Annotated in this window: 47 protein-coding genes; 22 read left to right on the plus strand and 25 right to left on the minus strand. The window is 40.6% G+C overall.

The annotated features are described in order from the left end of the window. Positions 1-113, minus strand: a 113-nt coding sequence (gene zapE, locus ABYD77_RS04085) for an AFG1/ZapE family ATPase (protein WP_372767335.1), incomplete at its 3' end; no start/stop codon positions are given. Positions 114-219: 106 nt separating this feature from the next. Here zapE and ABYD77_RS04090 point away from each other — a divergent pair. The 3 genes from ABYD77_RS04090 to ABYD77_RS04100 all read left to right on the plus strand — a co-directional run bounded on the left by ABYD77_RS04090 (position 220) and on the right by ABYD77_RS04100 (position 3,382). Next, the gene (locus ABYD77_RS04090; RefSeq protein WP_372767251.1) at positions 220-678 is read left to right on the plus strand and encodes a ZapG family protein; all 459 of its coding nucleotides are present in this window, start codon (positions 220-222) and stop codon (positions 676-678) included. 118 nt (positions 679-796) lie between these two features. Then, positions 797-2,161 (plus strand): DegQ family serine endoprotease, encoded by a 1,365-nt coding sequence (locus ABYD77_RS04095; protein ID WP_372767253.1) that lies wholly within the window; start codon positions 797-799, stop codon positions 2,159-2,161. 144 nt (positions 2,162-2,305) lie between these two features. Next, on the plus strand, positions 2,306-3,382 hold the full coding sequence (locus ABYD77_RS04100) for a trypsin-like peptidase domain-containing protein (RefSeq protein WP_372767255.1): 1,077 nt from the start codon (positions 2,306-2,308) through the stop codon (positions 3,380-3,382). Positions 3,383-3,435: 53 nt separating this feature from the next. On the opposite strand, the gene murA is transcribed toward ABYD77_RS04100, so the two are convergent. From murA to mlaF, 7 genes are read right to left on the minus strand one after another with little or no spacing between them, the layout of a single operon-like run. Further along, positions 3,436-4,698, minus strand: coding sequence for a UDP-N-acetylglucosamine 1-carboxyvinyltransferase (gene murA / locus ABYD77_RS04105; RefSeq protein WP_372767257.1), 1,263 nt, complete (start codon positions 4,696-4,698; stop codon positions 3,436-3,438). A gap of 9 nt (positions 4,699-4,707) precedes the next feature. Then, positions 4,708-4,962: a BolA family protein gene (locus tag ABYD77_RS04110; RefSeq protein WP_274760979.1), complete on the minus strand. Its 255-nt coding sequence runs from the start codon at positions 4,960-4,962 to the stop codon at positions 4,708-4,710. Between the two features lie 5 nt (positions 4,963-4,967). Then, a complete protein-coding gene (locus ABYD77_RS04115) occupies positions 4,968-5,252 on the minus strand; it encodes a lipid asymmetry maintenance protein MlaB (protein ID WP_372767259.1) in 285 nt (94 codons plus the stop codon). A gap of 3 nt (positions 5,253-5,255) precedes the next feature. Next, positions 5,256-5,912, minus strand: a complete 657-nt coding sequence (locus ABYD77_RS04120; RefSeq protein WP_372767337.1) for a phospholipid-binding protein MlaC — start codon at positions 5,910-5,912, stop codon at positions 5,256-5,258. 23 nt (positions 5,913-5,935) lie between these two features. Next, positions 5,936-6,451, minus strand: coding sequence for an outer membrane lipid asymmetry maintenance protein MlaD (mlaD, locus tag ABYD77_RS04125; RefSeq protein ID WP_372767261.1), 516 nt, complete (start codon positions 6,449-6,451; stop codon positions 5,936-5,938). Between the two features lie 10 nt (positions 6,452-6,461). After that, complete coding sequence (gene mlaE / locus ABYD77_RS04130) at positions 6,462-7,241, minus strand: lipid asymmetry maintenance ABC transporter permease subunit MlaE (protein ID WP_372767263.1); 780 nt, start codon at positions 7,239-7,241, stop codon at positions 6,462-6,464. Beyond that, on the minus strand, positions 7,234-8,043 hold the full coding sequence (mlaF, locus tag ABYD77_RS04135; RefSeq protein ID WP_372767265.1) for a phospholipid ABC transporter ATP-binding protein MlaF: 810 nt from the start codon (positions 8,041-8,043) through the stop codon (positions 7,234-7,236). The genes mlaE and mlaF overlap by 8 nt, the downstream gene beginning before the upstream one ends. 161 nt (positions 8,044-8,204) lie before the next feature. Between mlaF and ABYD77_RS04140 the strand changes: the two genes are divergently transcribed. The 12 genes from ABYD77_RS04140 to mgtE all read left to right on the plus strand — a co-directional run bounded on the left by ABYD77_RS04140 (position 8,205) and on the right by mgtE (position 17,501). Further along, positions 8,205-9,188 carry a calcium/sodium antiporter gene (locus ABYD77_RS04140; RefSeq protein WP_372767267.1) on the plus strand — a complete coding sequence of 328 codons (984 nt, stop codon included), beginning with the start codon at positions 8,205-8,207 and terminating at the stop codon, positions 9,186-9,188. Between the two features lie 9 nt (positions 9,189-9,197). Beyond that, entirely contained in the window at positions 9,198-10,160 is a 963-nt protein-coding gene (locus tag ABYD77_RS04145) for a KpsF/GutQ family sugar-phosphate isomerase (RefSeq protein WP_372767269.1), read from the plus strand. Next, complete coding sequence (kdsC, locus tag ABYD77_RS04150; protein ID WP_372767271.1) at positions 10,157-10,729, plus strand: 3-deoxy-manno-octulosonate-8-phosphatase KdsC; 573 nt, start codon at positions 10,157-10,159, stop codon at positions 10,727-10,729. Before ABYD77_RS04145 ends, kdsC begins: the two co-directional genes overlap by 4 nt. Beyond that, entirely contained in the window at positions 10,729-11,280 is a 552-nt protein-coding gene (gene lptC, locus ABYD77_RS04155; protein ID WP_372767273.1) for an LPS export ABC transporter periplasmic protein LptC, read from the plus strand. The genes kdsC and lptC overlap by 1 nt, the downstream gene beginning before the upstream one ends. 1 nt (position 11,281) lies before the next feature. Then, positions 11,282-11,800 (plus strand): lipopolysaccharide transport periplasmic protein LptA, encoded by a 519-nt coding sequence (gene lptA, locus ABYD77_RS04160; protein WP_372767275.1) that lies wholly within the window; start codon positions 11,282-11,284, stop codon positions 11,798-11,800. Next, positions 11,797-12,522 carry an LPS export ABC transporter ATP-binding protein gene (gene lptB, locus ABYD77_RS04165; RefSeq protein ID WP_372767277.1) on the plus strand — a complete coding sequence of 242 codons (726 nt, stop codon included), beginning with the start codon at positions 11,797-11,799 and terminating at the stop codon, positions 12,520-12,522. Before lptA ends, lptB begins: the two co-directional genes overlap by 4 nt. 79 nt (positions 12,523-12,601) lie before the next feature. Then, the gene (locus tag ABYD77_RS04170) at positions 12,602-14,098 is read left to right on the plus strand and encodes an RNA polymerase factor sigma-54 (RefSeq protein WP_372767279.1); all 1,497 of its coding nucleotides are present in this window, start codon (positions 12,602-12,604) and stop codon (positions 14,096-14,098) included. Positions 14,099-14,120: 22 nt separating this feature from the next. Continuing rightward, positions 14,121-14,408: a ribosome hibernation promoting factor gene (gene hpf, locus ABYD77_RS04175; RefSeq protein WP_274760966.1), complete on the plus strand. Its 288-nt coding sequence runs from the start codon at positions 14,121-14,123 to the stop codon at positions 14,406-14,408. Position 14,409: 1 nt separating this feature from the next. Beyond that, on the plus strand, positions 14,410-14,868 hold the full coding sequence (gene ptsN, locus ABYD77_RS04180; RefSeq protein WP_372767281.1) for a PTS IIA-like nitrogen regulatory protein PtsN: 459 nt from the start codon (positions 14,410-14,412) through the stop codon (positions 14,866-14,868). 15 nt (positions 14,869-14,883) lie between these two features. After that, positions 14,884-15,735, plus strand: a complete 852-nt coding sequence (gene rapZ / locus ABYD77_RS04185) for an RNase adapter RapZ (protein ID WP_372767283.1) — start codon at positions 14,884-14,886, stop codon at positions 15,733-15,735. Between the two features lie 9 nt (positions 15,736-15,744). Next, positions 15,745-16,017 carry an HPr family phosphocarrier protein gene (locus tag ABYD77_RS04190; protein WP_372767285.1) on the plus strand — a complete coding sequence of 91 codons (273 nt, stop codon included), beginning with the start codon at positions 15,745-15,747 and terminating at the stop codon, positions 16,015-16,017. A gap of 122 nt (positions 16,018-16,139) precedes the next feature. After that, entirely contained in the window at positions 16,140-17,501 is a 1,362-nt protein-coding gene (gene mgtE, locus ABYD77_RS04195; RefSeq protein ID WP_372767287.1) for a magnesium transporter, read from the plus strand. Positions 17,502-17,526: 25 nt separating this feature from the next. Here the strand turns inward: mgtE and ABYD77_RS04200 are convergent, their stop codons facing one another. Further along, positions 17,527-18,426 carry a YiiD C-terminal domain-containing protein gene (locus ABYD77_RS04200; RefSeq protein ID WP_372767289.1) on the minus strand — a complete coding sequence of 300 codons (900 nt, stop codon included), beginning with the start codon at positions 18,424-18,426 and terminating at the stop codon, positions 17,527-17,529. A 179-nt stretch (positions 18,427-18,605) separates the two neighbouring features. On the opposite strand from ABYD77_RS04200, the gene ABYD77_RS04205 reads away from it, so the two are divergent. Continuing rightward, positions 18,606-19,217, plus strand: a complete 612-nt coding sequence (locus tag ABYD77_RS04205; RefSeq protein ID WP_372767291.1) for an SAM-dependent methyltransferase — start codon at positions 18,606-18,608, stop codon at positions 19,215-19,217. Here the strand turns inward: ABYD77_RS04205 and dtd are convergent. Together dtd and ABYD77_RS04215 are read right to left on the minus strand one after the other, a co-directional pair. Next, positions 19,206-19,643: a D-aminoacyl-tRNA deacylase gene (gene dtd / locus ABYD77_RS04210; protein WP_372767293.1), complete on the minus strand. Its 438-nt coding sequence runs from the start codon at positions 19,641-19,643 to the stop codon at positions 19,206-19,208. The genes ABYD77_RS04205 and dtd overlap by 12 nt on opposite strands. Position 19,644: 1 nt before the next feature. Beyond that, positions 19,645-20,511, minus strand: a complete 867-nt coding sequence (locus ABYD77_RS04215; RefSeq protein WP_372767339.1) for a virulence factor BrkB family protein — start codon at positions 20,509-20,511, stop codon at positions 19,645-19,647. 103 nt (positions 20,512-20,614) lie between these two features. On the opposite strand from ABYD77_RS04215, the gene ABYD77_RS04220 reads away from it, so the two are divergent. After that, positions 20,615-21,259 (plus strand): DUF2959 family protein, encoded by a 645-nt coding sequence (locus ABYD77_RS04220; RefSeq protein WP_372767295.1) that lies wholly within the window; start codon positions 20,615-20,617, stop codon positions 21,257-21,259. Positions 21,260-21,327: 68 nt separating this feature from the next. On the opposite strand, the gene ABYD77_RS04225 is transcribed toward ABYD77_RS04220, so the two are convergent. After that, positions 21,328-24,207 carry a TonB-dependent receptor plug domain-containing protein gene (locus tag ABYD77_RS04225; protein WP_372767297.1) on the minus strand — a complete coding sequence of 960 codons (2,880 nt, stop codon included), beginning with the start codon at positions 24,205-24,207 and terminating at the stop codon, positions 21,328-21,330. A gap of 423 nt (positions 24,208-24,630) precedes the next feature. Continuing rightward, a complete protein-coding gene (locus tag ABYD77_RS04230; protein WP_372767299.1) occupies positions 24,631-24,870 on the minus strand; it encodes a hypothetical protein in 240 nt (79 codons plus the stop codon). 165 nt (positions 24,871-25,035) lie between these two features. Here ABYD77_RS04230 and ABYD77_RS04235 point away from each other — a divergent pair, with 165 nt between their 5' ends. Both ABYD77_RS04235 and ABYD77_RS04240 read left to right on the plus strand, forming a co-directional pair. Then, on the plus strand, positions 25,036-26,391 hold the full coding sequence (locus ABYD77_RS04235) for an MBL fold metallo-hydrolase RNA specificity domain-containing protein (RefSeq protein WP_372767301.1): 1,356 nt from the start codon (positions 25,036-25,038) through the stop codon (positions 26,389-26,391). 269 nt (positions 26,392-26,660) lie between these two features. Beyond that, the gene (locus ABYD77_RS04240) at positions 26,661-27,059 is read left to right on the plus strand and encodes a hypothetical protein (protein WP_372767303.1); all 399 of its coding nucleotides are present in this window, start codon (positions 26,661-26,663) and stop codon (positions 27,057-27,059) included. On the opposite strand, the gene ABYD77_RS04245 is transcribed toward ABYD77_RS04240, so the two are convergent. Further along, positions 27,033-28,496, minus strand: coding sequence for a PLP-dependent aminotransferase family protein (locus ABYD77_RS04245; protein WP_372767305.1), 1,464 nt, complete (start codon positions 28,494-28,496; stop codon positions 27,033-27,035). The two genes, ABYD77_RS04240 and ABYD77_RS04245, sit on opposite strands and share 27 nt — an antisense overlap. 105 nt (positions 28,497-28,601) lie before the next feature. On the opposite strand from ABYD77_RS04245, the gene ABYD77_RS04250 reads away from it, so the two are divergent. After that, positions 28,602-29,183, plus strand: coding sequence for a GNAT family N-acetyltransferase (locus tag ABYD77_RS04250; protein ID WP_372767307.1), 582 nt, complete (start codon positions 28,602-28,604; stop codon positions 29,181-29,183). Position 29,184: 1 nt separating this feature from the next. Further along, positions 29,185-29,781 carry an FMN-binding negative transcriptional regulator gene (locus ABYD77_RS04255; RefSeq protein WP_372767309.1) on the plus strand — a complete coding sequence of 199 codons (597 nt, stop codon included), beginning with the start codon at positions 29,185-29,187 and terminating at the stop codon, positions 29,779-29,781. Here the strand turns inward: ABYD77_RS04255 and ABYD77_RS04260 are convergent. From ABYD77_RS04260 to ABYD77_RS04305, 10 genes are all read right to left on the minus strand, one after another. After that, complete coding sequence (locus ABYD77_RS04260; protein ID WP_372767311.1) at positions 29,778-30,392, minus strand: paraquat-inducible protein A; 615 nt, start codon at positions 30,390-30,392, stop codon at positions 29,778-29,780. The two genes, ABYD77_RS04255 and ABYD77_RS04260, sit on opposite strands and share 4 nt — an antisense overlap. 109 nt (positions 30,393-30,501) lie before the next feature. After that, complete coding sequence (locus tag ABYD77_RS04265; protein WP_372767313.1) at positions 30,502-33,249, minus strand: metallophosphoesterase; 2,748 nt, start codon at positions 33,247-33,249, stop codon at positions 30,502-30,504. A gap of 192 nt (positions 33,250-33,441) precedes the next feature. Then, on the minus strand, positions 33,442-36,039 hold the full coding sequence (acnB, locus tag ABYD77_RS04270) for a bifunctional aconitate hydratase 2/2-methylisocitrate dehydratase (protein ID WP_372767315.1): 2,598 nt from the start codon (positions 36,037-36,039) through the stop codon (positions 33,442-33,444). Positions 36,040-36,228: 189 nt separating this feature from the next. Beyond that, positions 36,229-37,020 (minus strand): substrate-binding periplasmic protein, encoded by a 792-nt coding sequence (locus tag ABYD77_RS04275; protein WP_372767317.1) that lies wholly within the window; start codon positions 37,018-37,020, stop codon positions 36,229-36,231. 35 nt (positions 37,021-37,055) lie between these two features. Beyond that, entirely contained in the window at positions 37,056-37,448 is a 393-nt protein-coding gene (locus ABYD77_RS04280; RefSeq protein ID WP_372767319.1) for a hypothetical protein, read from the minus strand. A 13-nt stretch (positions 37,449-37,461) separates the two neighbouring features. Next, positions 37,462-38,403 carry an ornithine cyclodeaminase family protein gene (locus tag ABYD77_RS04285; RefSeq protein ID WP_372767321.1) on the minus strand — a complete coding sequence of 314 codons (942 nt, stop codon included), beginning with the start codon at positions 38,401-38,403 and terminating at the stop codon, positions 37,462-37,464. An 11-nt stretch (positions 38,404-38,414) separates the two neighbouring features. Beyond that, positions 38,415-39,506 (minus strand): M24 family metallopeptidase, encoded by a 1,092-nt coding sequence (locus ABYD77_RS04290; RefSeq protein ID WP_372767323.1) that lies wholly within the window; start codon positions 39,504-39,506, stop codon positions 38,415-38,417. Further along, positions 39,503-40,549: a proline racemase family protein gene (locus ABYD77_RS04295; RefSeq protein WP_372767325.1), complete on the minus strand. Its 1,047-nt coding sequence runs from the start codon at positions 40,547-40,549 to the stop codon at positions 39,503-39,505. Before ABYD77_RS04295 ends, ABYD77_RS04290 begins: the two co-directional genes overlap by 4 nt. Before the next feature lie 91 nt (positions 40,550-40,640). After that, positions 40,641-41,747 (minus strand): MbnH family di-heme enzyme, encoded by a 1,107-nt coding sequence (locus ABYD77_RS04300; protein ID WP_372767327.1) that lies wholly within the window; start codon positions 41,745-41,747, stop codon positions 40,641-40,643. A 1-nt stretch (position 41,748) separates the two neighbouring features. Then, complete coding sequence (locus ABYD77_RS04305) at positions 41,749-42,390, minus strand: MbnP family protein (RefSeq protein WP_372767329.1); 642 nt, start codon at positions 42,388-42,390, stop codon at positions 41,749-41,751. A 97-nt stretch (positions 42,391-42,487) separates the two neighbouring features. Here ABYD77_RS04305 and ABYD77_RS04310 point away from each other — a divergent pair, with 97 nt between their 5' ends. Further along, positions 42,488-45,202, plus strand: coding sequence for a choice-of-anchor B family protein (locus ABYD77_RS04310; protein ID WP_372767331.1), 2,715 nt, complete (start codon positions 42,488-42,490; stop codon positions 45,200-45,202). 67 nt (positions 45,203-45,269) lie between these two features. Here the strand turns inward: ABYD77_RS04310 and ABYD77_RS04315 are convergent. Beyond that, on the minus strand, positions 45,270-47,770 hold a 2,501-nt coding region (locus ABYD77_RS04315; RefSeq protein WP_372767333.1), incomplete at its 5' end, for an efflux RND transporter permease subunit.

Raw genomic sequence — 47,770 nt, forward strand, 5'->3', positions numbered from 1 at the left:
GCCGTTAAATCATCATACAAACGCTGTAAGTGACGCACCGCATTTTCTTGCGCTGCATCATGATGAAAATCGTCGCGAGTTAAGTCTTGTTGATATTTTTGCCAAGGGGTCATGATAAATACAAAGAGTTACTTAAATTTTGATGTAAAATATTAACACGAGCGCAATCAAAGCGTATATTTAAAGTATCTATTTTCAAAAATTATAAGGCTTAATAGTATGAGTACAGCCATTTGGATCACCTTAGTAGTCGCCACTGCCGTTGCTAGTTTTTTTATTGGAAGCCTAATCACAAAGCGTCAATATGAACATGACGAATTAGAAAAAGAAGTTGAAAGAGCACAAAGCGATCTTGAACAATTTAAGCAAGATGTTTCTCTTCATGCTGCCCACACCAATAAACTTATGGGAAAAATGCAAGAAAGTTACTTACAGCTTGTTAAACACATGGAAGAAACCAATCAGTTATTAGTTGCAAAAAACGACACTGAAGTTGTTCCTTTCTTTTCTCAAGAAGCGACGGAAATTTTATCCGAAACACGTGATAATGATGTTACACGCACTAAAATTTTAGCGCGCAATGCCGAATTACAAGCGCCGCCTGCTGACTTTGTAACCGGTGAAACGGGCATTTTTAGAGGTGATAGTTCAGAAAACAAGCAAACAGAAAGTGCTTAATCGCATCTTGATGAACTTTTTTTTGACCCCATAGTCATTATAAGTAACTGGCTGATTTGCTCCTCCCTGAAAAGAGCAAATCAGCTACCCTTTTGATTTAAGGAGCGTTATTTTGACTATGAAAACAAAATTAACAGTATTAAGCGCAGCAATTCTTTCAGCCACACTATTAATTTCCCCGGCTATTAGCCACGCAAAATTGCCTGTTTCGGTTAACGGACAACAACTTCCAACTCTTGCCCCCATGCTCGAAAAAGTCACACCTGGTGTAGTGAGTATTCGTGTATCTGGTTCTAAAGAAGTACGTCAACGTGTAGACCCTTTTGATTTCTTTTTTGGAAACCCACAGCGCCAACCGCGCGCTGAAAAGCGCCCATTTAGCGGTTTAGGTTCAGGTGTTATTATTGATGCTGACGAAGGTCACATTGTTACCAATAACCACGTTATACAAGACGCAGAAAAAATTATTGTCACTTTACAAGATGGTCGTGAATTCGAAGCTAAATTAGTCGGTAGTGATCCTCAATCAGACATCGCGTTATTAGAAGTTAAAGGGGAGGACCTGACTGAAGTAAGACTTGCTGATTCAGATGAATTGCGTGTCGGTGACTTCTCTGTTGCTATTGGTAATCCATTTGGCCTTAGCCATACTGTTACTTCAGGTATTGTCAGTGCACTGGGTCGTTCAGGTCTGAATATTGAAGGTTATGAAGACTTTATTCAAACCGACGCTGCAATTAACCAAGGCAACTCGGGTGGCGCACTTGTTAACCTTAAAGGCGAACTAATTGGGATTAACACTGCCATTTTAGGCGCATCGGGTGGTAACGTAGGTATTGGCTTTGCTATTCCATCTAATATGATGAAAAGCCTAGTAGATCAAATTTTAGAGTTTGGTGAAGTACGTCGCGGTAGCTTGGGTATTTTGGGTAGTAATGTAAATGCAGGTGTCGCTAAGGCGTTTGGTTTAGAAACCAAACAAGGCGCTATCGTTAACGAAATTGTTGAAGACAGTGCAGCAGAAAAAGCTGGTCTTAAAGTTAACGACGTTATTGTGAGCATTGATGGTAAGAAGATACACAGTTTTATGGAGCTTCGCAGTAAAATAGCAACTTCAGGTGAAGGTAAAACCGTTAAGTTAGGCATTATTCGTGATGGCAAGAATAAAACCATTAAAGTGAAACTCGGTGGTATATCTGATACTGCAACTGCCGCAGATAAAATGCACCGCAACTTAACCGGTGCAACTCTCGAAGCAGGCCAAACTGATGACGGCAAAGAAGGTGTTGTTATCAAGTCGATTGATTCAAACCGTGCCCCTGCAGCGCGTGTAGGATTAGAGGAAGGCGATGTTATCTTAATGGTTAACAGAACTCGTGTAGATTCTGTACGTGATTTAAGCAAAGCTATCGATGACGTTGAAGGCTATATTTTCCTTCGTGTTCAACGTGGCACTCGCATATTCAATGTACAAATTCAGTAAATAGCGAACAGTCAACTTTTATATAAAAACGCTCAACTCAGTTTGGGCGTTTTTTATATTTACTGGAAAGAGCGTTCGGCTTGCCGAACACATTTATTCTTGCCACAATAAACCTCTTTTAAAAAAATAATTAAACGGCCCAGTGTGTTAAAAAAGCTTCAGTTTTTGCTTACCCCTACTTTATTAGGACTTGGATTTGCCTTTATTTACCTAATGGTGTTCTCACCAGAGTTATTACGCGAACAATTTAAAGCGAATGAAGCGACATTAAATGCAAGTCATCTTAGCTTTGCTAATGCCGTTAAAGCAGCATCTCCAGCGGTAGTAAATATTTACTCAGAATCCATTAGTAACCGCCCCCGCAGCCTGCGCCCAGCAAGTCCAATTCGCGAACTAGGCTCGGGTATTATAATGTCTAAAAAAGGGTACATTCTTACCAACTACCACGTGATCAATAATGCAGACCAAATATTGGTTGTGCTTAACGATGGCCGTCAGTTTACTGATGTACAGTTGATTGGTTTTGATGTTCCTACCGATTTAGCATTATTGAAAATTACCGCTAAACATTTACCAGAAATTCCGACTAATAACGATTTTATACCACAGGTGGGTGATGTTATTCTCGCCATTGGCAACCCTCTCAATTTAGGCCAAACGATTACTCAAGGGATTATTAGCGCTACCGACAAAACCAATATTGCACAAACTCGCCATACACGCTTCTTACAAATGGACGCAGCGGTAAACACAGGTAACTCAGGTGGTGCAGTTATAAACACGAATGGCACGCTAGTGGGTATTACCTCAGCTAAATTCAAACATGCAAGAAATTTAGAAGTACAAGGCATTTTCTTTGCCGTGCCTTATTCATTGGCAAAAGAGGTAATGGATAAAATCATTAAATATGGTCGCGTAATTCGCGGTTATATTGGCTTTGATGCCGATCCGGTTGATAGTTCAGGTCGCTTAGTTAGAAACAATCACACACCTGTGTACGGCATGCGTGTTGCTCGCCTAGACCCTCTAGGCCCAGCATGGCGCGCTGGTTTTGAAATCAATGATATAGTGACAAAAATTGATGGCAAAAAAGTAATTAACACCAATACTACTTTAGAACTTATTACCAATACACCACCGGGTAATGTGCTCAGCTTCTCAATAATTCGTGAAGGTAAAGCTATTGAGCTACCAGTTGAAGTGGGTGAGCTGCAGTTCTAAGATAAATTAGTTAACAAAAAGGCCGCAATTGCGGCCTTTTGGTTTATAGCTTTTTAACTAGCTTTTCGACGGGCAATTTTTACGCCTAAGCCACCAAGCTTATCTTCAATACGTTGATAGCCTCTATCAACATGATAGATGCGATCTACGATTGTTTCGCCTTGCGCAATTGCACCCGTTAAAATTAAACTGGCTGATGCACGTAAATCTGTTGCCATAACTTGTGCGCCACTCAACAACTCAGTATGTTCACAAATTGCCGTATTACCCTCTAAACGAATGTTTGCCCCCATACGCTTGAGTTCTGGCACATGCATAAAACGGTTTTCGAAAATCGTTTCAGTGATGGTTGCACTGCCTTCAGCAACCACATTAAGCGCTGTAAATTGCGCCTGCATATCCGTAGGAAAGCCGGGATGTGGTGAGGTTTTAATATTTACCGCTTTTGGCATGCGACCACGCATATCTAAATAAATGCTGTTATCATTTAATTCGATGAGTGCATTGGCATCACGCAATTTCTCAATGACAGGTTCTAAACTGAAATGATCTGTTCCGTGACAAAGCACTTCACCTTTTGCCATTGCAGCTGCCACAAGGTAAGTCCCTGTTTCAATGCGATCTGGTAAAATGCGATGTTCACAGCCAGTAAGTGATTCAACACCTGTAACTTCAATACGATCAGATCCTGCACCAGTAATTTTTGCGCCCATTGCACTGAGGTATTTAGCTAAGTCATTGATTTCTGGTTCACGTGCAGCGTTTTCCAATACTGTTACACCGTCAGCTAATGTGGCTGCCATAAGTAAGTTTTCAGTTGCTCCTACGCTCACCACATCCATAAAGATATGTGCGCCTTTTAAGCGACCATTTACTTTAGCATTGATATAACCACCTTCCACAGTGATATCAGCACCCATTTTTTCTAGGCCTGAAATGTGGAGATCAACGGGTCTTGCACCTATTGCACAGCCACCTGGTAAAGAGACTTGCGCTTCACCAAAGCGTGCCAATAACGGCCCTAGAGCCAAAACCGAAGCGCGCATTTGCTTAACTAAATCATATGGTGCAAGTACTTTATCGATAGTGCTACCATCTACAACCAAATCATCCTGTTGCCACTCTACCTGCGCACCAAGCGTTGCAAGTAGTGCTTCAGTTGTATTGATATCACGTAAACGTGGCACATTAGTAAAACGACTTTTACTGTTTGCCAGAATCGCAGCAAATAAAATTGGCAGTGCGGCATTTTTCGCGCCAGAAATGGTCACTTCTCCGGCAATCGTACTGCCGCCTTGAATTACAAATTGATCCATTGATGCCACCTATAGCATCATCAATTTGCGATCACGTTCCCACTGCGCTGGCGTGTAAGCTTTGATTGATACGGCGTGCATTGTGCCGTCAGAAATTTTTTCCATTAATGGTGCATAAACCATTTGCTGTTGCTTAACGCGTGAAACGTCAGCAAAACACTCGCCAACAACAATCAGTTCATAGTGACTGCCTTCAGCTTTTACTTTAATAAAATCTAGCGATAACGCTTGCGATAAAATGTCTTCGACTTGTTTAGGATCCATTAACTCTACTCAAATAAATTCTCTACGTGACCCAATTGCATTAGCTTTTTGAGCTGCTCAGGTAAGTGGACAAGTTTAAGGCTTATATTGTTCCGTTGCAATTGCGACAAACTATAGATTAACCAAGCGAGACCTGCGGTATCGACTTTGGTTATTTCACTGAGGTCAAGTGTCAGGGTGGTTTTAGAACTATTTTTGGGTAATTGCAGATTGGCAACTGAGTAGCGATTTAACTCGCCACTCAGTATGTAATTTGCGTCACCTAGTTCTGTTAGCAATAACTTTGACATTGCTTATTCACCCGCAAATTGCACAGGCAATTTGCTCTTTTTATCTAGCATATCAATTACGTAAACAAGTCCTTCCGTACGGAGAATGCCATGGAATTCAGATTGTTTGGCATCAAGTAAACTAATGCCTTCAGGCAGCATATCAAAACCTTTCCATTCACCTGATTTGGTTTTACGTACTTTAAAATCAATATTGATGTCTGGTTTACCAGACTCAACTATTTTGGTTTTCACTAATACTAATTTATCATCTTCAAAGTCTTGCGCAGGAGAAAATTCAACTTCCTGTCCTCTATATTGAGTGAAAATACCTGCATACGACGTGATTAAATATTCGCGAAATACATCAATAAAGCGCCTAAGGTTTTCGATTTCAGCTTTTTGTTCTTCTTTATCTTTGATATTGCGCACTTTTGAAATGTAGCTACCAAGAACTCGCTGCGCTGCATAACGGTAATCGATATAAGGTAGTAGCTCTTCTTCTACAACCACTTTCAAATGGTTTTTGTCTTGTTCAATGATGGCTTTATCTTTGTTAATACGCGCAAAGGTATTTTCTGCAACCGCTCTTACCATAAAGTATGGATTACTCTCATCTACGTCTTTCGCAATAGCAAAGTTCGACTTAAGTACCAGTAAAACCGCAATTAAAAATTTCATCATCTTAATTATCACAATCCCAGTTAATCGTTACTTTGGTTAAATAAAAACTGACCAATTAACTCTTCAAGAACCAGAGCTGATTTTGTATCAGTAATAAAGTCACCATCTTTCAAAACTTTCACTTCTTCGAGACCAAACATCTCGCTCAGTTCATCCTCACCGTTCATATCTTTGTGTGCAATCACACCTGGGTTAATACCCAAATACTGCTCCCCCAAAATACCTGACGTTAATATATTGACCGATGAAGTCTCAGTAAAGTTGCTATATTCTGTCGCTATTTTCATGTGTACAACAGGCACATAGTCCGCTGGGTCTAAATTAATTGCTTCAACACGGCCAACCACTACACCACCGACCTTAATTGGCGAACGAACTTTAAGAGAGCCTATATTGTCAAATTTGGCATAAAGGCTGTAGGTATCACCATTACCACTGATACCCGCGTTGGCCACTTTCAGAGCAAGCATAACAATTGCGGCAATACCGAGTGATACAAAAAAGCCCACTAAAATTTCAATTTTCTTCGAATTCATTATTTACCCTTTAAGCGCCAAACATTATTGCTGTCAGCACAAAATCTAACCCTAATACTGCCAATGATGATTGAACAACTGTTTCAGTTGTTGCTTTGCTAATGCCTTCAGATGTTGGAACACAATCGTAACCCTTATAAAGTGCAATCCAAGTGACAACAAACGCAAACACCACTGCTTTGATTGCCCCATTTAGGATATCTTTTTCAAAAGATACTTGCGCCTGCATGATTGACCAAAAACTACCTGAATCTACGCCAAGCCAATCAACACCAACAAGATGAGCACCAAGAATAGCTACTGCAGAGAAAATCATCGCAAGCAATGGCATGCTAATCATGCCCGCCCAAAACCGTGGCGCTATAACCCTTTTAAGGGGATCTACAGCCATCATTTCTAAGCTAGTTAACTGTTCAGTTGCCTTCATTAAGCCAATTTCAGCAGTTAATGCACTGCCTGCTCGACCCGCAAATAATAGTGCTGTCACAACAGGTCCTAACTCACGCAATAAGCTAAGTGCAACGAGCGGACCTAAACTGTCTTCAGCGCCATAATCCACAAGAACGGTATATCCTTGCAGCGCCAACACCATGCCTATAAAAAGGCCTGAGACTAAAATTATTATGAGTGATAAAAACCCCACCATATAGAGCTGCTTTATCAATAATGGCGTGCCTTTCCTAAAATTAGGAACACTGAAAATGGCACCTAATAGCATTAATAAAGCGCGGCCAATACCCGCTAGCGTGTCTAACGTATTACGACCGATTGATTGAATTGTATTAACCACGCTCGCTTCCCATTAATAAGTCTTGGTTGTATGGTGCTGCATCAAAGTGGAATGGCACAGGGCCATCAGACAATCCTTGTAAAAATTGCTGTACAAGGGGGGACTCTGACTTAGCAACCTGCTCTGGTGTTCCTTCGCCAATCACACCTTTATCCGCTAATAGCACAACATGGTCGGCAATGCTCATAACCTCTGTTACATCATGTGTAACTACAAGTGATGTAATATCAAGTGTTTGGTTTAATGATTTAATTAGTTTAACCAATACTCCCATTGAAATAGGGTCTTGACCCGCAAACGGTTCATCATACATGATTAATTCAGGGTCTAGTGCAATAGCACGCGCAAGTGCCGCACGCCTTGCCATTCCTCCTGAAAGCTCCGATGGCATCAAATCACGTGCACCTCGCAACCCGACCGCTTCAAGCTTCATCAAAACAATAATACGGATTATCTCTTCAGAAAGTTTAGTGTGTTCTCGTAAGGGGAAAGCAATGTTGTCAAACACACTCATATCTGTAAATAAAGCACCGCTTTGAAACAACATACTCATTCGCTCACGCGCTTGATATAGCTCGCTGCGCGACATTTTTGGAATACTTTTTCCTGAGAAAAGAATGTCGCCTGAATCAGGCTTTAGTTGACCGCCTATCAAACGCAACATAGTCGTCTTACCAATACCACTTGGACCCATTATGGCAGTGATTTTTCCTGTAGGAACACTGAAACTCATGTTTTGATAGATAACTCTATCACCACGAGAAAAGGTTACGTCCTTTATTTCAACTAAATTATGCGACAAGTCGCTCTCCTAGAATTAAACGCGAGTATATTCTATGCCTTTTAAAAATGTTGTGAAACCTATGAAAAAGTAAATATTTGTAATAACGGTTACAAATGCTGTGTTTTAGATACAGATTTGATATTATTTGGTGTTATCTAAATTTTGGTTTTTATTCAAGAATGTTGTTATCAATTGCTATTTTAATTGCTGGATTTGTCGGCTTGGTTTGGAGCGCAGATCGCTTTGTCTTTGGTGCGGCTGCGCTGGCAAAGAATTATGGAATTCCAACATTAATCATCGGGTTAACAATTGTTGCAATGGGTTCATCTGCACCCGAAATGATGGTATCGGCTCAGGCTGCATTAGCACAGCAAACTGATACCGCGGTTGGTAATGCCATAGGTTCAAATATTACCAATATCTTACTCGTGCTTGGTATAACAGCATTACTTCGCCCTTTAAATGTCTCATCAAGCACACTAAAACGTGAAATGCCGGTAGTGATGTTAGTATCATTAGCTGCTTGGTACATTTTATCTGACAACTTTTTAGGCTTTGGTGAAGGGATTGCCTTAATGGCAGGCTTTGCCATTTTTATATCAGCGATAACAATTATTTCAGTTAAGCAAAGTAAAGCCGCAAATGGCGAAAGCGACCCGTTTGTTAGTGAAGCATGCGATGAAGTACCGGATAATGTCAGCACTTCTGTGGCGCTTTTTTGGTTAGTGGTAGGTATGGTTATTTTGCCAGTAAGTTCGCATTTAATTGTTGAGTCAGCTACCGACATAGCAAAATTATTTGGTATCAGTGATTTAGTGATCGGATTAACCATTATTGCCATTGGAACAAGTTTACCTGAACTAGCAGCCTGCGTTGCTGGTGTTTTAAAAAATGAAGATGACTTAGCACTCGGTAATATTATTGGCTCAAATATTTTTAATCTGCTTGCTGTACTATCGCTTGCGGGGATTATTAACCCGTCAAATGTTGATCCTGCGGTATCATCACGTGATATTTTCATCATGCTGGGTGCGACTATAGCACTCATAGCCATGAGCCTCAGTTTTCGCGGTTCAAGACGGATCAATCGTTTTGAAGGTGGGTTATTAGTGGCCGCATTTGCTGGCTATCAGTATCTTATCTTTTCATCTGTCAGCGCGTAAGGCTAATTCATGAACTTTGTTGCTCGCGGAAAACGCGTATTAGAAATAGAAAAGAATGCGATTGAACAACTCGCTCAGTATATCAATGACGATTTTAGCAATGCCTGTCAATTAATGTATGACTGCAAAGGTCGCGTTATTGTGATTGGCATGGGTAAATCTGGTCATATTGGTAATAAAATAGCTGCCACGTTAGCAAGTACTGGCACTCCAGCATTTTTTGTCCATCCGGGTGAAGCAAGCCATGGTGATTTGGGTATGATCACCAAAGACGATGTACTGTTAATGATTTCAAATTCAGGTGAAACTGCTGAAGTTATAAACCTTATCCCAGTTATTAAACGCATTGGCGCTAACATTGTGGGTATGAGTGGCAAACAAAGCTCTACTCTTGCGCAACAATCCGACGTACATATTTGTATTGCCATATCGGAAGAAGCATGTCCTCTGGGGTTAGCCCCTACGGCAAGTACCACAGCAACTCTCGCTATGGGTGATGCTATCGCGGTTGCACTTTTAGAAGAAAAAGGCTTCACCGCTGATGATTTTGCATTATCTCATCCAGGTGGCAGTTTAGGTAAGCGTTTACTCTTAATGCTAAAAGATATTATGCATCAGGGCGATGCTTTACCGATTGTGACCGAAGGCACTACCATAAAAAATGCACTACTTGAAATGACAGCGAAAGGGCTCGGTATGACTGCGGTTATTAATCAAGAGAAGGTGCTTCAAGGTATTTTTACAGATGGTGATTTGCGCCGCATTTTAGAACAGCGTATTGATATTCACGCGACAGCCATATCAGAGGTGATGACCAAGCAATGCACTACCGCGTGCGAAAATATGTTAGCAGCAGAGGCACTTAATATAATGGAACAAAAGAAAATTAATGGCCTAATTGTTGTGGATCGACAACAAAGACCGGTTGGAGCACTCAATATGCAAGATTTACTAAAAGCAGGTGTATTATGAGTTTAACGCCCTCACAACAGCTTTTTAACGAATTGTATGCAGACACGACAAATGAAGTATTTAGCAAAGCAAGTAAAATTAAACTACTAATTTGCGATATTGATGGCGTATTTTCAGATGGCCGCATCTACCTTGGCAATGATGGTGAAGAACTTAAAGCCTTCCACACTAAAGATGGTTTTGGCATTAAGTCAATTATCAACAGTGGTGTACAAGTTGCTGTGATCACAGGGCGTAATTCTAAAATTGTAGAAAACCGCATGAAGAGCCTGACTGTTCAGCATATTTATCAAGGCCAAGAAGATAAAGTGATTGCCTTTAATCAATTAAAAGAATCTCTATCAATAACGAACGACGAAATTGCCTACATTGGTGATGACAGTCCCGACTTACCCGTTATGGAGCTTGTTGGCTTTGCCGTAGCAACTAATGATGCACATCCATTAGTTAAACGAACTGCCCACTACACTACTACTATGCTTGGTGGTTTTGGTGCTGTACGCGAACTCACAGACTTAATTATGTTGAGTCAAAATAAACAACTTAGTCACTCTGGTACCAGCTCCTAATGTCTGCGCGTATCGCCATTACTATACTCTTCATCATTGCCATGGTGTGGCTATGGCTTCCATATTTTTTTGAAACAAAAGAGCAAGCCCCTGTAGTCGAGCAAGTAGCAAGTATTCCCGACTACATTGCGACTGATTTAAAACAAACCAACTTTAATGAAACAGGCACAGTGAGCCATAAAGTTATGGCGAAAAAAATGTCGATGTATCAAGAACTAGGTTTTACTCATTTTGAAAAACCGCAATTTACGATCTTCTCTGAACAAGGAGTTTGGCAACTTAACGCTGATGAAGCCACACTTTACAATAACGAGAAACTAATTTTGGAACAAAACGTTGTTGCCAAAAATCTGACAACCGATGTTATGCTCGACACCATCGAAGCCTCAAGCATTGAATATTTGATTTCTACAAAAGTGATGAGCTCTGAATCAGAAGTGAAAATGACCGGGCCAGGACTTGAAATCAAAGGCCTAGGCCTCAATGCTAATTTAGAAGAACAAGTTATAAAGTTAATCAACCATACAAAGACCACTTATTATGACCAATAAAATGACGAAATTTATGTCAATCGCCGGACTGGCTTTCACTTTGTGCATCACCAGTGGCCAAGTAATGGCTGAACAATTAAAACTTAAATTTCCATTGGAAATCGATGCCGATGAACAGTCAGCTCGCCTCAAAGAAAATGTCGGAATTTTCCGTAATAATGTGCAAATAAAGCATGGCGATATGTCGATTACCGCAGACTATTTAGAAGCACACAAGCGAACAGAACTTGGTGATAACCAACAATTACTCATCGCAAGCGGAAAACCGGTTAAATTCAGTGCAACTCAAGAAGATGGTTCAACCATTGTTGCAAGCGCAGAGAGCATTACTTACGATGTTGCTAAATCATTATTTACCATGTCTGGTAGTGCCAAATTTCAACAAAACGGTGACACCATGTCAGCAGATACCATCATTTACGATCGCGCAAATGAAACCGTGACATCTAAAAAATCAGAAAACTCAAGCAACCAAGTCAAAACCATCATAAATACGCAAAATAAACAAGGCGAAAAATGAGCACATTAATTGCCGAAAAGCTGGCAAAAAGTTACAAATCACGTCAAGTTGTTAAGAATGTAGGTTTAGAAGTTAAAGCCGGTAGCATCGTTGGTTTGCTTGGCCCAAATGGCGCAGGTAAAACAACCACTTTTTACATGATTGTCGGTTTAGTACCGAGTGATAAAGGCTCTATTCGTATCGATGATAATGATATTACATTACAGCCTATGCATAGCCGTGCCCGTTTAGGTATTGGTTATTTACCGCAAGAGTCTTCGATTTTTAGAAAGCTTACAGTATACCAAAACATCATGGCGATTCTTGAAACCCGCAAAGATCTTAATCGTGTGCAACGCGAAGAAGTGCTCGATGATTTGCTCGAAGAATTTAATATTGGACATATTCGAGATTCGCAAGGTATGGCACTTTCTGGTGGTGAACGTCGCCGTGTAGAAATCGCTCGCGCATTAGCCGCGAATCCGAAATTTATCCTGTTAGATGAACCTTTTGCTGGTGTTGATCCTATTTCAGTGATAGATATAAAGAAAATAATTGAGCATTTAAAAAATCGCGGAATTGGTGTTTTAATCACTGACCATAATGTGCGTGAAACCCTTGATGTATGTGAGAAAGCCTATATTGTTTCTCACGGTGAATTGATTGCATCAGGTACTGCAGAAGAGGTTTTAAACAACCAAAAAGTTCGCGATGTGTACCTAGGTGAACAATTCAGACTATAGTAATAGTGAGTGTACTTTTTTACTGGAGTTGAATTGTTAACCAACAGCTTGAGAAATAAAGAAGGATTAGAATAATTACATGAAGCAATCGCTACAGCTTCGCCTTGGGCAGCAACTAACAATGACACCCCAATTGCAACAGGCAATTCGCCTATTGCAGTTGAGCACGTTAGATTTGCAGCAAGAAATTCAGGAAGCCCTTGATGCCAATCCTTTACTTGAAGAAGACATTGATTTCAGTGATGACAATCAAAACAATGAAAACGCTGAAACCAGCAAAGATGATTCATCTTCTCAAGATGAATATGACACGCCTGTAAGCCAATCTGAAATTGAATCTAGCGACGCCTTAAATAATGAAAATCTCTCTGATGATTTAGCTATGGATGTGTCGTGGGATGATTATATTAGTGCAGCACCAGTATCGGTTAGCAATGCACCCGCCCCTGAAAATGACACGGTTTACCAAGGCTCTACCAGCGAATCGTTGCAAGATTACTTAATGTGGCAACTGCGCTTAACACCGTTTAGCGACACCGACGAAATGATTGCAACAACCATTGTTGAAGCCGTTGATGATTCTGGTTATTTAACGCAAAGTGCCGAAGAAATTTTAGAAGCGGTGCAAAAATCAGATGATCAGGAACAAATTGAACTTGATGAAGTTGAAGCTGTACTAAAACGCATTCAACTCTTTGACCCTGTTGGTATTGCTGCACGTTCGCTACAAGAATGTTTATTGATCCAGCTCAACCAGTATGACAAAAATACCCCTTGGCTAAGCGAAACAAAAAGCGTAATCTCAAACCATATGGAACTTTTGGGGTTAAGAGACTATCGTACCATAATGAAGAAGGCCAAACTCAAAGAACCTGAGTTAAAAGAAGTCTTAACATTAATACATAGCCTTAATCCAAAGCCAGCTGAAAGTATTATTCATGAAGAGCCAGAGTATGTTGTTCCTGATGTTTCAGTAAAAAAAATTAAAGGCCGTTGGCGTGTTGAGTTAAACAACGACAGTATGCCGAAAATTCGTGTAAACGAACAGTACGCATCGCTTACCCGCTCTATGAAGTCAGGCAGTGATAGCCAGTTTATACGCAACCATTTACAAGAGGCTAAATGGTTTATTAAAAGCTTAGAAAGCCGCAATGACACTTTATTAAAAGTAGCCAATTGCATTGTTGAACAACAACAGGCATTCTTTGAATATGGCGATGAAGCAATGAAACCGATGGTTTTAAACGATGTCGCCGAAATGGTTGAGATGCATGAATCGACTATCTCGCGTGTTACAACGCAAAAATACATGCATACACCACGTGGCATTTATGAATTGAAATACTTTTTCTCTAGCCACGTTAGCACGGAAAATGGGGGTGAGTGCTCATCTACCGCGATTCGAGCACTGATCAAAAAGTTAGTAGCAGCGGAAAATCCTGCCAAGCCATTAAGCGATAGCAAGATAACCGATCTACTAGCAGAACAAGGAATTAAAGTGGCGCGACGCACAATTGCAAAATATCGTGAGTCGCTATCCATACCACCGTCTAATCAGCGCAAGAGCCTGATTTAGACCATTTAGAAGGAAAATGCTTATGCAATTAAACTTAACAGGTCGTCACGTAGAAATTACTGATTCTTTAAGAGACTATGTCACTAACAAATTTGCAAAACTTGAGAGGCATTTTGATCACATTAATAACGTACACGTTATTCTAGATATCGAAAAATTATCACAAAAAGCAGAAGCAACTATGCATGTGAATGGTGGCGAACTTTTCGCGTCGACTGCACATGAAGATATGTATGCAGCAATTGATGGACTTGTTGATAAGCTTGATCGCCAAGTTATTAAACATAAAGAGAAGCTCTCTCGTCATTAAAATGAAACTTGCAGATATTATTGCTGAGGACTGCGCTAAAACCGCGGTCCTTTTTAATAGCAAAAAAAGACTATTTGAATTTATTAGTGATCTCGCACACCAGCAAGCACCTGAGATCACAGCACAAGAGTTTTTAGAAGCCTTATTACAACGTGAAAAGCTTGGAAGCACAGGTATTGGTAAAGGGCTAGCCATTCCCCATGGTCGCATTAATGGACTACAAGATACTATTGGTTTTTTAATCGTAAACCAATCCCCTATCCCTTTTGATGCTATAGATGATAAAGATGTTGATATTTTTGTGGTACTGCTCATACCAGAACAAAAGTGCCAACATCATTTGCAGACTTTAGCCACTATCGCTGATAAACTTAAAGACAAGCATTTTTGCCGTCAGCTTCGCCATGCTGAGAATAATCATCAGCTATATCAAGTTATTAGTAGTGAAGCAATTAACTAAAGTTAGGAGACTTCAGTGCAACTTATTTTAATCAGTGGTCGCTCAGGGTCAGGAAAAACTGTTGCACTTAGAGTGCTTGAAGATCTTGGCTATTATGTTGTTGATAATATTCCTGTCAATCTACTGCCATCATTAATCCGCACAGTCTCAGATAAATACGACAAAATTGCTGTGAGTGTCGATGCACGCAATATGACAAAAGAGCCAGATGAAATAGAGGAAGTTTTGGATTACTTACCTGGATTTGCCACGCCAACTTTATTTTATCTCGACAGTGACGACAACACGCTAATTAAACGCTTTTCAGAAACTCGCCGCTTACACCCATTATCACTAAACAATATCTCACTTGAAGAAGCGATTGAAGCTGAGAAAAACTTGCTCGACCCAATAGCCTCAAAGGCCGATATTTTCATTGATACAACTGACTTAAGTGTGCATCAATTGGCCGATAGCATTCGAGAGAAAGTACTGGGTAAGAAGTCGAATCAATTGATTATTACATTTGAATCTTTTGGCTATAAACACGGTATTCCAAAACATGCTGACTATGTTTTTGATGCACGCTTTTTACCAAACCCGCATTGGGAGTCTCACTTAAAACCGCTTACCGGACTTGATCAGCCTGTAATCGATTTTCTGGCTAATCAACCTGTTGTTCACAAGTTTGCATGGCAAATTCAAACATTTATTGAGACCTGGCTGCCTCATTTAGAACGTAACAATCGCAGTTATTTAACGGTTGCAATTGGTTGTACCGGTGGGCAACATCGCTCAGTGTATTTGGCTCAAACCCTTGCAGAAAGCTTCGCCAAGCATCATAAAAATGTAAAAGCGCATCATAGAGAACAAACCAAGTCATCGTAAGGGAAGATCATGGCCATCGAAAAACACTTTTTGATAGAAAATAAGCTTGGTTTACATGCTCGCGCTGCGACTCAACTAGCAAAATTAGCTATGGCATTTGACGCCAAAATCAGCTTAACGCAAGGCGATAAAACGGCGGATGCAGACAGTGTTTTAGGATTGATGTTATTAGAAAGTTCCCAAGGGAAAGAAGTGTTGGTTCGCTGTGATGGCCCAGACCAAGATCAAGCGTTACTCGCCATTGGCGATTTAATTCAAGCTAAGTTTAACGAAGACGAATAAACTGCTAACTTAACTAAAACTTTTATCTGCAATAATGCTACAATAAGTTAAAATCAAGTTAACTCTATAAATCAAAGAGTTGCAACCATTCACTCCAACCATCAATTTATAATAGGGTGAACATGCCAGAAGCACTAGAACAGGATTATTCACAAACACAACTACATGAGGTCACAAAAGCCCTAAGTAGCGGCATGTTTGTGCACGTTCGCCGCATGTTAGCACATATGCCACCCTGTGATATTGCCTTGCTTTTGGAGTCATCGCCACATAAAAGTCGTACCGTTCTTTGGCAACTTGTAGACCCTGATTTACAAGGTGAAACCTTAGAAGAACTTTCAGAAGATGTACGTAACGGCATCATCGCGCAAATGGATCCTGCTCTTGTTGCTGCTGCAACAGAGGAAATGGACGACGATGATTTTGCAGAAGTACTGCGTAGCTTACCTGATACTGTCTACCAAGAAGTATTGGGCTCAATGGATAAAACCGACCAAGAACGTGCAACAGTTGTTCTCTCGTATGAAGAAGAAACTGCCGGTGCACTTATGAGCACCGATACCATAACCATTCGCCCTGATGTAACACTTGACGTTGTTTTGCGTTATTTGCGTTTAAAGGGTGAGCTACCTGAAGGTACCGATGAACTTTACGTTGTTGATAAAGAAAATAAATTTTTAGGTGATATCCAACTAGCCACGCTTCTGACTAAAAATCCTAGTCTTACAGTGCGTGAAGTGATGGATAACGAATCTGAGGCCATTCCAGTGAGTATGGGTGAGTCTGAAGTTGCACAGCTATTCGAACGTCATAACTGGATTTCTGCACCGGTTGTCGATGCAGACAGTCAATTGCTTGGTCGTATCACTATCGATGACATTGTTGATGTTATTCGTGAAGAAGCCGAGCACAGCATGATGAGCATGGCCGGTCTTGATGATGAAGAAGATACCTTTGCACCGGTTGTTAAAAGTACAAAGCGACGCTCTGTTTGGCTTGGTGTTAATTTAATTACTGCCATATTGGCTGCATTTGTCGCCGGGTTGTTTGAATCTACGCTTGGTATTTTGCCTATTTTAGCGGTTCTTAATGGTATCGTACCTTCAATGGGCGGTATTGCAGGCAGTCAAACCCTGACGCTCGTTATTCGTGGTATTGCTGTTGGCCACATTAATGATGCCAACCAACGCTGGCTAATAGGTAAAGAGATTGCCATAGGCATGCTTAATGGTGTGATTTGGGCCTTGTTGATTGCATCAGTCGTGGCACTTTGGCAATGGAACTTCACGCTTGGTTTAGTTATCGCCTTTGCGATGTTTATGAACTTATTCGCTGCTGGCTGCGCTGGCGTAACTATCCCACTGATTCTTAAAAAGCTGGATATCGATCCTGCACTTGCAGGGGGGGTCATCTTAACGACTGTTACGGATGTCGTCGGTATTTTTGCCTTCCTTGGCACAGCAACCTACTTCCTTTTGCCGTGATATAAGCAAATTTGCTTATATCACCTTATTTCTTTGGTAATAGGGTGTATTCACCCACAAATTCTGCCACAAGCTGCTCACCATCATAAATGCTAACTGGCACTTTATAAATGGCCTTTTCACCTTGTTCCAAAGACGTTAAATCACCGCTGCATTTATGCAAATCAACGTTACCGCGTGGATCTTGCTTTAGCGGCTTTAAATACTTAATACTCGCATCGGAGAGCACAATCGCAGCTTCTATGCCTGTTTCTTTTAAATGAAGGTATGTTGCTCCCCAACCCGTTAATGTTGCCAAGCTATAAATTGAGCCCGCAAACATTGTACCGTGAAGGTTTTGATTGGCACTAAATTCGGCTGTAGTTGTAAATTGCCAATCGGTATAACTCTCAACTTTAATACCCATTGCATCACTGATAGGAATATCTTCACGCCAGGTATTTTGCAACACTTTGGTCCATTCCGGGCGGCGAAACCAGCCTGGACAAGAAGGACATAGTTTAACCATTTTCCAATGCTGAATATCGCCATACATTAAATGCGCTTTTTCAACGACCACATAACCATGACGTTTATAAAAATCGACTGCACGATCACGTGCAAACAGAAGCAATTCCTTTGCACCTTGCTGCCACGCTATTTTTTCAAGCTCATGCAATAAGCGACTACCTAAATGGTGACCGCGATGATCTTTATTGACCGCCATATAGCGTACTTGCGCTTGTTCACCTGTATTCCAGTGCAAGCGAGCCACACCTAGGACCTGACCTTGCTCATTTTTAATAAAACGATGTTCCGCTTCTTGCTCAAATTCATCTTGCTCAGAGCCTCTTGGCTGCTGCCAAGGAGCACGCAATACTTGCCATCTAAGTTGGTAATAATCCTGCCAATCTTGACTACTTTGGGGTGTCGTTACTTGTAACATGGCGACTCCTAACTATTCAAATTGGCAACAGATTAACCTAAAAATGGACATTATTAAATCATTCCTTGGTAAACACTTTGGTATTAACCTAAGCTTGTTAAGCGAAGACATTATAAGAGCTAACCTTGATAGATACTGAATTTGTAAACCATGCAAATAAATTAGGGAGCCTAGTTTGCTTGCATAAAGCATCTATTGGCACGTGTACCATCAGACAACTCAATAACTTTCGCTGGTTACTAATAAACAACACCTTACAATCAATATGTAATTTAGATCACCCAGAAAGTTTGTTATTACCCCACTTACAACAACTCGCAAATTTATGGCAGCGACTAGAAAAGCCAAATAAAGTCTTAGAAGTAGGACTTGGTGGTGGTGTTATTCGCAACTATTTGCAGGTTAAATATCCGTACTGTGAAGTAATTAGCATTGAAAAGAGCCCTGAAATTATCGAACTTTATCAGCAGTTTTTTGCCACAAATACTCATTCTAAAATAATAAACTCAGATATTACTTCACTCGATTTAACGGAAAAATTTGAGTGGCTAGTGCTCGACTTATTCAGCCAACAAGATTGCCCTATTTTCCTTTTTCACTCAGATTTTTATTTAAAAATTAAAGAGCTCTTTATAGCAAATAAAGAGCGCCATTTGTTTATCAATTTTATTTGCGAAAATACGCAACAAATAAAGCTACTGGAAGAGGTTTTAAAAGATGTGTTTGAAGTAAATGCAACCATCTACCCAATTAAAGACTACAACAATAAAATAGTACATTTACACTTCTAAGCGGAATGTCACTGGTCCATCATTCACTAAATGCACTTTCATATCAGCACCAAATTGCCCAGTTTGCACTTTAGCTAAACTTGCTCTGGCTTGCTTAACAAAGTACTCATAAAGCTCTTCACCTAGCACTGGTACTGCGGCAGATGAAAAACTCGGGCGCATGCCTTTTTTGGTATCTGCAGCGAGAGTAAATTGCGATACAACAAGCAAATCACCGCCAATGTCTTTTAAACTTAAATTCATTTTACCTTCGCTATCAGGAAAGATGCGGTAACCTGACACTTTATGCAAAAGCTTATCCGCTTTTTGTTGGTCATCTTCTTTCTCTACACCAAGCAATAATAAAATTCCTTGTTTGATTTCACCAACGACTTCACTTTCAACGACCACTTTGGCTTCACTAACCCGTTGAATTAACCCTTGCATACTACTTTTCCTCTTGTTCAACAACTAGTGGTTTATTTCTATTACCAAACGTTTGCTGCAGCGACACTGTAAACTCAGCTCCTAACAACACCACAATCCAAGATAAATATACCCATACAAATAGAATTGGAATTGTTGCCAAAGCACCATAAATCACTTCATATGATGGGAAATTACTCACATATGCAGCAAAACCTTTTTTGCTAAGCTCAAATAATAATGCGGCAAACATTGCACCGGGCAGTGATGCTTTAATTGGCACACGGGTATTTGGTACCAAGGTATAAATCAGCATAAAACCTGCGGTTGAAATTACATAGGGCAATAGTCCCAGTAAAAAACCACTAAATCCCGGAATACCTTCATCTGCATAGGCAGCAAGGCCCACAATATACGATGTGACACCCAAGCTAGCACCTAATAAAACCGGACCTAACGTTAACACCATCCAATAAATAGCAAACGAAATAACCACAGGGCGCTTTTTTTGCGTACGCCAAATACGGTTAAGCGTGGCATCAACATTACGTATCAAAAAAAGTGCGACTACGATTAAAAAGCCAATACCCATCGCGGTCATTTTATTTGCATTACCGGTAAACGCGCCAATATGCTCTTTAATTGTTTCGGACGAAGTAGGTACAAAGTTATTGAAAATAAAGTTTTCAATTGTCGCGCGAAATTCTTGAAAGACAGGAAATGCTGAAAAAATAGCAAAAACGACCGCCAACATAGGCACTAACGACAACAGGGTAACATAGGCCAAATAACCTGCATTCACGGTTATTTGGTCATCTAAACAGCGTTTTCCATACCCTTTAAACCAAAAGGCAATGTAGCTCACTCCGTTACCTAAGTGCTGAAACATCTGTGAATAATCGATTTTCTTCTGCATATTAAGCGCTACTAATAAAAAATTATTGCCATATAATAACAAGATAATGAAAAGCATAAAGAGAATTGCACACACTATGAAAAAATTACTGTTAGCTGTCGCAACCACAAGCTTATTAACCCTTTCAGGCTGTCAAACAGCCTATTATTCGGCAATGGAAAGCGTGGGTGTTCATAAACGAGATATTCTGATTGACCGAGTAGAAGAAGCAAAAGAGTCGCAACAGGAATCGCAAGAAGAATTCCAATCGGCCTATGAGCGCTTAACTACATTAATTAATTTTGACGGTGGCGAACTGCAAAAAGTTTACGACCAACTGAATGATGATTATTTAGCGAGTAAAAAATCGGCTGAAGATGTTTCAAGTAAAATCAATGCCGTGGAAGACGTGGCAGAAGCACTGTTTGATGAGTGGGAAGAAGAATTAGAGCAATATTCAAACGCCAAACTAAAACGCGACAGCCAAAAGAAACTTTCTGCAACTAAACGCCAGTTTGAACAGTTATTACGTTCAATGCGCCGCTCTGAGAGTAAAATGGAGCCAGTATTAACCGCATTAAACGACAACGTTTTATACCTCAAACACAACCTAAATGCACAAGCCATTGCAGCAATTAAAGGCGAGTTTTCAAGCCTAAAACGTGACATTCAAACATTAATGAGCGAAATGAATAAATCAATTGCTGATTCAAACCAGTTTATAGCGCAGATGAATAAGTAAACCCTAGTTTTTCTTTTTTAAAAATAAAAAATGCCGCTATAAAGCGGCATTTTTATTATTACCAGAGATTAGAACTTATAGTTCACACCGACTGTGTAAGTACGACCATCTAAGTCGAAGAACTCACCGTCATCATAAGTGAACGGATTACGAGGTGGTGTTCTGTCGAACACATTTAAGATACCACCACGAACTTGAAGATCATCAGTGATGTTATAACGCGCGGTTAAATCCCACTTAATGTAAGAAGGAATATCGTTATAGTTGTTATCTTCAGGCGTCCAATCACGATCCCAAACTGTAGCATGTCTGTAAACTGAAGTGGCAGCCAATGACAGGTCTTCGTAACCATAGTTCAGAGTGAAACGACCTTTCCAACGTGGACGGTGGACTTCACCTTGGTACTGACGGCTATCTTCTTCTTTACCTGTTGTGTTTTGCTCACGCTCTTCTAAGTAAGTTGTGATTAAACGGAAGTCGAAATCACCAAAACCAGATTCAAAGCCATAGTTAAGCTCAATATCTGTACCCGAGATAGTACTTGTTGCCGCATTTACAGGAGACTGATAGAACGCAGTGATCTCAAGTGATGTAGGATCACGCTCGATAAGATTACAATAAGGGTTATCTAGAGAATCTAGTTCATAACAACCACGTACAATGTTAGCAGCGCTAGGACGAGTAATCATGTCTTCTAGCTCAAACTTCCAGTAATCTAACGTTACACTGAAACCTTCTAGGTATGCTGGCGTATAAATGAAACCATATGTAATGTCATATGCTGTTTCATTTGTTAAGTCATCATTACCAACAACGTAACCTGGGTGAGTTGTTTGCTTCCAAAGATCAGATGGTGCCCAACCAACTGGGATACCAGCTGCTCGACAGTTACGCTCAATATTGGCTTTGTATTCACCAGCGTTGTCAATTTGACCTTGCTCACAAGGATCATTGAAGCTCGCGTAAGTTTGGCCTGGAGGGCTGTATAGCTCATCAATATTCGGTGCGCGAACTGACTTAGAACGGTTTAAACGGAAACGTAAATCATCGTTCATTACATAGTTAAGACTTACTTTCCACGCGTCATCAGTACCTGTAGATGAGTAATCCATGTAGCGGTATGCTAGTTCAACATATAAATCTTGAACAAACGGCATGTCTGATAATACTGGAATAGAGAATTCTGCAGCCGCTTCTTTAACATCAAACTCACCGAATAGTGCATCTGATTGGTTGTTAAAGATTAGACCTTTACGCATCGCTGGATCTGGAAGAGTCTCAGCGCGTTCTTCACGATATTCAAGTGTGAATGCTGATGCTAGAGGACCTGCTGGTAACTCAAATAAATCACCGCTAACTGTACCACCAACAACTGTTTGCTTGATGCTTGCGCGACGAGTTGCGTCAGTACCAACATAATCAAGCGCTTCTTGAGATGCTAGGCCTTTACCCCAAATATTTAATGGTGCACAACCAGATAACGCACCAACAACTTCACCTGCATCATTTCGGTCAGCACATACGATTTGACCATTAACCTCTACAGCATCAAGCGCGTTATAGAAGTTTTCAGTTAACAATTCACCAAACCAAGTGGTATCTTGCTGAACATAACCGATTTGAGCATACGCATCGTAGCTCCAGTTATCTGTGATCATACCATCAAAACCAAGTGCACCACGTACTGTTTGACGTTTCTGATCATATTTGCGGTGACCAAATGTGTCTGCTAGGAAATATGCATTGTATGAAGACATATTACGGTCAGCGAAGAACTGTTTTGTTTCATCATTGAAGAAAGCATTATCCGCTTTCATACCACGAAGATAGAAGAACGCAGGTGAGCTCTCACCAAAAGCTGACGTATTTGAATAAAGCATTTCAAATGTCATATTGTGATCGTCAGCAAGTTCCATATTTACTTGCGTATTCACATTAATACGCTCAAGTGGCGTACGAACGTACTTGTGCTCTAAGAAACTATAACCGTCACCTTCACCTGTGTAGTAGTTTGTATTACGACTACCTGGTGTTGAACTCGCTGGTAAACGTTCACCTTCAACAAATTCACGAAGATTACCATCATCACCAAAGATATAATGACCCCAGCCACCATTTAAATTTGGAGCAAAAAAGTCACCTGTTTTGCTGTAGAAACGTAATGAAGTTGAACCTTCTTGGTCGTAGATAATACGACGAGGAATACCATCTTCATCATTCACATTATCTGGATGGTCAATTGAAATGATACCATTTTTAATGAAATCACGTTGGTCACCACGTAGCTGCTCATCTTTAGTGTATGAGATATTAGCAATAAAACTAATTTTGTCAGCTTCACCACCAAATGTTAAAGATGCATAACTTGATTCACCACCTTCTTGAGAAGGTTGACGTGTAGATGCGTCAAACTCAACACCATCAAATGATTGCTTAGTTACAATGTTTACAACACCAGCAATAGCATCAGAACCATAAACAGCTGATGCACCACCTGTTGTTACTTCGATGCGCTCGATCATTGCTGTTGGAATGTTGTTTAAGTCAACCGCACTTGATGTAGGTGAACCAGAAACAAAACGACGACCATTAACAAGAACAAGAGTACGATTAGAACCTAAACCACGAAGGTCTGTATTGTTAAGACCACTTGCGAAAATAGTATTATTTGTTGTTTCTGGAGAAAGACCTGTCGTTGCCGATGGTAAATCTTGAAGTAAGTCTGCAACGTTAGTTATGCCAGCGTCAGTTAGTGTGTCACCAGTGATAACAGTAACAGGTGTTGCAGAAAGTTCACCAATACGTTTGATTTTAGAACCAGTAACAGTAATACGTTCTACTTCTTCGCCTTGGTTTGCTTCCTCAGCAGCCGTTGCAGTAAAACTAGTTACTGCACCAGCAAATAATGCGCCTTTTATACCTAGCGCTAATAAGCTTAAGTTTTTCAAAATGAGATTTCCCTGAAGTTTTCTAAATGTTATGTGTTACAAATTACTTCTAATTATTTCAATTTATTTCTAAATGTAATTTGAACCCCTCTGTTTTAACACAAAAATTACAAAAGTTGAGTCATTCTCGACAAAGAGCATCAATGCTTAAAAAACAACCTTCAGAAGGGAAAATCAAAGAAGACAAAAATAGTTATGAAAAATCATGTGGTTATAATAAGCTAGCAGTAAATATATATTTACAGATACACAAATTCATTTACAGTCATTTACAAACCTTCTTAATAGTTAACTGAAACTAATGGCTTTTTTTAGGTTCCACAGGGTTATTTTTAAACAGGTAAGTACTTTAGCTTGGTAAGTGGAGTGAATTGCAAGATTAACGGATGCTAATCTTGCTGAAAACTAAATATTAACTTTACTTTAATATTCTCGATAAATAACCACCTTGCGGAATTTCGCCGCGTCGATTATTGACCATAAGTGGAAAATACCACCGATGATCGCGGGTATAACTAAAAACCACAGTGCATAACCACCAAAAACAACAATTGCAAAAAACAATGCAGCACCAATACGTCCTTGCACTAACTGCCCAAGACCTGGGAAAAAAACATTACAAATTGCGGCAATTACATTGCCTGCTGATCCTTGTTCTGCCATAAAAACCTCTCAAATTTCCAATTTATTTAATTTAAATCAAACTCTATGCCAAATATATTTTAATATAACTTTCAGTGTGTTAGCTTTTACTCATAACCTACTCGCAAATAATTATTCGTAAGTTTGACTAAAATAGAGCAAATTACACTAAATATGGAGCTTGCCATGAAGTTAACATTTATCGGGGCAGCAAGTACAGTTACAGGTTCAAAACACCTACTGGAAATAGATAATCTCAAAATCTTGATTGATTGTGGCCTTTACCAAGGTATCAAAAATTACCGCACTCGTAACTGGCAATCCCCCCCCTTTGATATAGCACAATTAGATGCTGTGTTATTGACTCATGCACATATCGACCACTCAGGTTATATACCAGTTTTATATAAACAAGGTTATAGAGGTCCTATTTTCTGTACTCACGAAACACTCAAACTCTGTGAAGTGCTCTTACCCGATGCTGGTTTTCTACAAGAAGAAGATGCTAAGTACGCAAATAAAAAAAAGTTTTCAAAACACTCTCCAGCTGAGCCGCTTTATACTTTAAACGATGCTAAGAAGTCCTTATCACTTTTTGTGCCACTCGACTTTCAACACCAAACTGAAGTGTTGCCCAATATTGTGATCAAATTAACACCCAATGGGCATATATTGGGAGCATCAAGTATCGAACTGAAAGCAAAAAATAAAACTCTCATTTTCAGTGGCGATGTAGGTCGGCAAGATGATCCGATTATGTACCCGCCTGAGCCGATTGCTCCATGTGATTTATTGGTTGTTGAAGCTACTTATGGCGATAGGCGTCATGCAGAAATCGACACAAAAAAAATTCTCGCAGATGCGATAAATGACACTTTTAAGCGAGGTGGTATTTTCTTGATGCCCTCCTTCGCTGTGGGTCGTGCACAATTAATTTTGCATTTAATCGCTGAACTCAAAAAAGAGCAGCGTATTCCCAATGTACCTGTGTATCTTAATAGTCCAATGGCCATTAAAGTAACTGATTTATATGAAAAAGCGCACAAGCACCACAAACTAACCAAGGAACAGTGCCAAGCCATTGATGACATGACTGAGTTTGTAAAAACCCAAGAAGAATCTGAATTACTTAATAGTCGCCATTTACCTTGCATTATTGTTTCAGCCAGTGGTATGGCAAGTGGTGGTCGTGTACTTCATCACTTAAAGAGCTTATTACCAGATGATAAGCACACCGTCGCATTTTTAGGTTTTCAAGCTGCTGGAACACGTGGTGAGGCTTTAATTAATGGTGCTGAGAGAATTAAAATTCATGGTGAATACATTGATGTAAAAGCGAATATACTTCATCTTGATTCGCTTTCTGCTCATGGAGATTATCAAGATATTCTCTTTTGGTTACAACAAGGCAAAGCCTTGCCAAAACAAATATTTATTAATCATGGTGAAGCAAGTGCATGTGAGGCGATGCGTTGTCATATCATGGAACAGCTAGGAATTGATGCCAAAGTAGCTGAATATTTGGAGCAAATTGAAATTTAAAAAATCTATTGATAGTTCACTAGAACGAATAGACTGCGATTTATAATACATTGATGGCAATGGACATAGCCATCAATGTATTCAAAGGATTAACCCTCGCCAATCACTTTTATCGCTCTTAAATAAACACCAATAAACTCAGCCTGTGTCATGATTGCTATATTACACATCACGAAGTGACAATAATTGCATTCTCCATAACTACTCCTACTGACATCTCTCAGCTAGAATAAAGGTATAACAAATTAAAAATTGAATTTAAACACTATATGTTTGATAAGTTTAAAATGCATGGTGATGTTAGCCTAAGTTGGCATAACAAAACGCTTGAGATAAATACTACTGGACCATGGAATATGGAATTCTTTGAACATCTGCATGCACAGTTAATTAATATGGTTAGAAAGCAGCATATAACTGACTTCGATGTATTGTTAAATATTTATGGGGAAGCATTACCAATTCCTGATGCTCAAAATTTTCATATAGAATTTTTGAAAACATCGAGTGCCAAAGCAGTTGCTATTAACCTGGCCCAATGCGATACCAGATCAATGACTAAGCAAGTGTGCGATAACGTTTACCCTGCAGCTAACTTAGATCACAAATGCTTTAACACAAGAAAACAAGCATTAGCGTGGTTAGCTAGCAAGCGCGGGAAAGAGTAATGCCATTAATGAATCCAGCGCTTCAGAGCGAGTTTCGTCATTCATACTGGCAAATCCCAATCTTAAATACTGAAACCCTTGGTGATCAAACTCGATATAGCCATCATTAAAATCTTGCTGACATTGAACGAAAACACCTTGGCTTTGTGCCAATGCTGTAAAACCGTTTAAATCTCGCTTGCAGCCAAGCCAAATTGCCATACCACCATCAGGAATAGCAAAATTGATTGGATAACCTGCTTGTTTGTAATCTGCTAACAATTGCACAAGGTGATCTCTTCGCGCTAAATACAGCTGCGTCATTTTGCGAAGATGCCTTTCAAAATCACCCTCGCTCATCCAATTAGCTACCGCTTGCTGTAATACACATTCGGTTTTGTGGTTAATGATTTTTTTACTATTAGCAAGATATTCAATAACTTGTGGATGAGCTGAAACATAGCCCAATCGCGCTCCTGCAAACATAATTTTTGAAAACGTTGAGATATAAATTACTCGACCATCAGGATCATTTGCCGCCATAGGCATCAAAGGTGAACAGCGATAATGAAACTCATGGTCGTAATCATCTTCTAAAATTAAAAAATCATGCTGTTGAGCTAATTGGTATATTTGGCTACGACGCTGTGGCGATAATGTCACTGTTGTTGGGTACTGATGTAACGGCGTTAAATACAATAGCTTTATTTTGCTATGTGCTAATACACGCTTTAAGCTTTCAGGTTTTATACCAAACTCATCTTGTTCAATGGTAATCAAGTTCGCACCATTTGAGCTAAGCGCAGCACATGCCGGCGGATAACTAAGTTGCTCAACCGCCACATTCTCACTGCCCTGCAACACCGCTTGCGCGACTATAAACAGCGCCTCTTGCGACCCATTGGTTATTAATATTTCGCCAGATGAAAGCCCGCGCGCTCTGATTAAGTATTTTTTTATTTGTTCACGCAACTTGGCGTTTCCCAGCGTACCTTGGTAATGCAAGCTGCCAAGATCTAACTGTTTTAACGCGGTATTTAAATGGCTTTTAAATACCTTCATTGAAAATTGAGTTATATCTGGTAATCCACCAGCAAAATTAAAGCGCACGTTGAAATCAGCACTAGAAAGACTCGTTTTTGGCGATTTAAATAAGTGGGATAAATTAAACTGCTGAGAGTCAGTCAACTCATTTGGCGCACAGCCTTCTACCGGTAAGACCGAAACTACTTGGTAACCGATACGCGGTAAACTTTCTAAATACCCCTGCGCAACTAACTCATCGCAGGCCGCCATAATAGTATGACGATTCACATTAAGCTGATTTGCTAAATCCCTGCTTGCCGGCAGTCGGTCTTGCGGTTTTAACTGACCCGATAAAATAGCCTCTCGAATACTCGCGGCAATCGCGAGGTATTTTTTTTCATGTGGATTAAATGAAATGGTCAGTAAGCGCATTAAATTTCTGGTCTATATAAATAATAAAAACTGGTTGTTAACGTTATACCAGAATTCTTTTTTAATATACCTCATTAAGCATGAAAAATTTGGAATGAGGTCACCATGCAACAATTAACACAAACACAATTTGAAACAAACAAAGTCATTTTGCAAAAGCTGCAACACCACCATTTAGATGATTTATTACAAGCAGGGCAAAACCCGATAATTTGGCAGTATGTGCTCAACAATTACTGCAAAGATAAAGATACGCTTGAGCATTGGTTTAATGAAACAGCACAGTACCATGCTGATAAGCAATTGCCGTTAGTGATTATTGATAAAAAAAGTAATCAACTGGTGGGCAGCACACGCTTATTTGCCTTTGATTTTAATCACGATAAACTTGAAATTGGCCATACGTTTATTACCCCTGAATTTCAACGTTGCCATATAAATACACATACAAAATATTTACTACTGAGTTACGCATTTGAGCAACTTGGTGCAGCTCGGGTAGAACTGAGAACCCATGAAAATAATCAAAAATCACGAAACGCAATCGAAAGATTAGGCGCACAATTTGAAGGCATCGCATGGCAAGATAGAAAGCTGATTGACGGTAGCTATCGTAATAGCGCAGTATTTAGTGTAACCCACACTATTTGGCCAAATGTAAAACAGTTGCTAGAGGCAAAGTTATAATATGTACCCACCCAATCAATATATTGAAAACGATCACTCTCGTCTGTTAGCACTCATTGAGAAATCACCACTGGCAAGTTTGATCTATCAAAACGCGCAAGGCGACATTGAGCTTTGCCACATTCCATTAGTGCTGGATGATAAAAAACAGCACTTATTGGGGCATATGGCGGCAAATAACCCGCTTGCTAGGTTACTTGCCAAACAGCCTTTAAACATAAAATGTCTATTTAATGGCGCTGACTGTTATGTCTCTCCGAATGATGCAGAAAAAGTCTATTTACCAACATGGCATTACGCAAAATTAGAGGCAAAAGGCACGGCACAACCTATTTTTGAGCCCTCACAAAAGCGCGAGATAATGGCTTATTCCGTTGCACAATTTGAAGATAAACGGGCAACGCCGTGGCAACTTTCTCAAGTGGATGAGAATGAACTGTCTCAGTCGTTAAAATACATAATGGTGTTTAGAGTAGAAATTACTGAAATCCTTGGTAACTTCAAACTGAGTCAAGATAAGGCAAGCGAAACTCGAGATGAAATAAAACAGAGCCTTTATGCTCGTGGCGATAAAGACTCTGCCGAATTAATTTACTAGCGGGCTTTATGAATGCGCTCTACAAACTGAGAAGAGGCAATTGCAACAACACAATACGCAGTAAAATACCAAAAGCCGATACCAAGCTCGGCTTTCATTTTTAACATATCACCCATTTGCCCATCGGCATTGCCAGCCAAGTAAGAAACAATAAGCGCAATCACAAATACGTCAGTCATACTCCACTTACTAAGCTTAGAAGCTGCCGTATTTAGCAAACGTGTCAGTTTAATCTTTGCTGGAAGTAAAACACTGATTAGCTGCATCAATAATTTCAAAAATGGAATGATCACCGCAAATAGCCCAACTAATACTGCAACCACATGGTTTTGGTTATTAGCTAGTTCTTCAATGGTGCCAACAATACTACGGGTTTTGCGATAGGCTTCGACTTCGCCTTCTAACTTATCAAGGCCAAGCATACCCGAGAACATACGTAACATGCCGCGTGTATTGCCATCGCCTTCTTCGGCAAGCATGTTAATACCCACATCCACTATTTTGGCTTTATCAATATTACCCTGCAGGGTTAACACGGGCTGTGTTACTCCAGGAATCAGCAATGCAATACTTACAAGTAATAAAATAACGGCGCTAATTTTTGTTTTCATAATGCTTCTTTAAAATAAATTTCCAAGACTTTAACGCAACGCTCTTTGTGCGGCTAATTTGATTTGTTAAAAAGCGTTATAAATCGAAGCAATTTATAACGCAATCAGCTTATTTAAAGAATTTATTACGCTGTTCAAGCCACGGATTGTAAGGTCGCCCAGGTGCACTTTGTTGGTGTCGCAAAATTGTTTCACTGGTTGTCGCTTTTTCTTGCGAAAATGTCATTTTAGCTGATGGCCCACCCATCATTTTAACTTCTGTTTCACTTAAGCTACGGCCAGCAAAAAGTGCGGCGTTTAAGTACCCCGGTTGGGCAGCCCATGTACCATCGGTTAGTAACAAAAATTGGTCGCCTAAAGCAAAACGCTCGGTAATATTACGCCCGGTTTTTTCACAAGCTAATTCGCCATTGATATAAACTTTAAAGGTGCCATCAAATGGGGCGCTATAAAACACCAGAGCAATTCTATACCAAGTATCTGGTAACATTTCCCCACAAAAGCCATCAAAGCCTACGCCACCTGTTGTGCGTTCTCCTACTATTGACTCAAAGCGAATTTCTGCCTTTTTTTCATCTTCGATTTCGCTTTCATAGTTTAGGGATGTTTGTAATAGCGGACGGTACTTCGCCACACTTCCAGTCGGCCATAATATGTCCATTACCAATGAATAATCCGACACTAACCCTTGGTCGGCAAAGTCACCATTGGCATCGACGTTATGACGCACTTTTAAGCCTTCGTTTATTTTAAAACGCGGAAATTTCATAACAGTTGCATCAAAACCATCGAGACTTGGAAGTGTTTCTTCAAGTTTTGATATTTTTTCAAAAACCACCTTATCGCTATAACTTTTGCGATCAGGATTAAACAACTTCATGGTCGATGGGCCATAGTCTGCTAAAAACGGGTCTTCACTATTATCAAACTGCCACAGAGTTATAAACTCATCTTCTTTACAGGCATTTAATTGAGTATCCGTATCTAAATGCAAGCACTGACTAGTGCGATAACGGCCGTATTCTTCAATCACTCGCCAACTATCATTCAGCTCAGTAGGGTTTTCAAAACTAATATCGTTGAAAAATAGCGTTGGATTTAATGCTGCACCTTTGTAAAGCGCAACGGTATAAGAGTTTTCTGCATTAAATTGTTGCTCACCAAAATATTGCCACTGTGGCTGCTGGCCAATCATGGCTTCCAGTTCAGCGCCTGAAACCTCAACGGAGTAAACCGCATTAAAACCTAACGTATTCGATGGTTGGCGCTCTACCGGAAACGCATCGTGCAATTCTTGCTGCGTAACTCCACCTGCTTGCCATGGATACAAACTAAATGGGTCTGCTAAATCATAAGCGCCTAAAAATACCGCATCTACCTTGTGCGTAAAGATCAACGCATCTGCGAGCACCTTTTCAATACCATTGCGATCAGGATAATTTTCAGAAATTGCCACTTTATAGTCTGGGTCTTCTAAATAAGTTTTAACAATCTCTGCAATTTTCTTATCAAGCGGCTCATGAAATGTATTGATATCCATAGTATCAATCTGAATTTCATCATTTTCAAAACGCACCGGGCGTGACGTTTTATCGAATAAGTTAAACTCAATATCGATCACTGTTGCGCCCATACCGTAAATATCAGGCTCAATCACAATCGATTTATTGTCGTTATACCTATGAATTTGCGGTTTATCATGACTATGTCCGCCAAGAATTAGATTAATCTCAGGTACATTTTGCGCAATGCGATCATCCACCCAACCTAAATGACTTACCATTACAAGGTAGTCAACCTGTTCACCATAAAAGCGTACTAAGCCTTCAGCGACTTCGGTAAATTCATAATCCATCACAAAGTTATCAATAAAATCAGGTAGTGGGCGTTCTTTGTATTCTTTATCAAGCTCATTCCATGGACCAGAGGTCATACCTAAAAAGCCGACTTTGACACAACCGACATCAATAATGCCAAATTTATGCGTAGGAAATCCTGGTGCTTTTTCACCAACATATTGGGTGTTTGACGCGAGTACCAGTGCGTTTTCATCTTGCGCATACGCTAATAATTCGTCTTCACCCCAAGCGTAGTCATGATTTCCCACCACTCGCACATCAAACTCCATAGCTTGCGTTGCCAGTGATGAGGCACGTCCCATTGACACTTGTTCAGCTACATTACCTTTTTCGTAATCATCACCGCCGTTGGTAAAAACAGTGTATGGGTTATCTGCTAGAGAGGTTAAATGTAATGATTTTAAACGACTGTATAAGCGTTCTTTGTAACCGAAGCGAGAGTGCAGATCTGCTACATGCACAAAACGAATAGTTTGTTGTACAGCAGCGGTATCGCATGCTGGACCAATGGATTTAAACGCGGAAACATTTGGCAATCTTCGAATGCCATAAATTCCCAAATGATAAATTTCTGCGGTTATAAAGTTACCATCTATACGTGAATTAAAGTTTGGCACCCAAGTATTATTAACAAGTCTAGCTAATACATATTGCTGCTGCGCTTGATAATCATTTGGTAACTGAATTGTCAGATCGGCTTTATCAAACAAAGCAGTTTCGATTGGCGTGATGGTATAGACTTTCGAAAGGGAGTTTTGAGCATCAGGAAAAGCATGAGAATCACCCACAATAACAGAAAGCGTCAAATTATCAGGCACCGCACCAGCATCTAAATCTAAGATACCAGTTTCATCAAAGCGAATTACTCCACCGCCACTACCTACTGGAACAGGAGTTTCTGCTGCATCTTCACTGACTGATTTACTTGTTTCACCCTCACCCACACAGCCCAACATCATCAGTGTGCTGAACACAAATAGCAATACTCTAAAATACACTTCCTTGCCTCACGTTTTGAAAGTACCTAACGAAAAATAACGATTGGATTATTATTAAACAATTATTGAAAATATTACATCACAGCTAATAATAAAATCCCAGATTTAAAGAGTGAATTTATCTTAAAACGAAAAAAGCCAATGCTAAATAGCATCGGCTTGTTAAACTATCCTATCTACACTGCCAAGCTTCTAAACAGCTTGCTGAATAATTACAGTGTCAGCCTTTTTAGTGTACTGGGGCATTTTGTGGAAGTTTAAGTAACGGTACGTATCAGCAGCCGTTGCGTTAATCTTCTCTGCGTACTCTTGATACTCAGCTGGCGTTGGTAATTTACCAATGATTGCTGCAACTGCAGCAAGTTCAGCTGATGCTAAGAATACGTTTGCACCTGTACCTAAACGGTTAGGGAAGTTACGTGTAGAAGTAGAAACAACCATTGCTTTATCAGCAACACGTGCTTGGTTACCCATACACAGTGAACATCCTGGCGTTTCAATACGCGCACCTACACGGCCGTAAATACCATAGTAACCTTCGTCAGTTAACTGGTCGCGGTCCATTTTCGTTGGTGGTGCAATCCACATACGTGTTGGAAGCTGACCTTTGAAGTTATCAAGTAACTTACCAGCTGCACGGAAGTGGCCGATGTTTGTCATACAAGAACCAATGAATACTTCGTTGATTTCTTCACCTTGCACGTCAGAAAGTAAACGCGCGTCATCTGGATCGTTTGGCGCACACAGAATTGGTTCTTTAATGTCTGCTAAATCAATTTCAATGATGTGTGCATATTCAGCATCAGCATCTGCAGTCATTAATTCAGGGTTAGCTAACCACTCTTGCATCTTAGTGATACGACGCTCAATAGTGCGTACATCACCGTAACCTTCAGAGATCATCCACTTAAGCATTACGATGTTAGAGTTTAAGTACTCTTCGATTGATGCTTGTGACAGTTTAACTGTACAACCTGCAGCTGAACGCTCAGCTGATGCGTCAGAAAGTTCAAACGCTTGCTCAACGGTTAAGTGCTCAACACCTTCGATTTCTAAGACACGACCAGAGAATTCGTTGATCTTGCCTTTCTTCTCAACAGTTAATAAACCTTGCTTAATTGCATAGTAAGGGATTGCGTGTACTAGGTCACGTAATGTGATACCTGGCTGCATATCGCCTTTGAAGCGAACAAGAATTGACTCAGGCATATCTAATGGCATAACACCTGTTGCTGCAGCAAACGCTACTGCACCTGAACCCGCAGGGAAAGAAATACCCAGTGGGAAACGTGTATGCGAGTCACCGCCTGTACCTACTGTATCTGGCAGTAACATACGGTTTAACCAAGAGTGGATAACACCGTCACCTGGACGTAGTGAAACACCGCCACGGTTCATGATGAAATCAGGAAGTGTGTGGTGTGTGTTAACGTCAATTGGCTTAGGATACGCTGAAGTATGACAGAATGACTGCATTGTTAAATCGGCAGAGAAACCTAAACACGCTAAGTCTTTTAATTCGTCACGCGTCATTGGACCTGTGGTATCTTGCGAACCAACCGTAGTCATTTTCGGCTCACAGTATTGGCCAGGGCGAACACCTGCTACGCCACATGCTTTACCAACCATTTTCTGTGCAAGGGTAAAACCTTTACCTGAATCAACAAGTGCTGCAGGCTTACGGAAAATTGTTTCTTGCGCTAAACCAAGTGATGTACGTGCTTTGTCAGTTAAACCACGACCAATGATCAGAGGAATACGACCGCCCGCTTGCACTTCATCAAGGATCACGTCAGATTTAAGCTCAAACGTAGAAATTACTTCGTCAGTACCATGACGCTTAACAACACCTTGGTATGGGTAAATATCAACTTGATCACCCATATTTAATTCGTCAACGGGTAGTTCAATTGGTAACGCGCCAGAATCTTCCATGGTATTGAAGAAAATTGGTGCAATTTTACCACCTAAACATACACCACCAACACGCTTGTTAGGCACGAATGGAATGTCATCGCCCATAAACCAAAGCACAGAGTTAGTCGCTGATTTACGAGAAGAACCCGTACCCACAACATCACCTACGTACGCAAGTGGTAAGCCTTTAGCTTTTAACTCTTCAAGTTGCGAAATTGGACCAATTTCGCCTGCTTTTTCGGGATAAATACCCTCACGTTCGTTTTTAAGCATTGCTAGCGCATGTAATGGGATATCTGGACGTGACCATGCGTCTGGCGCTGGTGATAAATCGTCAGTGTTGGTTTCGCCTGTTACTTTAAATACAGTAACAGAGATTTTTTCAGCGACTGCTGGCTTGTCAGTGAACCACTCAGCATTTGCCCAAGATTCAATTACTTGTTGTGCGTATTTATTACCCGCTTGCGCTTTTTCTGCTACATCGTAGAACGCATCAAACATTAGTAATGTATGTGATAAACCCTTAGCAACGATCGGCGCAAGCGCTTCGTCGTCAAGTAGTTCAATCATAGGTGCGATGTTGTAACCACCTAGCATAGTGCCAAGTAATTCTGCTGCGTATTCTTTTGACACCAATGGCGAGCTTGCTTCATCTTTAGCAACAGCTGCTAAGAAACCCGCTTTTACGTATGCCGCGTCATCAACACCTGGTGGTACACGGTTTACTAATAGGTCTAAAATAAATCCTTCTTCGCCTGCAGGTGGATTTTTAATTAATTCAATTAGATCTGCAGTTTGTTGCGCGTCTAATGGCTTAGGTACGATACCTTGTGCAGCGCGTTGTTCAATATGTAAGCGATATTCTTGAAGCACAATAAGGCCCTCTTGGTGACGTTAAATACCTGATTAACTGTAGCATCTGTGAGAGTAGCGTCAGATATTTGTTAATAGTTCACAAATCAGTATAAGAGTTTTATTGCGTGATCCCAGCCATCAAGACTTATAGTTATTATAAAAAATGAATACCACAATAATTAAAAAGAAATTATATGAATAGTTACTTTACTGTTCAGAAGTAAAAGATGATCGCCACTTTTGCTCAATTAATACGTACTCTTGTGAGTTATGCAGATCATTTAAAGCTTGTTGTAATCGTTTTAATAAAATGGGGTTTGAATGCTTGCTAAGGGCGATATGCAATAACGGTACTCGCCCTAAATCTACAGCAGGTTCAAACTCTGACATATCAAACGCCAAAAACTTACTCAGCGCGATTAAATTATTCTTTTGCAGCACAATGACATCTACGCGCTGCTCTTTCAGTGCTGTTATTGCCTCAGGCCAGGTGCGTACCTGCATCACATTTTTAGTAGGCCATTGATATCTTGTAACAATCTCATCCATCAAATAATCATCTCTTGCGACAACAAGAGTTAAGTTACGCATAGTATTTGTGCTAACTTTCTTTTGTTTAAATGATTTTAACTGCCATAAATACAGTGAACTTTTACTTTGTAACAACGAGTTTGCAGGAAAAATTGGCCCAACCCAGAGGAAATCGTCTTCACGTTTTTGCGTGCGACGAATGGAATAAATCATCACATTTTTTTGCTGGGTCGCAATATGATAGGCACGCGACCAAGGAAGAATAAGATGCTGTGCATCTATACTTTCGCGCTTAAGTAATGCATTAACGATTTCAACCGCCACACCGTCTAACTTATCACCCGCTTTTACCTGATAGGGTGGAAAATGTTCAGTGACCACCATTTCAAGATCAGCTGCCATCAGCTTAATCGAAAACAATAAAGTTACGATAAGAGTTAAGCTATTTGTTAGCCATAAATGCCGCATTGAATTATTAATAAAAGGAAGTCATTTTCCTAATTCTAGGTGAGAGCTAGTGTAAATAAAAGAAAGCCAAGTAATGGAAATAAATAAGCAATTATGCGATTAGGCATACGGTATAAAAATGCTTTTTCCGGGTTAGTTGGGTCAACAAACAAATACACTGTTTGATTCTCATTAAGCGCATTTAAACAACTTTTATCATACTCCAAAATAACACTGTATTTTTCTTGTTCAAAACAATATTGCAGCATCATTTGTTTATCTTTAAAGCTATAAAATGGCATCAAATCTTGTAAGCCAACTAATGTGGCTTTTTCAATAGCGCAAGCACGCCAAGAGCGTTTTCGTTGACGGCACAAAAAATAATATCCCCAAGGCTCCAAGCCCCAAAGTAATATTAACCCGCCAACTAATAACAGCTCTAATTTCATGCCCATTCCCAACTTAGTTAGATAACTTATAAACGAGGTTAGCAGCCACAAGATCGCTAAGTGCCGTACCTACCGATTTAAATAATGTGATACTGTTTTCTTGCTGTCTGCCTGAAACGCGTTTAGCACATAAATCGGCTAATTCACCTTTTATTTGCTGTTGGCTAAACGCTCCTTCAGCAATCGGAATTAACAACTCCCCCGCTTCATTTAACACGTTTGTTAGGCCATCCACGTACACCTCACTTTGCGTTACCGTTTGCGTATCACACTCTCGGCAATGTTTGTGGTGGTTACCGATTAGGTCAATATGCGTACCAGCCCTGACCCTGCTGCCATCAAATAGAGGCTCAGGTGAACCTGTCGCACAACTAATTGTACAGGCGTTTGCAATCGTCTCTTTATCGGCTTGCCCAGCAACAAATGCAACGTGACTAAATTCGCTTTGTAACTGGCTAATCAAGCTACCTACCTTATCGCGATTACGGCCAATAATGGTCACTTTACGGTAATTGCGAACTGACAAATGCGCTTTAATCATATAACTGGCAAGGTTACCGCTACCAAAAAACACTAAATGTTCAGCATCTTCACGTGCTAAATAACGTGCCGCCAGTGCTGAAACCGCAGCGGTACGCCAAAGCGTCACACTGGTGCCATCCACCAGCGCAAGCGGTACACCATGCGCTCGGTCAAACAACATAATTTTTGAATATAAGGATTCAAAACCCGCCTCGCCATTTTGCGGGAAATAAGTAAAGGATTTCACCCCAATCACTTCTTCATCCCACGCAGGTAAAACGGCAAATGCATTATGAGAAGGATCACCCGGCTGCAGTTCAAACACTTGTCGCTGTGGCATTAAAAAGTTGCCTGCAAAACTAGTATTAAGTGCATTTATTAAGGCATCAAACGAGAGGCTAGATAACACCTGTTCTTTTTCAATTATTTTCATGGCGTATCCACTTAACCTCTTTCAGGTAAAATCATTTGCTTAGGAGCATGAGTCAGTAACTTATAGCCATTTTCAGAAACCAAAATATCATCCTCTAAGCGTACACCACCAAAGTTTGGAATATAAATTCCTGGTTCAATCGTAATGACATTACCGGCTTCAAGATGGTAATCACAGTTAGGTTTTATAATTGGAAATTCATGTAAAAATAATCCCACGCCATGACCTAATCCTTCGCCTGCATACTCAGCAAAGCCCGCATTTTCAATAACTCGATGACTTGCTTTCAAGGCATTGGTTGCAGCAGCACCTGCAACCACTTCAGCCATAGCTGCAGCCTGTGCATCTGCGACAGTTTGATAAACCAATTGTTGTTTTTCACTGGCTTCGCCATAAATATAACTGCGCGTCATATCTGAGCGATAACCATTAATTACTGCGCCAAAATCAAGGGTAATAAAATCACCAACTGCGAGCTTGCGATCACCCGGCATACCATGTGGTAAAGAAGCACGTTCGCCAAACAACAAAATAGTGTCAAAGCTCATGCCATTTGAGCCAAGCTTCTGCATGCGATATTCAAGCTCAAGTGCAATATCGCGCTCACTAGTTCCGGTTTTAAAGTAAGGCAAGGTTTCGTTAAGTGCTTGGTCGGCAATCGCTGCTGCAAGCTCAATTTGCTTCACTTCCCAATCATCTTTTACAGAGCGCATACGTTCAACAACACCTTGTATTGGTGTTAATTGTGCAACTGACAACACTGCATTTATCGCTTGCCAAGCCCCAACATTAATATGATCAGCTTCAAAACCGAGCTTAGCGCTTTTGTCGATAAGGCGATTAAAGCAGTGGCCTAAGGTTTCGTTATCACGATCGCGACAAATGACTTCAAAGCCTTGGCTTTCATTTGTGGCTTGCTCTGCGTAACGGTAGTCAGTGACTAAATAACCACTATTTTGATTAATCACTAAATACGCGGCATGGCCGCTAAAACCAGATAAATAGCGAATATTCTCGTAGCCAAAAATCAAAGCGCTATCGAGCTGCAAACTTGTTAATAAACTGCGAAACGTTGCTTGGCGTGATAAAAATGGGGTACTCATCGGAAAATAAATCCTGTGTTTAATGGATCGCTCGGGTCAAAATAAAAGGTGTTTTTACCCACCACATTAGCGTTCCCACTCACTTCTGGGATCACCGCCATGTAATCACCATATTCTAGTGTATCAACTACCTTAACGCTGAACTGTGAGCCTAAAATACTTTCAATCACTATTTCTTGCTGTGCTTCAATTTCGTTTTTAGCAAAGTGAATTGCTGCTCGCCCCGCTACACCCGAGCCTGTAGGGCTGCGATCTAACTCACCTTCAGCAAAAATACACACATTGCGGCTATGCGAATCTGGGTGTTCCATTTGGCTATGCGAAACAAAAATAGTGCCGTACAAGAAGCTTAAATCAGCTTCAAAAGGGTGGTTAATGTCAGTGTTGGCAATCACCGCCTGTTTAATACGCTTGCCCCAATCAATAATTTGATTGCTGTTATCTTGCTTAAGAGACAAACCAATAGCATCCGCATCAACATAGGCATAAAACGCTCCACCGTAAGCCAAGTCAAAGGTCACAGTTCCTATACCTTCAACTTCTATTTGCTGTGCTTTTAGCGCTAAGAATGAAGGCACATTTAAAAAGCGAATATCACTAATTTCACCATTATTTACGGTTACCGATGAGCGAATTTGACCACAAGGCACATCAAAATTAATTTGATTAACGCCTTCTTTTTTATTTATCACACCTGCTTCAATTGCCGCTTTAGATAACGCAATAATGGCATGGCCACACATGGTGCTGTAACCTTCGTTATGTAAAAACAACACACCCAAGTCACTGGTATCGCGCTCGGGCTCAACAATCAATGCGCCATACATATCTGCATGACCGCGCGGTTCAAACATCAAGCCTTTTCGTAAATCATCATGATTAGCTAAACAATCCTGACGTTTTGCTAAAATGGTGTCGCCTTTTAAAGTAGGAAATCCCGATGTAATAATGCGTAACGGCTCACCACCTGTGTGCATTTCTAGTGTGGTAATTTGTTGCATTGCTTTGCTTGGTTGCCAATTAGCAAACGCATTTGTGTTCATATTTAGCTTTCTATATCGAAATAAACTTTTGCATACAATATACCCTTGAAAATATTAAAATCAATATAAAGCCTACTGGAGTGCGCGATTATTATTTGAAAGGATTACTAAATGCTTTGTTTTTAATAAAATTTTCGTCAGTTAAAGTATGTAAAAATGCTACTAAGTCTTGTTTTTCTTGTTCAGATAACTGAAATCCTTTAATAAATGCACTTTTATATGGGTTTTCACGGCCATCACCGCGATACTTGCCCGTTGTAACATTTCGGCCAGCATCTGCATAAAAATCAATTACTTGCTCTAGAGTTTGTAAACTACCATCGTGCATATAAGGGGCTGTTAAGGCGATATTACGCAATGTTGGCGCTCTAAATTTGCCCATATCTTGTGGCGTTTCAGTAATCGCAAATAATCCTTGATCGCGTAACGGAAAAGCCCCTTTTCCATCAATATTATAAAGGCCTGTATTATGAAACGGGTGACGGTCTAATTGCTGTTTTTGGTGGGTCGTTGATTGCGTGAAGTTAAAACCACCGTGGCAATGGTGGCACTCTAAACGCTCAGAAAAAAACAAATCCATACCGCGAATTTCACTTGCTGTCAGTGCGTCATCCTGCATGGCGTAAGCATATTGATCAAAACGGCTTTGAAACGAAATCAAACTGCGGGTAAAACTAGCAAGCGCTTTGACAATGTGATCAAAACTAGCATCTTGTGTGCCAAAAGCACGCTCAAATAATGAATTGTACTCTGGTGTATTAAAACGTGCTAACACCACGTCTTCATACCCTGTTACTCCCATTTCGAGCGGTGTCTCACCAAATAACGGGAGCAAAATTTGCTGTTCGAGCTCAGTCATTTCAGAGTGAGCCCAAGTCAGTGTTTTATTGTAAGCAACATTCACTAAGGCCTGAGCATTGCGATGATGTAGCTCACCTGTCGAACCAATCGAAGTTGGGATCATTTCGGCAAATGCTCTATCTTGCTGATGGCATGTCGCGCAACTTTGCAATCCATTTGCTGACAAGTTTTTGTCATAAAATAAGTGTCGACCAAGTTCAACTTTGGCATCACTCATGGGGTTCGTTGAAGGTACTTGCGGTTCGGGAAAACCATCAGGTAATTGCCATTTATATGGCTTACTTGGCTCGCTACAACCCACAAGTAATAGTGCCAACAACAGTAAAAAACGACGCATATTATTCCTGATGAAATATCTTAGTTGTTAAGTTGGCAAACAATTGCTGACACGTTGGATTGTTGTGTTCACTCATACACGAACGTGAACCTCCAACTTGTTTAAACAAACGATCTAGGTCTAAAATAATTGATTTATGCGCATCGAATTGCGCTAGTTCAAACTGATAACGGTTCGGGTAAGCACACGGTGCAGACGGTGCACGTAAACGCGATACGCTTTTACAACCAGTACTGCCTAAATGGAAAGAAAACCCATCGTCGCCATCAAAGCGGAAAAACTTATGGCCTAACTGCCAACTCCAAAACATTTCACTAGTGTTAAGTGGTGATGTCGCAGTAAGTGGATTAAGGTGATTTTCATTAAACGGAACCGCCATCGAAAATGATAACTTTTTTCCATCTAAATCATCTGCCATAAGCTCAACTTGCCAACTACTTTTCTCACAGTTTGCACCAATTAAGGCCACACTTTCTGAAGAGAACTTACTTGGACTAATTGAAAGCGTATTATCCGACTGAAATTCAGAGACAAACCACATTAAATTTTGCCGCTCATCACACGCCTGTTGAACGCCATGTTGTTTAACAACAAATTCAATTTTAGTCGTAGATGGCTTTTGACATGCAAATAAAAAACTCATTAACAAAAGTATACAAAATGACCGTAGCAAGGTGGTTTACTCTCTAAATCGATTAGTTACACTGCAATACAAACAGGTACAGGATGTTATCAAAATTATGAACTCGCAGAAACTTACACTTTTAACACTTGCTTTGGCAAGTAGCATCACTAGCCTCAGTGCATTAGCCCACACCGAACATGACAAAGCACGTTTTGTTGCCACCAATGGCATGGACAAAGGGAATTGCAACAACCCAGTAAGGCCATGTAAATCCATTGCCTATGCAGTATCGCAAGCCAGTAAAGGGGACAAAGTGCTGGTGGCCAGTGGCCAATATGAGCTTAATGATGAGTCTGAACTTTTTTACTTACAAAGCGAACTCGTGCCCGTTTTTGGCGGTTTTAATCGCTTTGACCATTTTCAAGTACAGAACCCCGATATCAACAAAACACAAATCGTTGGCGCACCAATTGCACTGCATGAGACACTACAAAAAGCAGGCTTTAACGTCATTGCAGATACAAAAAGCTTAACGATTTCTAGGCAATTAAAACAAAAACTGGCACGCCACCAAGCACTATTTGAACAGCAAAGCAGCACCGCATGTGAAAATGGCCGCGCCGGCTCATTCGCATGTAACAACGTTGATTTAGTCGCGCATGTGCCATTACCAAACTTCACTTCTGGTAATGATATTTGGGGTCATGTTGATTTGAACAATGGCATTGAATACGCCATTATGGGGTTCTCCGATGGTATTCGCGTCTACAACTTATCAGACCCGACTAACCCAACATTGGTCGGGCATGTGTCAGGTAGCAACACGACATGGCGCGATATTAAAGTACTGCAATACTACGACCACTCTCTTAATGCTTATCAAGCCTATGCCTATGTTACAGCTGAAGCAAACACTGGCGTGCAGATTATTAATTTAAACAATTTACCTACATCTGTATCGCTTGCTGGCACAAACTTCACAGTCAATAGCGCGCACAATGTGTATATTAACGGTGTCGATTACAGTTTGAATCTACCACTCAACGGCCAATCTGCAAAAATGCAAATTGTTGGTTCAAACAAATATGGCGGCTCGTTTACTACCTATGATTTAACAACGCCCAACAATCCCAGCAAAAGCTTTGATATTGGTTCAACATCACGCGCAAACTACACCCATGACGCCACCAGCATGTCAATAAACGACACCCGTGCTACGCGAGATTGCGTTAATGCCAGTAGCGGTGTGTGTGATGTATTTATCGATTTTAACGAAAATGAAATTCGCATTTGGGATGCCACTCAAGCAGCCAATACTGAACGTCTAGGACAAGTAGGCTATGACGATGTTGATAGTAGCAGTCAATATATTCATTCAGGATGGTGGCACGAAAACAAACGCTACGTGTATGTGCATGATGAGTTTGATGAAAATAAAGGCGGTTTAAATACCACAGTTCGCATTCTTGATTTAGCAGATTTAACACAACCAACGATTGTTGGTAAATGGACCAGTAATAACCGCACCATAGACCACAACGGCTTTGTTAAAGGCAACCGTTATTACATGTCTAATTACGAGCGTGGTTTAACCATTTTAGATATTAGCGATCCAATCAACCCGCAAGAAGCCGGTTATTTTGATACTTTCCCATCCTCAGATAATCCATCGTTCAATGGTGCATGGGGCACTTACCCTTACTTACCTTCAGGCAATATCTTAATCAGCGATATCAATAGTGGCTTATACATTGTTAAAGACAACTCTCGCAATAACAGTGCGAATGCTGGATTTGAAAGCACTGATTTAATTGCAGAACGCGGTGACGAACTGCGTATTGCTATCAACAAACCGACGGCACTAAGCGAAGAAGCAACCATTGAGTTTGAGGTTATAAATGGCAGCGCACAACTTGAAAGCGATATGTTACTTCATAATAACACTCAGACATTAAAATGGGATGAAAACGATACTACCCCAAAAGTTATTGGTATGGCACTTAAAGATAATGGAGAGACCTTACTTAAAGACTTTTATATACGCCTCCACAACGCATCGAGCAATCTTGAAATCGGTGATAACCGAATTATGAAAGTCACCATTAATGGCCTTGCCAGCCAAGGCAAAGTTGGTTTTGTTCAAACAAGCCGCACCTTCTCTGAAAAAACGGGTGACGTAAATATTGAATTAAGCCGCATGGGTGGCAGTCGCGGCCAAATTACCTTTGACTACCAAGTTGAATACCTAACAGCGAGCAGCGACGATATTGCTCTTGAAAATGGCACTGTAACTTGGGCTAAGGGCGACACTGCCAATAAAACCATTGCATTTAGCATTACAGACGATCAAAAAATTGAAGATGCTGAACGCTTTATTATCAAACTCACTAATAATGATGACAGTTTGTTAAGCAATCAACAGATTGAAATCACCATTTCAGATGATGACAGCAACAGCGCGCCTGAGGTTTATGCAGGTAACGATATTGAACTGGCAACAAATGCATCAACGGTATTAAATGCTGCAACTGCTAGCGATGATCGCACTGAGCAACTGACTTATCAGTGGCAATTTGTCTCTGGTGTTACAATTAATATTAGCAATACAGATAGCTTAACGCCTAGCGTTTCTGCCACTAGTGAAGCTGGAAGTGCCGTAGTTTCATTTACAGCAACCGATGAACATGGCTCCAGCAGCAGTGATAAATTATCCATTACCGTTGTCGCACCAGTTGCGTCACCAGAGCCTGAAAAATCAAGTTCATCCAGCGGTAGTTTACCCGTTTACTTATTATTCCTGATGTCGCTGTTAGCAATTCGTAGAAGGTAAAACTATTAGGTCTATTGACTTAAAAAAAGCGCCAATTGGCGCTTTTTTACTTTATGTTGGGAAGTGTTTATTTTTTATTGCGATACAACAGGTAATAAGCACAAGGTAATACCAACATACTAACCAGTGGGCTTATCACCATCCCCCCCAGCATTGGCGCTGCAATTTTTTGCATCACTTCACTGCCTGTGCCGCCACCTAACATAATCGGTGTTAAACCAATTACGATAGTCAGTACCGTCATCGCTTTAGGGCGTACCCGTTGAACCGAGCCCTGTTTAACGGCAGTTAAAATATCCTTATGTTGCTTTAACGCCTGATTGAGATAAATCAGCATCACGACACCAAATTCAGCCGCAACCCCAGCGAGGGCAATCATACCTACCGCAACCGCAACAGATAACTGATAATCCAGCAAGTAAACAAACCACAACGACCCAGCCAGTGCCACCGGCAGTGTTAACATCACTAACGTTGCCTGCAGTGATGAGTTAAACGCAAGGTAAAGAATGATAAAAATAATCGCCAAGGTAATTGGGATCAGCAATTCCAATTTACTGGTAACCCGCTCCATATACTCATACTGGCCTGAAAAACGAATGCTGTGCTTGGCAGGCAACACTAACTCATTATCCAGTGCCACTTTGGCAGCCGCAATATAATCACCAATAACCGTATCTGGCGCTAAATCGACAAATGTCCACGCAATAAAACGGCCATTTTCGCTTTTAATCATCGCTGGGCCATCTTTAATTTCAATATCAGCGACCTGCTCTAGCGTGACCCACGCCCCCGTTGGTGATAAAAATGGTAATGTTTTTAACTCTTCAATTTGATCACGATAACGGCGTGGGTAGCGCAAATTAATTGGAAAGCGTTCTTTGCCCTGCACCGACTGCCCAATACTCGCACCACCTAATGCATATTTTACTAACGTTTGGATGTCCGCAATATTCAAACCATATTTTGCTGCGTCTTTGCGTCTTGGCGAAATATCAATATAACGTCCTGACTGCGCCCGCTCAGCATATGCCGATAAGGTACCCGGAACATCCGCTAAAATGCGCTCCACATCACGACCTATTTGCTCAATTTGCGCTAAATCATCGCCCGAGATTTGAATGCCAACTGGAGTTTTAACACCAGTTGATAACATATCAATTCGGGTTTTAATCGGTTGCACCCAGGCATTGGCAAGCCCCGGAAAATTAACACTTGCTTGCAACTCAGCAATAATGGTTTCAAGGGTGACTCCTTCGCGCCACTCACTCTTTGGTTTTAACTGAATGGTGGTTTCAAGCATGGTTAGCGGCGCAGGATCGGTTGCGGTTTCTGCGCGGCCTACTTTACCAAATACGCTAAGTACCTCGGGTTGAGTTTTAATTAAGCGGTCGGTTTGTTGCAGAATTTCACCCGCTTCTGCGATGGAAACTCCCGGCAGCGTGGTTGGCATATAGAGTAAGTCTCCCTCTTCCAGCTCAGGCATAAACTCACTGCCTAATTTAGAAAGCGGGTAATAACCTGATGCCGCAATCACAATAGCAACCAACAGCGTAAATTTAGGTACTTTTAAGCACAGGTCTAAAATCGGGCGGTATATTGCTACTAATGCGCGAGTAAGGTAGTTATTTTGCTCATCTGGAATATTACCACGTACTAAATACCCCATTAACACAGGCACTAACGTCACGCTTAATAGTGCCGCAGCCGCCATCACAAAGGTTTTAGTATAGGCAAGCGGACTAAATAGTTTGCCTTCTTGTGCTTCAAGAGCAAACACCGGCATAAAGCTCACTGTGATTAAAATAAGCGAGAAGAAAAGCGCAGGCCCTACTTCCACAGCCGCTTTACTTACTAACTGCCAATGTGCTTTTCCCTTAGCGTTTTCGCCAGTTTCAGCCCGATAATGCTCAAGGTGTTTATGACAGTTTTCTACCATCACAATGGCAGCATCAACTAAGGCACCTATTGCGATTGCAATGCCCCCTAAGCTCATAATATTGGCATTAATGCCCATTAAGCGCATTAAAATAAAGCCCGCTAATACCGCTAATGGTAAACAAATCACAGCTACTAGCGTTGAGCGTGCATGCATTAAAAACACTAAGCACACCAAGGCAACCACAATCATTTCTTCCATCAGTTTGGACTGTAAATTTTCAACCGAACGTTCAATTAAGTTTGAGCGATCGTAAACCGTTACAATCTCAACACCTTCAGGCAAGCTCGGTGTAATTTGGGCAATTTTCGCTTTTACATTGGCAATGGTTGTTAGCGCATTTTCGCCATCTCGCATCACCACAATGCCACCAACAACTTCACCTTCACCATTTAATTCAGCAATGCCTCGGCGCATCTGCGGGCCTAAACGAATAGTTGCAACATGTTCAAGTAATAATGGGCTTCCATCATCGTTAATGATGCCAAGGGGAATGGCTTTAAATGCAGCTAAATCGGTTAAAAAGCCGCGACTGCGCACCATGTATTCAGCTTCTGCCATTTCAAGTACCGAGCCGCCCACCTCACTATTGGCATTTTCGATTGTTGACTTTACCTGTGTGAGTGTTA

It is taken from the genome of Pseudoalteromonas sp. (assembly GCF_041629635.1).
In the GTDB taxonomy this organism is placed as follows: domain Bacteria; phylum Pseudomonadota; class Gammaproteobacteria; order Enterobacterales; family Alteromonadaceae; genus Pseudoalteromonas.

Excerpts from the sequence above, each read along its gene's own strand:
- ABYD77_RS04090 (WP_372767251.1), top strand. The coding sequence starts at position 220 with ATGAGTACAGCCATTTGGATCACCTTAGTAGTCGCCACTGCCGTTGCT.
- ABYD77_RS04095 (WP_372767253.1), top strand. The coding sequence starts at position 797 with ATGAAAACAAAATTAACAGTATTAAGCGCAGCAATTCTTTCAGCCACA.
- murA (WP_372767257.1), bottom strand. The coding sequence starts at position 4,698 with ATGGATCAATTTGTAATTCAAGGCGGCAGTACGATTGCCGGAGAAGTG.
- ABYD77_RS04110 (WP_274760979.1), bottom strand. The coding sequence starts at position 4,962 with ATGGATCCTAAACAAGTCGAAGACATTTTATCGCAAGCGTTATCGCTA.
- ABYD77_RS04115 (WP_372767259.1), bottom strand. The coding sequence starts at position 5,252 with ATGTCAAAGTTATTGCTAACAGAACTAGGTGACGCAAATTACATACTG.
- ABYD77_RS04120 (WP_372767337.1), bottom strand. The coding sequence starts at position 5,912 with ATGAAATTTTTAATTGCGGTTTTACTGGTACTTAAGTCGAACTTTGCT.
- mlaD (WP_372767261.1), bottom strand. The coding sequence starts at position 6,451 with ATGAATTCGAAGAAAATTGAAATTTTAGTGGGCTTTTTTGTATCACTC.
- ABYD77_RS04140 (WP_372767267.1), top strand. The coding sequence starts at position 8,205 with ATGTTGTTATCAATTGCTATTTTAATTGCTGGATTTGTCGGCTTGGTT.
- ABYD77_RS04145 (WP_372767269.1), top strand. The coding sequence starts at position 9,198 with ATGAACTTTGTTGCTCGCGGAAAACGCGTATTAGAAATAGAAAAGAAT.
- kdsC (WP_372767271.1), top strand. The coding sequence starts at position 10,157 with ATGAGTTTAACGCCCTCACAACAGCTTTTTAACGAATTGTATGCAGAC.
- lptC (WP_372767273.1), top strand. The coding sequence starts at position 10,729 with ATGTCTGCGCGTATCGCCATTACTATACTCTTCATCATTGCCATGGTG.
- lptA (WP_372767275.1), top strand. The coding sequence starts at position 11,282 with ATGACGAAATTTATGTCAATCGCCGGACTGGCTTTCACTTTGTGCATC.
- lptB (WP_372767277.1), top strand. The coding sequence starts at position 11,797 with ATGAGCACATTAATTGCCGAAAAGCTGGCAAAAAGTTACAAATCACGT.
- ABYD77_RS04170 (WP_372767279.1), top strand. The coding sequence starts at position 12,602 with ATGAAGCAATCGCTACAGCTTCGCCTTGGGCAGCAACTAACAATGACA.
- hpf (WP_274760966.1), top strand. The coding sequence starts at position 14,121 with ATGCAATTAAACTTAACAGGTCGTCACGTAGAAATTACTGATTCTTTA.
- ptsN (WP_372767281.1), top strand. The coding sequence starts at position 14,410 with ATGAAACTTGCAGATATTATTGCTGAGGACTGCGCTAAAACCGCGGTC.
- ABYD77_RS04190 (WP_372767285.1), top strand. The coding sequence starts at position 15,745 with ATGGCCATCGAAAAACACTTTTTGATAGAAAATAAGCTTGGTTTACAT.
- mgtE (WP_372767287.1), top strand. The coding sequence starts at position 16,140 with ATGCCAGAAGCACTAGAACAGGATTATTCACAAACACAACTACATGAG.
- ABYD77_RS04200 (WP_372767289.1), bottom strand. The coding sequence starts at position 18,426 with ATGTTACAAGTAACGACACCCCAAAGTAGTCAAGATTGGCAGGATTAT.
- dtd (WP_372767293.1), bottom strand. The coding sequence starts at position 19,643 with ATGCAAGGGTTAATTCAACGGGTTAGTGAAGCCAAAGTGGTCGTTGAA.
- ABYD77_RS04215 (WP_372767339.1), bottom strand. The coding sequence starts at position 20,511 with ATGTTTCAGCACTTAGGTAACGGAGTGAGCTACATTGCCTTTTGGTTT.
- ABYD77_RS04220 (WP_372767295.1), top strand. The coding sequence starts at position 20,615 with ATGAAAAAATTACTGTTAGCTGTCGCAACCACAAGCTTATTAACCCTT.
- ABYD77_RS04230 (WP_372767299.1), bottom strand. The coding sequence starts at position 24,870 with ATGGCAGAACAAGGATCAGCAGGCAATGTAATTGCCGCAATTTGTAAT.
- ABYD77_RS04235 (WP_372767301.1), top strand. The coding sequence starts at position 25,036 with ATGAAGTTAACATTTATCGGGGCAGCAAGTACAGTTACAGGTTCAAAA.
- ABYD77_RS04240 (WP_372767303.1), top strand. The coding sequence starts at position 26,661 with ATGTTTGATAAGTTTAAAATGCATGGTGATGTTAGCCTAAGTTGGCAT.
- ABYD77_RS04245 (WP_372767305.1), bottom strand. The coding sequence starts at position 28,496 with ATGCGCTTACTGACCATTTCATTTAATCCACATGAAAAAAAATACCTC.
- ABYD77_RS04250 (WP_372767307.1), top strand. The coding sequence starts at position 28,602 with ATGCAACAATTAACACAAACACAATTTGAAACAAACAAAGTCATTTTG.
- ABYD77_RS04255 (WP_372767309.1), top strand. The coding sequence starts at position 29,185 with ATGTACCCACCCAATCAATATATTGAAAACGATCACTCTCGTCTGTTA.
- ABYD77_RS04260 (WP_372767311.1), bottom strand. The coding sequence starts at position 30,392 with ATGAAAACAAAAATTAGCGCCGTTATTTTATTACTTGTAAGTATTGCA.
- ABYD77_RS04275 (WP_372767317.1), bottom strand. The coding sequence starts at position 37,020 with ATGCGGCATTTATGGCTAACAAATAGCTTAACTCTTATCGTAACTTTA.
- ABYD77_RS04280 (WP_372767319.1), bottom strand. The coding sequence starts at position 37,448 with ATGAAATTAGAGCTGTTATTAGTTGGCGGGTTAATATTACTTTGGGGC.
- ABYD77_RS04285 (WP_372767321.1), bottom strand. The coding sequence starts at position 38,403 with ATGAAAATAATTGAAAAAGAACAGGTGTTATCTAGCCTCTCGTTTGAT.
- ABYD77_RS04290 (WP_372767323.1), bottom strand. The coding sequence starts at position 39,506 with ATGAGTACCCCATTTTTATCACGCCAAGCAACGTTTCGCAGTTTATTA.
- ABYD77_RS04295 (WP_372767325.1), bottom strand. The coding sequence starts at position 40,549 with ATGAACACAAATGCGTTTGCTAATTGGCAACCAAGCAAAGCAATGCAA.
- ABYD77_RS04300 (WP_372767327.1), bottom strand. The coding sequence starts at position 41,747 with ATGCGTCGTTTTTTACTGTTGTTGGCACTATTACTTGTGGGTTGTAGC.
- ABYD77_RS04305 (WP_372767329.1), bottom strand. The coding sequence starts at position 42,390 with ATGAGTTTTTTATTTGCATGTCAAAAGCCATCTACGACTAAAATTGAA.
- ABYD77_RS04310 (WP_372767331.1), top strand. The coding sequence starts at position 42,488 with ATGAACTCGCAGAAACTTACACTTTTAACACTTGCTTTGGCAAGTAGC.